Consider the following 54430-nt stretch of genomic DNA (forward strand, 5'->3'; position numbering starts at 1 on the left):
TCGGGCGGGCAGCGGCAGCGCCTGCTGCTGGCCCGCGCGCTGCTCGCCGACCCGGAGGTCCTGCTGCTCGACGAGCCCACCGAGGCGCTGGACGCGGCGACCGGGCGCGCCGTCCTCGCCGGCGTGCTGCGGGCCCGGCGCGGGCGGACGACGGTCGCCGTCACCCATCGGGAGGACGCGCTCGACCTGTTCGACGACATCGTCATCATGGCGCGCGGCCGGGTCGAGCTGCACGACGCGGGCGTCCACCGGCAACGCAGGATCAAGCGCGGATAAAGCCGCTGGCCCCCGGGGCCGCACGCCGCCCGGCACCAGCGGATTCCCACTCCACCGCGAGCCCGCCACCAGCGTCCCTTCACAGGATCGGCGGAGGAAACGACCGGCGAAGCGGCCCGGAGGGCCGCGGTGGAGGGAGACATGGAAGCCCACATTCTCGCGAGCGCCACCACCGACGCGAACCTCGAACTCGTCCTCGACGTCCTCCCGGCACTGATCGTCATCCTCATCGCGTCCGGCCTCTGCGGATGGCTGGCGCGCTGGGTGTGGCAGCCGCGGGTGCTCGGCGAGATGGTGGCCGGGGTGCTGCTCGGCCCGACGCTGTTCGGCTGGCTGTTCCCCGACGCCCAGGCGGCCGTCTTCCCGCACCACGTCACCCCGATCCTCTACGTGATCAGCACGATCGGGCTGACCCTGTACATGTTCCTGGTGGGCGCGGGCCTCGACCACGGCGCCGGCGGGGAGCGCGGCGGGCTGCACCGGCCGGTCGTCCTGGCCATCTCCGGGATCGTCCCCGCGCTGCTCCTCGGCGGCGCCGTCGGGTTCGCGCTGTGGTCGCAGCTGTCCCGCGACGACGTCGGCCGGTGGCTGTTCGCGGTGTTCGTCGGCGGCGCGCTGTCGCTGACCGCCTTCCCGATGCTCGCCCGCATCCTCTACGAGCGCGGCCTGGAGAACTCGCGGCTCGGCCGGCTGTCGCTGCTCGCCGCCTCGATCGACGACGCGGCGGCGTGGTGCCTGCTGGCGGTGCTGAGCGCGGTGCACCTCGGCGGCGGCACCGGCCCGGCGGTGCGCACGATCCTGCTGTCGCTGGTCTTCGTGGCCGTGGCGCTCGGCGTGGTCCGCCCGCTGCTGCGCCCGCTGGGCCGGGCCGTCGCGCGCGCCGGCGACCTGAACCTCGGGCACACCTACCTCGTGCTGCTGGTGCCGCTCGTCGCGGGCTGGCTGACCGACTGGATCGGCATCTACTCGGTGTTCGGCGGCTTCATCGCCGGGCTGGCGATGCCGCGCGACGCCGCGTTCCGGCGGCTCGTCCACGACCGCATGATGAACATGGTGTCGGTCCTGCTGCTGCCGGTGTTCTTCACCTTCTCCGGGCTGAACACGCAGCTGGGCGGGCTGGGCGGCGGCACGATGCTGCTGTCCTTCCTGGCGATCCTGGCCGCGGCCTTCGCCGGCAAGTACTTCGGCTGCGCGCTGGCGATGCGGACGCTGGGGTTCACGCCCCGCGAGTCGTACGCGGTGGGAGGGCTGATGAACGCCCGCGGCCTGATGATCCTCATCTTCATCAACATCGGGCTGGCGCAGGGCATCATCACCCGGGAGGTGTTCAGCATGCTGGTGCTGGTGGCGGTCCTCACGACCGCGGCGGCGCTGCCGCTGTACTCGGCGGCCCTCCCGAAGCGGCTGGAGGAGGAGCAGCGCGCACCCGTCCCGGAGCCGGAGAAGACCGCCGCGGCGGCCTGACCTGCGCCGGGCCGGACCCCGGACCGCTGCAAGGGGGGAGGCGGCGGCCCGGGATCCGGGGTCCGGTCGGCGGGGGGCGGAGCCGGGGGTCAGACCTGCTTCTGGTAGACGCGGAACGCCAGGGTCGACAGCCAGGCGCAGCCGAGCGCGACGGCCAGCAGCCCCGCGCCGCGGGTCAGCACGAAGGACCAGTCGACGCCGTCGGCGAGGGTCTGCCGGCCGATCTCGACGAGCCAGTTCACCGGGTTGCCGCCGGCGATCGTGCTCATCCAGTCCGGCATCAGCCGGCGCGGGACGAACGTCGAGGACAGGAACGCCAGCGGCAGCACGAGGAACTGCGCGATGGAGATCACCGACTCCTGGCTGCGGGTCACCAGGCCGAGGGCGTTGGACAGCGAGGCGAACGCCACCGCGATCAGCGCCACGCACACCAGGAACACCACCATGATCGGCACGCCGCCGGGGAAGCGCGCCCCGGTGGCGAGCGCGATGGCCAGGATGATCAGGCCCTGCAGGACCACCGACAGCGCCTGGTGGATCAGCCGCCCGGTGATGAGCGCGCCGCGCCGGACCGGGGTGACCAGGAACCGGTTGAGCGTGCCCTGCTCCATCTCCACGACGAAGACCATCCCGCTCCACCCGCTGGCGAACAGCGCGGTCATCGCGATGATGCCCGGGGTGAGGAAGCCGATGTAGGAGTCGGTGGTGTGGGTGTCCTCCATGAGGGGGGCGAAGAGCTTGCCGAAGAGCAGCAGCCAGATCACCGGCTGGACGAGCGTGGCGACCAGGTAGAACGGCTGGCGGACGAAGGCCCGCAGGTCGCGCACCGTCATGTGGTACGACTGCATCACCGCGGCGGTCATCGGATGGTTCCTTCCTGGACGCTGCGGAAGGTGCGGCCGGCGTGCCGGAGGTACACCTCGTCGAGGGTGGGCGCCGAGAGCGTCACCGAGGCCACCCGCAGCCCGGCCCCCTCCAGCGCCGACAGCAGCGCGGGCGCGCTGTCGGCGCCGGCGTCGACGCGCGCGCCGACCTCGCGGCCGTGCACGACGACGTCGTGGACGCCCGCCACGTTGGACAGTGCCGTCTTGACCGCCGCCTCCTCCGGCGGCTCGTTCAGCAGGACCTGGACCGAGTCGCCGTGCAGGGCCTTCTTGAGGTTCTCCGGGGTGCCGTACGCGACGACCTTGCCCTCGTCCAGGATGGCGAGGGTGTCGGCCAGTTCGTCGGCCTCCTCCAGGTAGTGGGTGGTGAGGACGACGGTGATGCCGGTGGCCGCCATCCCGGCGATCTCCTTCCACAGCTCGGCGCGGGCCTCCGGGTCGAGGCCGGTCGTGGGCTCGTCCAGGAACAGCACGCGCGGCTCCTGCACCAGCCCCATGGCCACGTCGAGCTTGCGGCGCATGCCGCCGGAGTAGGTCTTGACCAGGCGCCCGGCGACGCCGGTCAGGCCGAAGCGCTCCAGCAGGCCGTCGACGCGCTCGCGGAGCACGCCGCCGCCGAGCCCGTACAGCCGCCCCTGCAGCACCAGGTTCTCCCGGCCGGTGGCGGCCGGGTCGACGCCGGAGTTCTGCGCGACGCAGCCGATGTGCCGGCGCACCTGCGCCGCGTCGGACAGGACGTCGAACCCCGCCACCCGCGCGGAGCCCGAGTCGGGCCGGGTGAGGGTGGTGAGGACCTTGATGGTGGTGGACTTGCCCGCCCCGTTGGGGCCGAGCAGGCCGAAGACGGTACCGGACGGCACCGAGAAGGTGACTCCGTTCACGGCGCGCACGCCGTTCGGATAGGTCTTGGTGAGGTCGCTGACCTCGATGGCCAGGCTCTCTCCTGACATGACGGATCTCCCGCATCATGGGTCGGCGATCGTGCCCGCGGGAGAGATCCGGTTAACCTGGTAGAGGACCCTCGAGTAACCGGCCGCCACCCGTTGGCGTCGATCGAGGTCATGGGCCCCGGCGGGTGCTGCAACACCCGCCGGGGTTCTCGTTTCGGCGGGTCAGCTCACATGGCGCTCTCTTCCCCGGATCGCGAAACTCCGGCTGGACTCGTCGCCCTGGTGCCAGCGGTACCAGATCTCCAGGTCCTCCAGGGTTCCCTCCTCCAGTTCCTCGGCCAGGCACTTGACCCAGGCCAGTTCGGCGCGCAGCATCATCTCCTCGTACTCGGCCTCGATCAGGAACAGGCGGCGCAGGCCGTTGGAGCGCATCTGGTCCATGAAGGCGCGGACCTCGGCCAGCCGGATCTCCAGCGACTCGACCCGCTGCCGCAGCAGCGGCGCCACCGTCTCCGGCGGCAGCACCGGCATCAGCGACAGGCCCGCCTCGAACTCGGGGTACTCCTTGGTCGAGGTGCGCAGGATCTCGCTGAGCCACTCCCGCAGCTCGATCGCGCCCGCGGGCGTGAGCGCGTAGACGGTGCGCTCCGGGCGCCTGCCCTCCCGGAACGTCTCCACGGGCTCGATGAAGGAGGCCCTGACCAGGGAGTCGACGACGGTGTAGAGCGACCCGTAGTTGATCCGGATGCTCTGCTCCTTGCCGCGTCCCTTGAGCTTCTGCGCCATCTCGTACGGGTGCATGGAGCTCTCGGACAGGACGGCGAGCACCGCCAACGCGAGCGGATTCGAGACCTTGCGCTTGACCATGAGACTCTCCGGTGACGGATACTCTGACCCGAGTATACCGCGCCGGAGATTCGGTGACCCGGCCTGTCAGTGGAACATGACTCTGAAGTAACCCCGGAGACCACGAAGCGGCGGACGGCAGGCGATATCCCCTGCCATCCGCCGCCCAGGGCGTGGAAATTCGCGCGGAATCTCCCGCGGAGGTCCGCGCGGGCGCGCCGCCCGGCCCTCACATGACGATCACCAGGGCCGCCGCCAGATTGGCCGCGAGGGCCGCCGCCGCGAGCCCGGTCCGCACCGCGTTCCACCGCCGCCACCGGCCGCGCCGCTCGGTCCAGTCGGGCGGCAGCGACGCCGGGTCCTGCGCCGTGACCCAGTGGTTGATCGGGACGTTCTTGGTCAGCGACACCGTGATCACCGAGATCATCAGCAGCCCCGCGACCGCGCCGGCCACCGGCCCCGCCCAGCCCGGCGCGGCCACCGCCAGCGTCAGGTCCGCCAGCGCCGTCAGCAGGATCGTCACCGGCATGAACGGGTCGTAGCGGGTGGCCAGGAACCCGTGCGCGTGCACGTACTGCTCGCCGGGCAGCGCCATCAGCAGCGGGACGCCGCCCAGCACGGTCGCGCAGAACACCCCCACGGCGACGGCGTTGCCGAGAAGCGCGACAACGATGAGAATCTCGCTCACTTCCCTCTCCTTCCCAACCCGCCCCGCCACTTCGTTGACCTGCGGCGTGTTGTTGTTCTCGGCGCGCTCATAACAACAACACGCCGCAGGTCAACGTCGGGGGGTGCGGGCTACTAGGGCCGCGTTGAAGCCGCCGTAGCCGCGTGCCACGACCAGTGCGTTGCGGACCTGTGCGGGGCGGGGGGCGTCCAGGACCAGGTCCAGGCGGTCCGCCGCCGGGCCCTCCACGTGCACCGTCGGCGGGATGACCGCGTCGCGGATGGACAGCAGGGCCGCTAGCAGGTCGAGTGCGGCGCCGCCCGCGTAGAGCCGTCCGGTCAGCGTCTTCGGGGCGGTGACCGGCACCCCGCGCGGGCCGAACACCGCCGTGAGCGCGTCCGCCTCGGCCCGGTCCTGCTCGGGGACGCCCATCGCGTCGGCGAACACCACGTCGACGTCGTCCGGCCCGATCCCGGCGTCGTCGAGCGCCTTCTCGATCGCGCGCCGCAGCGTCGGCGGCCGATCCGAGCCGGGCGGCGGGTCGAACGTCGCGCCGTAGCCGGCGATCTCCCCGTAGACCCGCCCGGCGCCCCGGTCGCGGGCGTGCCCGGCGTCCTCGACGATCAGCAGCGCGCCGCCCTCCCCCGGCACGTACCCGCACGCCTCGGCGTCGAAGGGCAGGTACGCCCGCGCGGGGTCGGGCCGGGCGCTCAGCGCCCGGGTGCTCAGCTGTGCGACGAGCCCGTACGGGCACAGCGACGCGTCGGTGCCGCCGCTGACCACCATCCGGGTGCCGTCGCGCAGCAGCCGCCGCGACTGCGCCACCGCGTCCAGCCCGCCCGCCTGCTCGGTGGCGATCACCCCGCAGGGGCCGCGCATGCCGTGCCGGATGGAGATCTGGCCGGTCGTCGCCGCGTAGAACCAGGCGATGGACTGGTAGGCGCCGACGAACTCCGGGCCCCGGCCCCACAGGTTGACCATCTCGTGCTGCCCGAACTCGGTGCCGCCGGACGAGCTGGCCGTCACCACGGCCATCTCGTACTCCGGCATCCCCGCCGGGTCGATGCCCGAGTCGTCCAGCGCCATCGCCGCGGCGGCGAGGCCGAGGTGCGTCCAGTGGTCGGTCTGCGGGACGATCCGGCTCGGCACGTGCTCGGCGGCGGAGAAGCCCGGCACCTCCCCCGCGAGCCGGACCGGGTACGGCTCCGGGTCGAAGCGGGTGACCGGACGGATCGCGCTCCGGCCGGCCAGCGTCCCCGCCCAGTACGCCTCCACGCCGATGCCGTGCGGCGTGACCGCGCCGACCCCGGTGACGACGGCCGCGCTCATCCGGCGCCTCCCGGGCGGGCGAGCAGCATCGCGGTCTGGAAGCCGCCGAAGCCGCTGCCCACGCTGAGCACGACGTCGGTGCGGTGGTCGCGCGCCGCGAGCGGCACGTAGTCCAGGTCGCACTCGGGGTCGGGCGTGTGCAGGTTCGCGGTCGGCGGCACCACGTCGTGCTCGATCGCCAGCGCGCTCGCCGCCACCTCGAGCGAGCCGATGGCGCCGAGCGAGTGCCCGATCATCGACTTGACCGAGCTGACCGGCACCTCGTAGGCGCGCTGCCCGAGGCTGCGCTTGAACGCGGCCGTCTCGTGCCGGTCGTTCTGCTTGGTGCCGGACCCGTGGGCGTTGATGTAGTCGATGTCGTCCGGTCCGAGCCCCGCCTGCCGCATGGCGACCGTGATCGCCTCGGCCATCTCGCGGCCGTCGGGCTTCAGCCCGGTCATGTGGTAGGCGTTGCTGCGCCCGGCGACCCCGGCGACCTCGGCGTAGACGTGGGCGTCGCGGCGGCGCGCCGCCGACGCCTCCTCCAGCACGAACACCGCCGAGCCCTCGCCGAGCACGAACCCGTCCCGGTCGCGGTCGAACGGCCGCGAGGCGTGCGCGGGGTCGTCGTTGTTGGGGGACGTCGCCTTGATCGCGTCGAAGCAGGCCGAGGTGATCGGCGAGATCGGCGCGTCGGTGGCCCCGGCGATCACCACGTCGGCGGCGCCCTCCCGGATGAGCTGGGCGCCGTGCGCGACGGCGTCCAGCCCGGAGGTGCAGCCGGTGGAGATCAGCGCCACCGGCCCCTCCGCGCCGACCCGCCAGGCCACCTCGACCGCCAGCGTGCTCGGCACCATGTAGCCGTACAGCTGCGGTACCCCGTAGCGGTGGTCGACGAGCCACTGCCGGCCGCCGTCGCTGAGGACGATGTACTCCTCCTCCAGCCCCATCGTGCAGCCGACCGCGCTGCCGAGGCTGACGCCGACGCGGTCCGGCCGCAGCGCGCCGGTCTCCAGCCCGCTGTCGGCGACGGCCTCGTCGGCGGCGACCGCGGCGAGCTGGGCGGCGCGGTCCATCCGCCGGATCTCCTGGGGCGTCAGGCCGGCGGCGGCCGGATCGAAGTCGCATTCGGCGGCGATCCGCGACCGGAACCCGGACGCGTCGAAGAGCGTGATGGTCCGGGTGGCGGTCCGGCCGGCGGTGAGCATCTCCCAGAACGCCTTGGCGCCGATGCCGCCGGGGGCCACCACCCCCATCCCGGTGATCGCGGCTGAGCGCGCGGAGGTCACGGGTCACCCGACCTTCGGCGCGGCCTCGCCGGCGTTCGGCAGCGGCTCGGTGTCGACGTGGCCGAGCTCCGGGCGCGGCGCCAGCGGGCTGAGGTGGAAGACGGCGAACGCCTGCTCGGCGCCGTCGTTCTCCAGCCGGTGCCGGTCGTTGATCGGCACCATCAGCGAGTCGCCGGGGCCGAGGCGCACCGCCTCGCCCTCGACCCGCATCAGCACGGAGCCGCGGACGACGTAGAGGAACTCCTCCGAGTACGGGTGCCGGTGCTCGGCGACGAACTCGCCGGGTTCGAGCGTGAGCTCGCCCATGAACCCGGAGGTGGACTTCACGGTCCTGGGGCTGAGCAGGACGCGGATGTCCCCGCCCCGGCGGCGGTTGGGGACGACGTCCTGCGCCGTCACTTTCCGGATGCGCGGTGTGGACACGGTGGCGACTCCTAGACGTGCTGGGTCCTGGACTGGTCCTGGACGTGCCGGGCCCCGGACGTGCCGGGCCTGGCGGAACGGACGGGGGAACCTGCGCGAGGTCACGGGGTGAGCTGGATCCCGTCGTCGGCGGTCCAGATGTAGAAGGGCTGGGCCATCGCGTCCTTCGGCTCCTTCCAGTTCGGGTCGTAGGGCCGGACGTGCGCGGTGAGCCGGTCGCTCAGCTCGCTGTAGAGCGGGTTGCTGCGGGCCTTGTACAGGTTCGGGGTGATGTCGCCGTCCGCCTCGACCATGTGGAAGTACAGGTCGTGGAAGCGGAAGAGCGTGCGGCGCGACACTCCGATCAGGTGGGGCAGCTCGGTCGAGTCGGACTCGCCGAACAGGCGGGCCACCGAGCCGGCCTGGTCCGGCTCCATCCGGGCCACGATCAGCGTTCGGTGCATGGACGCTCCTCCCTGCGGCCGGCCCGGCTCCCGGGCGGGCTGACGGATATCACCAGGACGAGGGTCGGGGGCGCCGCTTGACCCTGGCTGCAGAAGCACTGGAAGCGTCCGCCCGCCGGGCGGCGGCCGGGCGGGCGGGCCCCAGAACGTCCCGAGCGGTCCTCGAGCACCCCGCGGGAACGTGGCCCGGACGCCCCGGCACCGATCCCGGGACGGGGAGGCACATGCGAACCCCTGACTCGCGAACGACGGATCCCGCGGACGCGCGCCTGCTCCGCGCGGCGCTCGGCAGGTTCGCCACCGGAGTCGCCGTCGTCACCGCGACGAGCCCGGCGGGCACGCCCGTCGGGATGACGGTGAACTCCTTCACCTCGGTGTCGCTCGACCCTCCGCTGGTGCTGTTCTGCGCGAGCCGCCGGTCCAGCCTGTACCCGGTGTTCGCCGCCGCGGCGGCGTTCGGGGTGAACATCCTGCGGGACGGCCAGACGGCCGAGTCGCGGCGGTTCGCCGGGCCGGGGTTCGACCGGTTCGCCGGGCTGGCGCCGCGGGAGGGGCGGACCGGCGTCCCGCTGCTGCCGCGCGCCCTGGCCACCCTGGAGTGCGTCGAGCCGGAGCGGCGGCCCGCCGGCGACCACGACGTGATCATCGGACGGGTCGCCGTGGTGGAGACGCACGCCGGCGACCTCGACCAGCCGCTCGTCTACTACGCCGGCGGCTACCGCTCCCTCAACACCGACGTCGAATGGTGGACCGCCTGGCGCGAGTAGGCGGGCCGCCTCATCGCCCTGACGACCCCGGCGAACCCCAGATGAGGAGATGGCACGATGACCGCACCCACCGACACGCCCGCCGCGAGCGCGCCACCGTTCCCGCCCGCGAAGATCTACGAGCTGAGCACCGCGTTCTGGCACTCCAAGATGCTGGTCAGCGCGTCCGAGCTCGGCGTGTTCGCGCAGCTGGCCGAGGGCCCGGCGACGGCGGCGGAGCTGGCAGGCCGGCTGGGCCTGAAGTCGCCCGCGCTGCCGGAGTTCCTGGACGCGCTCGCCGCGATGGGCATGCTCGAACGCGACGGCGACGCCTACCGCAACAGCTCGGAGGCCGACTACTACCTCGTCCCCGGCAAGCGCTACTTCATGGGGACCTACCTCGGGTTCGTCGACCGGTTCATGCGGCCGACGTGGGAGGGGCTCGCCGAGGTGATGCGCACCGGCACACCGCAGATCCCGCACCCGCCGCAGGGGGACGCACCGCAGGGCGAGGGCGAGGAGTTCTTCGAGCAGACCTACGCCGACCCGCAGCTCCAGCGGATGTTCGTCGAGGCGCAGGACGCGCTGAGCAGCGAGCTGGCCTGGGAGCTGTCCCGCCGGATCGACTGGAGCGGCCGGAGCGACGTCGTCGACCTCGGCGGGGCGCGCGGCAACGTCGCCGGGATCCTGCTGCAGGCCCACCCGCACCTGACCGGCACGGTGTTCGACATGCCGCCGCTGCAACCGCTGTTCGACGAGCACATGGCGCGGCTCGGCGTCGCGGACCGGGCCCGCTACCAGGGCGGCGACTGGTTCGCCGACCCGCTGCCCGAGGGCGGGACGCTGCTGTGCGGGCACGCGCTGCACAACTGGACCACCGACCAGCGCCGCACGGTCATCGGCAAGGCGTTCGAGGCGGTCCGGCCGGGCGGCGCGTTCATGGTCTACGACCTGATGTTCGACGACGAGCGCGGCCGGCTGAACCCGCTGCTGCTCAGCCTCGCCATGACGCTGAGCGTCGGCGGCTCGGGCTATTCGGCCGCCGAGTGCGTGCGGTGGATGGCGGACGCCGGCTTCACCGGCGTCGAGACCGTCGCGCTCCAGGACTACGACGGCCACACCGTCGTGATCGGGCACAAGCCGGAGTGACGGCACGCGCGAACCGGGCCCGTCTCCTTGTGGGAGGCGGGCCCGGTTCTCGTCGCGTCTGTGCGCGCCGGCCGCGGTCGTCAGCGGAGCTGGGAGACCAGGCCCCACTCGTCGAAGACGTTGACGTCCGCGACGACCAGGCCGTCGCGGAGCGTCCAGATCTGGATGCCGGACGCGGACACCGGCCGCCCGGTCGGCGGGATGCCCCGGTATCCGGCGACGTGCCTGCCCCGGGCGGTGAAGTGGGTGACGACCCGGTCGCCCTCGGCCACCTGGAGGTCCACGTCCACGGTCATGCCGGCGAACGAGGCGCGGATCCGCCGGGCGGCCTCGCGCGGGCCGTCCGGCCCGACGCGGCGGCCGCGCAGCACGAAGCCGGGCGCGAAGATCCGGTCGGCCAGGGCGAGGTCGCCGCCGCACCAGCCCTCCACGAGCCAGCGCCGGGCCAGCTCCTTGCCCGCCTCGCCGCCGTTCACGAGGCGGCGGGACGGGCCGCGGGCCGTCCGGCGGCACCGGGCGGACCACCGCCGGGACGTCCGCCGGGGCGACCGGCGCCGGGCGGCGGGCCGACCGGCTCCAGGCCCTCCACGTCGAAGCGGCCGGCCAGCTCGATCATCGCGGCGGGGGCGGGCGGGCCGCCGCCCGCCATCAGCTCGCTGAGCCCCTCGAAGAAGCCCTCGACCCCGCCCGGAGTCGCGACGACCAGCAGCTTGCTCGGGCCGCCGGAGATGTTGCGGAACTTGTGCGGGACGCCGCGCGGCCCGTACACGAGCCCGCCCGCCGAGACCTCGTGCTCCTCGTCGCCGAGCCGGATGGCGTACCGGCCCTCGATGACGTAGAAGGACTCGTCCTCGGCCGAGTGGACGTGCAGCGGCGGCCCGCCGCCCGGGGACGTGGTGACCTCGAAGAACGAGTACAGGCCGCCGGTGTCCTCGGCGCGCAGCAGGAACCGGCCCTCCTCGCCCTGCCATCGGACCGGCGGCACCTCGTCGCGCCAGACGAGCTTGCCCGGTGTGTGCGTCATGACCGCTACCTCCGCGGGTGTCGGCTTCGGGGGCGTGGGTCCGGGCCGCGGGGACGGCGCGGCCCGGACGGGTCAGGCGATCTTCTTGCGGCGCAGCGCGGCCCGGCCGATGGCCTGCAGGGTCCCGGCCGCGAGCTCGCGGGCCGCGGGCGGTCCGCTGCGGATCGCCCAGTACATGAACTTGGCGAGGTCCCGGGTCGTCGGGTGCAGGTTGTGGTTGTCCGGGTCCTTGTAGCCGAACGCGGCCGGCGGCAGGTCGGACTCCAGCACCATGCGCAGGACGCGGTCGGCGGCGTCGTCCGCCGAGATCTCCCCGACCTCGAACTTCTCGACCGTCTCGACCATCACGTCCCACATGGCCTTGGTCTCGTCGTTGTCCGGCCACCAGAACCCGGCGTTCGGCGCGTCCTCCAGGTCCTTGTAGATCTGGTCGTCGCCGCTGAGGTTGTACTGGAGCTGCGCCCGGCTCAGCCGCATCGCGCCGTAGTTGGACGAGAATCCCCAGATCCGGAAGATGGCGTCCCACAGCTTGAAGTGCGGGAAGGCCACGAAGGACACGTTGCAGAGGTCGTCGTTGTAGTCGAGCAGGCCCTGCTGGAGCCGCTCGACGTACTCATAGCGCTCCTCGGAGAAGTCGTCGTCCTTCAGCGAGTCGAGCACCCGCCACGCGACCGCGTCGATGACCTCGACGGTGTTCGACATGCCCCGGGAGAACAGCGGGTCGATGAACCCGGCCGCGTGCGACATCATGCACCACCGGCGCCCGACGGTCTTCTTGGACGAGTACTGGACCCGCCCGGTGGACACCCACTCGCGCACCCGCCGCGCGCCCCGGAACTGCCGCTCCACCGCCGGGTACTTGCGCACGTAGGAGTAGAACTCCTCCTCCGGCGTCACGCCCTCCGGCTTGGGGTGGACGCGGGTGTCCAGGACGAGGCCGACGCTGCACAGCGGGTTGGTCGACTTCGGGTGGTTGTCGAACGGGATGAGCCAGAAGAAGCCGCCCTCGAAGGTGTGGTGCAGGGTGCCCTCGTGCCAGCGCAGCGGCGGCCGGTCCTCGCGCGGCCAGTCCACCATGTGGTCGAACGGCGGCACGTCCGTCATGTGCGTGAAGATGGAGCGGGTGTGCGTCTTCAGCCGGGTGGGGTTCTCCCGCAGGTCGAGCTTGTCGGCGACCGGGGAGCGGAAGCCGCTGGCGTCCACCAGGTAGCGGGCGCGGATGCGCTCCCCGTTCTGCCCGGTGACGGTCACCGCGTCCTCGCCCAGGTCCAGGTCGGCCACCCGCCAGTTCTGCCGGGGCTCGCAGCCGTACCTGACCGCGACGTGGAACATGTAGGCGTCGCTGTCCTGCCGGAAGATGTGGGTGGCCTTGTACAGCACCTTGGGCACCCCGGCGAGGATCGTCTCGCCCGGGTCGGGCTCCTCGCCCGGCCGGTGCGACACGAACGCGAAGTGCCGCTTGATGCCGAACGTGCTGCCGATCTTCTTGTCGACCGAGTTCAGGCTCTCCAGCGTGGTGATCTCGGGGATCCCGTAGCGGGCCGCGAGCATGCCGAGCCGCACCAGGTAGTGCGGGATCGTCGACTCGCCGACCGCGAACCGCGGATGCTGGACGCCGTCCACCAGCACGACCCGCGCGCCGTTGCCCGCGAGGATGGCCCCGAGCATGGACCCGGCGATGCCCGACCCGATGATCAGGACGTCGCACTCGGTCTCCGTGACGTGCTCCTTCGCCTGCCGTTTCACGTTCGTCGCCTCCCGGTCACACCATCGCGGTGCCGCCGTCGATGATCAGGTAACTTCCGGCGAGGTAGCCGGAGGGCTCGGTGGCCAGGAACGCGATCACCTCCGCGACGTCCTGCGGAACCCCGTTGCGGCGCATGGCCGCGCGCTGCGCGTTGGCGCGCAGCGCCTGCTCGGGCAGCCCGTCGGCGACCCGGGTGAGGATCAGCCCGGGGCCGACCCCGTTGACCCGGACGCCGTACGGGCCGGCCTCCTGGGCGAGCACCTTCACCGCCGACTCCACCGCCGCCTTCGCCATGCTGAGCGGCAGGAACCCTGGCGCGGGCGTGCGCGACAGCGCCGCCCCGACCGCCACGATCGCGCCGTGGCCGCGGTCGAGCATGCCGGGCAGCACCAGGTCGACGGGGTTGAGCAGGGCGCGCAACTGGCGCTGCACGATCCACTCGCAGTACTCCACCGAGGTCGAGGTGAACGGGGCCACCTTCACCTCGAACCCGTAGAGGCCGGTGGCGTTGGCGACCAGCACGTCGACCTCGCCGAGCTCGGTCTGCGTCCGCGCGACCAGGTCGCGGACCTGGTCGCGCTCGGTCACGTCGGCCTGGACGGCGAGCGCGCGGCCGCCGGCCGCCTCGATGGCCTCCACCACCTCCTTCGCCGGGCCCTCGCCGCGGTGGTAGTTGACCGCGACGGCCGCGCCGCGGGCGGCGAGCGTGCGGGCCGTGGCCGCGCCGATGCCGCTGCTCGCGCCGGTGACCAGCGCCACCCGGCCGCGCAGGTCGGCACCGTCCGGCACTGCCGGTGCGTTGTCCGCCATGGTCAGCCCTCCTTCGTCTCGGGCACCGCGGTCTCGGGCACCGCGGTCTCGGGCACCGCGGTCTCGGGCACCGGACCGTCCAGCGCCGCGGCCTCGTACGACACGCCGGCCAGCCGCTCGGAGACGTCCCAGAGCCGCCGTCCGAGTTCGGGGTCGGTGACCTTGGCGGGGGTCTTCACCCGTCCGATCGGGCCCCAGATCTCCCCGAATCCGGTGGGGGCGTAGCAGGCGCCCGGCTCCACGCCCGGCGCGCAGGCCGCGTACAGCGAGGGCCACGCGCCCATCTCCGTCGGCTTGGCGAACAGCCGGGTGGGGATGCGGAAGAACGCCTCCTGGAACCGGCTGCCCTCCATCCGGGGGCCGGTGTACTGCAGGTCGCTGGCCGCGAAGCCGGGATGCGCGGCGACGCCGGCCGGCCCGTGCCCGGCATACCGGCGGGACAGTTCCCGGGCGAACACCAGATTGGCCAGCTTGGCCTGGTTATAGGCGTTGAACTTGTCGTAGGAGCGCTCGCCCTGCAGGTCGTCCAGGTCGATCTTCCCCATCATTTTCACGACCCAGGTACTGAGGCTCACCACGCGGGCTCCGGGGCGCGCCTTCAGCAGCGGAAGCAGCCTTCCGGTGAGCGCGAAATGGCCGAGGTAGTTGACCCCGAACTGCATTTCGTGGCCATCGGCGGTGAGTAGCCGGGGGATGCCCAGCACGCCGGCGTTGTTGATCAGGATGTCCAGCCCGGCATGGACCGCCGCGTACTCCTCGGCGAACCGCTCGACCGACGACAGGTCGGCCAGGTCGAGCAGCCCCGGCCGGACGGACGCGTCCGGGGCGCGCCGCCGTATCTCGGCCGCGGCCCGCTCGCCCCGCTCCCGGCGGCGGCAGGCCAGCGTGACGTCCGCGCCGTGCCGGGCCAGTTCGAGCGCGGTGTGGAAGCCGAGGTTCTTGTTGGCGCCGGTGACGATCGCCGTGCGCCCGGTCAGGTCCGGGATGTCGGCCGGGGTCCACCGTTCGGCCATGCTCGCCCCTCCTGTGACGCGCGGGCCCCGTGCGGGCCGCGAGCCCAGTGTCACCGGCCCCGGTTAATCCGCGGCTAAGCGCGGGAAAGGCGGCCGCCGCAGCGCCTTGACAGTAAAACTCCAATCCGTTTAGCCTTTTTTTGACTCACCATTGGGGAACGCCCCCGCGAATGAAGGAGAAATGGCAGTGCAAAGTCGCGAGGAGAGAAACAAGGAAATCCTTGTGAAATCGCTCGACATTCTCCGCGGAAAGGCCGGCGCGGAGCTGGCGAACGAGACCTACACCGCCGACTACACCGACAACAGCGGGGCCCCCGAGCGGGGCCCGGCGCGGGTCCTGGCGGTGGCCGAGCAGGCCCGCCGAGCCTTCCCCGACCTGGACTACGACGTCGAGCAGGTCATCGGCGAGGGCGACTACGTGGCGTTCCGGCTGACGATGCGGGGCACGCACGAGGGGCCGCTGCCCGGCTCCGGGCTGCCCGGCACCGGCAAGCGGGTCGAGGTGCGGCAGCTGCACATGATCCGGTTCGAGGACGAGCGGATCGCCGAGCACTGGGCGGTCCGCGACGACATCGGCATGATGCGGCAGCTCGGCGTGATCCCCGGTCCCCCCGGCGGCGGCCCCGGCGGCCCCGGCGGGCCGGGCGGACCGGGCGGGCCGGGCGCGGGAGGCCCGCTGGCCGGCGGCTGACCGGCGGGCCGCACATCCGGCTCACACCCGGCTCACAGCCAGCGTGGCTGCCTCGTGTAACGGGGCAGCCACACCTTCTGGTAGAGCAGCCGCACGGGCGGCGGGACGTTGCGCAGCACCGCCGCCCGGTCGGCGCCGGACGCCTCCCCGAGCAGCCACGGGAAGAACTCCGGCGCATGCCGCAGCGCCGCCAGCCCGCCGCCGCGCATGTCGGCCAGGCACCGGTCCCAGTCGCGGGGCGACATCGCGGTCGCGACCAGGGGCAGCGCGTCCTCCTCCTCGTGCTCGAGGTGCCGGTCCAGCTCGGCGCGGAACTCCTCGGCGGCCGCGGCCAGCCGGGTGCCGTTCTCGCCCGACCGCGCGAGCGCGTCGTCCACCGCCGCCACGAGCGGGTCGATCCGGTCGTGCTCGGCCTCCATCGCGTCCAGGACGGCGAGGTCGTCGGCGCGCCCGTGCAGGCCGGTCCGCATCCGCGGCCACATGTGGCGGTCCTCGCCCTCGTGGTGGCTGATCAGCATGGACTTCAGCGTGGCCCAGCCGACGCGCACCGCCTCCCGGCGTCCCCCGCCGCCGGCGTCCAGGCGCGCGGCGGCGTCACTCAGGTGGCCCAGGTCGCGGCGGAGCGCGTTGTGCGTCACCAGCATCATCGTCATGTCGTGCTCGGCGGCCATCACATTCCTCCTTCGTGCCGGCAGTTGACGTTCAGGGTGTGCGCCGCGGCGAGGTAGCGCGGGTCGGGCCGCAGCGCGTACTCGCGGCGGCACGCCTCGGCGAGCTTGATGGCGTGCTCCTCGCCGATCTCGACGGCGTCCTCGACCAGGGTGTCCAGCGGCGGCGGGTCGCCCTGCGGGCGCGGCGCGCCCTTCCCGGAGAAGCCGCGCGAGACCGCCCACACCTGCGCGGCGAGCGCCTCGGCCGCGGCGTAGGTGGGCGGCCACAGCTCGTCCGGCAGGATCGGCAGGACGAGCCGGACCGCCGCCGGCGCGGTGACCGTGTGCACGGCCGGGACCGGCGGGCGCGGCGCGAACTCGGCGTACAGACCGGCGTTCACCACGGTCAGCTCGCTCAGCGCGGCCGGCACCCGCGCCACCGGGACCCGCGTCGCCAGCGTGACCGGGATCTCCCCGGCCCCTCCGACGGGCCCGCGGACCGGCGTGTGGCGCGCCGCCCAGTACGCCAGCCCGCGCGCCAGCTCGTTCAGCTGGAGCCGGCTCGGCTCTGGCGAGATGCGCAGGATCCGCACCGCGTGCGCCGTGCGGATCAGCCCGTGGGTGAAGGCGGCGAACGCCCCGTCCAGCAGCACCGGCCACCACTCGACGACCACGTCCCGCCACGGGGCCTCGGCGAGCCGCCGGTCGAAGTAGGCGACCCAGTCGGTGACGCGGCGGTAGTCGCCGAGCGCGGCGCGCCGCGCCACCGGGTCGGCGTCGGTGATCGGCTCCCTCGGCGGCGGCGGGTCGTAGGAGCGGCGCCGCCGCAGGTTGAGCTCGATCCAGGACGGCACCATGTCCGGGTGGTCCAGCGCGACCAGCGCCTCGGCCGCCATCGGCGCGTGCATCGCGAAGTCGGGCCCGAACTCGAACCCGACGCCCGCGAGCCGGTCGAGCGCCTCGTCGACGGCGCCCGCGTAGCGGCCGGCCGCCTGCGCGTCCGCCATCCTCACCCCTCCTTCCGGCCCTCGGCCAGAATGATCACGCCGTACATCAGGAAGCCGCCGTCGGCCTCCCGCGCGGCGATGTTCTCAGTCAGGGCGCGGGCGCGCTCGGGCGGCAGCGCGCCCACCTCCCCCGCGCGCCGGACGGCGTCGCTGAGGCCGGTGAGCCCGTCGGCGGCGGCGATCCCGTCCAGCACGACGGGGATGGGTTTCACCTGCACCTCCGCCAGCCCGGCCGCGCGCAGCAGGCCGGACAGCCGGCGGCCGATCCACGGGTTGCGGATGTTGTCGAACCACCAGGTCAGCACGGTGCGGGCTGCCTCGCGGTCGTCCAGGTCGGGGGCCCACATGCCGTGGTCGGGGTCGGCGACGAGCACCCGCCCGCCCGGCCGCGTCACCCGCGCCAGCTCGGCGATCGCGCCCGCCGGGTCGGCCAGGTGCTGGACCATCCGCTCGGCGCGGACGCCGTCGAAGCGGCCGTCGGGGAACGGCAGCGCGTAGGCGCTGGCGACCTGGAAGGACGCGGGCACGCCGGTCCCGGTGCCGCGCGCCCTGGCCTCCTCGATCGCCCGCTCGTTGACGTCGACGCCGACGGCCTCGCCGGACGGGCCGACCCGCCCGGCGAGTTCCAGGACGTCGGTGCCGTTGCCGCAGCCGACGTCCAGCAGGCGGCGGCCGGGCTCGGGCGCCAGCCGGTGCAGGATCTCCCGCTTGACCGCGGCCAGCGTGTCGGCGGCGGCGTCCAGGTATCCCACGGCCGGGCGGCCGAGCAGCGTGGAGGTGTCCCCCGGCTCGCCCTGCCAGGCGGGCCCGCGGGCGGTCGCTTCGCTCATCACCGGTCTCACCCTCTCTGCTCGGGGGCCAGCTCGCGCTCGGGTGCGCGGGCCCGCTCGGCCCGCCCGCGGGCGAGGCCGCTCGGCCACCACAGGCGGCTGCCGAGGTCGTAGGTCAGCGCCGGCACGAGCAGGGAGCGCACGATGAAGGTGTCGATCAGCACGCCGAGCGCGATGACGAAGCCCTGCTCGGCGAAGCCGACGACGGGCAGCGTCACGAGGACGCTGAAGGTGGCGGCCAGCACGATGCCCGCGGAGGTGATGACGCCGCCGGTGGACACCAGGCCGTTGACGGTGCCCTGCCGCGTCCCGTGCAGCTTGGCCTCCTCGCGGACGCGGCTCATGAGGAAGATGTTGTAGTCGACGCCGAGCGCCACGAGGAACACGAAGGCGATCTGCGGGAGCTGGGCGTCCTGGCCGGTCCAGTTGAAGACGTGCTCGAAGACCGCCGTGGAGATGCCCATCGCGGCGCCGAACGACAGCACGACCGTCGCGATCAGCAGCACGGACATGGTGAGGGCGCGCAGCAGCAGGCACAGCACCACGAGGATGACCACCAGCACGAGCGGGATGGTGATCAGCGAGTCGTGCTTGATGGTCTTGATCATGTCGATCTCGATCGCGGCGGGGCCGCCGACCTGGGCGTCCGCCCCGGGGACCGCGTGCAGGCGGTCGCGCAGCCGCTGCACGGCGTCGCGCTCGGCCTGGGTCTCCGGCTCGGCCGCCACGGTGGCCTGCATCTGCACCTTGCCGCCGGCGCGGCCGGACTCCTGCACGGTCGTCGCGCCGGCGGCGAGCGCGGCCTGCCGGACCGCGTCGGCCTGCCCGGCGTTGGCGATCACGTCGACCGGGTTGCCGGCGCCCGCGGCGAAGTGCGCGGAGATGAGCTCCTGGCCCTTGACCGCGTCCGGCGTCTCGGTGAAGCGGGTCTGCTGCGGGACGTTGAACGACAGCAGGCCGAGCAGGCACGCGGCGAGCGCGAGCGCCGTCAGCGACCACACCGCGCGCGGGCGGGAGCCGACCAGCGCGCCGGCCCGCACCCAGAGCCGGGAGACGGGCGGGACGTCGCCGGCCTGCGGGCGGCGCGGCCAGAAGATCCAGCGGCCGAAGATGACGAGCAGCGCGGGCAGCAGCGTCATCATGGCGAGCAGCGCGGAGCCGACGGCCAGCACGCCGATCGGGGCGAGCGAGCGGGTGGAGTTGAGGTCGGCGACGGCGAGGCAGAGCAGGCCGAGCCCGACCGTGCCGGCGGAGGCGATGATCGCGCCGCCGGAGCGGCGCAGCGCCACCCGCATGGCCTCGTGCCGGTCCTCGTGCCGGGCCAGTTCCTCCCGGTACCGGGCGATCAGCAGCAGCGCGTAGTCGGTGCCGGCACCGTAGATCAGGATGCTGAGCACGCTGACGGCCATCGAGTTGACCGACAGGCCGGGCCCCTTGATCAGCCCGTACACGATCGCGCTGCCGAGCTGGTTGGCGGCGAACACGCTGAACAGGGGCACCAGGAACAGCACCGGGCTGCGGTAGATGAGCAGCAGCAGGACGGCGACGACGAGGACCGGGATGAGCAGGAGGGTGAACTCCATGTCCCGGAAGATGAGGAACTCGTCGGCGCCGAGCCCGGCCGGCCCGGCGACCTTGATGTCCAGGCCGCCGCTCCCCTCGCCGAGCCGGTCGCGCATGCCGTCGACGGCGTCGAGGATGACCTCGCCCTCCTGCTCGTCGCCGGTCGCGGCGAGCGGCACCGTGTACAGGACGGCCTTGCCGTCCTTGGACACCTGCGGCTGCTGCGCGGTGGCGTGCGGCGCGAACTCCTTGGTGAGCCGCTGCGCGTCGGCGGCGGCGCGCTGCTCGTCGGCGGCGGTCAGCCCGCCGTCCCGCTGGTAGATGATCATCGCCGGGATGACCTGGCCCTGCGGGAACGCCTCCTGCGCCTGCAGCACGGCGGTCGACTCGGCGCTGTTCGGCAGGTACTCGATCCGGTCGTTGTCGGCCGCGCTGAACAGCTTGCCGGCGAACGACCCGGACGCGGCGAGAATCACCAGCCAGCCGATCAGGACGATCCATTTCGCCCGGCGGCCGGCGGGCAGCGCCAGCAACCTCGTCATCGGGGAACCTCCAGGTTCTCGGTCATCGGACGGGCGGGGTCAGGCGGTCAAACGGTCGGGCGGTCGGGCAGCCGGGCGGACCCGGACAGTAAACATGGCTATTATCTACATGTATGAGATCGATGGCCACTACCTGGCCGGAAACTATGCCCGACCTGCGATGACACCCGGCCCGGAAGGAGCCTCCGGGCCGGTCACCACACCAGCGCCGCCCCCGTGATCGCCGCGCCGAACCCCGCGACCGCGAGCAGCGTCCGCGCCCGGTTGGCCGCCGCCCAGCGCGCCCGCACGCCCGGCCAGTCCGGCGGCGGCGCGGCCGGGTCCCAGCCGTCGATCACCCGGTTCATCCGCACGTTCCAGCCCTCGGACACCACCGCGACGCCGATGATGCACAGGCCCGCGCAGCCGACGGCGACCCGCGGCCAGACGCCGCCGCCGGCCGCCACCAGCGCCGCGCAGACGGCCAGGGACACCTTGTTCACCCGCGGCATCATCGGGTCGAACCGGCGGTCCAGCAGCCGGTGCACCTGGACGTAGCGGTCGGCCGGCAGCACCGCCACCACCGGCACGATCGCCGTCTCCACCGCGAGCAGCACGCCCGCCAGCACCCCCGACAGCAGCAGGAACGCCGCCAGGAGCGCGTCGACCACGGCGTCCGGGACCATCAGAACCGCACGTCCATCATCTGGGCGTAGCTCTCCCGGCGGCCCTTGCCGTCGAAGAACGCCCGCATGAACAGGTCCCGCCCGATGCACAGCGCCCGGCTCCGCCAGCGCCCCATCGCGCCGATCGACCAGGCCGTGCCGGTCATGCCGTCGACCCGCGCGCGGCGCAGTTCCTCGAAGGCCGCGACCGCCTCCGGCACCCGGTCGTGCTCGCTCAGCAGCCGGGAGAGGGCGACGCCGTCCTCGATCGCCTGGCCGGCGCCCTGGCTGAGGTTGAGGGTCATCGGGTGCGCGGCGTCGCCGAGCAGCACGACGCGGCCCCTCCCCCAGCCGGCGCTGCGGTCCGGCGGGCGGTCGAATATGTCGATCGGGAGGATCGCCTCCTCCTCGGTGGAGGCGACGATGCCCGGCACCGGATCGGGCCAGTCGCGGTAGGTCTCGGCCAGCACCTCGCGGCGGTCCTTGGCGAGCATGTCGAACGAGGCGCCCACGCTGTCGGCGGTGATCGCGTCCCAGTACACCTCCTCGGGGTTGAGCCGCATGTACAGGAAGCGCAGCCCGCCCCGTCCCCACAGGTTGAAGAAGGTGCCGGTGGGCACCGCGTCCTCGCCGGGCAGCCGGGTGATCGCCTGCCAGGCGGTGTACCCGGCGTACCGCAGCGGCAGGTCGTGCCCCTTGCGCAGGACGTCGCGGACCGTCGAGCGGATGCCGTCGGCGCCGATCAGGACGTCGGCGCGCAGCTCGGAGCCGTCGGCGAGGCGCGCCGTCACGCCGTCGTCGTCCTGCTCGAAGCCGACGCAGCGCCGCCCCAGCCGGACGTCGTCCCCGGCCGCCTCCATCAGCACCGTGTTGAGGGCCGACCGGCGCAGGCCGAGCGCCGGGGCGCCGTACCGCTCGGCCTCGGGGGCGATGTCCCAGCGGGCCAGCCGGCGGCCCCGGTCGGACCGGAACTCGTGGTAGACGATCTCCACCCCGGCCTCGGCCACCCGCTCGTCCAGCTTCAGCTCGCGCAGCGCGAGCAGGGCGTTGTGCCACAGCATGAAGCCGCCGCCGGTGAGCAGCCGCCCCGGCGCCGAGCGGCGTTCGAGGACCACGGTGTCCACCCCCGCCCTGCGCAGCCCGACGGCGGTGGTCAGGCCGCCGATCCCCGCCCCCACCACGATGGCCGTGCGCACCGCCGCCACCGCGATCACACGCTGTCGAGCCGGGCGCGCACCTCGAAGATGCTCCGCTCGACCCCGTCGTCGCCCCAGTACGGCAGCATCGGCGCGGCCATCTCCAGGTGCCGGGGGTGGTCCTCCCAGTCGCGGAACGCCTGCTCGCTCTCCCACTCGGCCAGCAGGACGTAGGTCCGCCCGTCCCCGGTGTCGCGCAGCAGTTCGTCGTGCAGGTGGCCGGGCGTGCCGCGCACGGTCTCGGTCACCTGCCGGTAGGCCGCCTCGAACTTCTCCTGGTCCTCTTTCCGGGGGGTGGCACGCACCATGATGCGGAACGTCATGGCAGTCACGTCTCCTCTCTGCGCCGCCCGGTCAGACGCGGGCGATGATCTCCAGGACCTGCTTGCTGGCCGACTCGCGGAGCGGCTCGAACGCGGCGGACATGGTGCGGCGCTCGGTGCTGCTCTCGAACGCCCGCAGCGCCTCGCGGCTCTCCCAGTCGCCGGTGATGGTGTACCTGCGGCGCAGCTGCGGGTCGCAGGTCAGCGCCTGGCCGAGACTGCCGCGCGGCTGGACGCCGCTCATCGCGCGCCTCCAGATCTCCTCGAACGCGGCCTCGCAGCCCTCCCGCACGAGCATGGTGAGCACGGCACGGACCATGGTCGTCACCTCCTGAATGGCTCACGGCGTCGAGCGTCTCAGCCGGGGATAAAGCAGCGGCCAGCCCGGGGAAAACGGGCCGCTAGGCGATCCACGCCTCCCAGTGGCGGGGGGACGCGGCGTCGGACTCCAGGATCGACCGGTGCAGCACCTGCAGGTCGTGGCTGGGCTCGACGCCGAGGTCGTTGACGCACGCCTCGCGCAGGGCGCGGAACGCCGCCAGGGCGTCGGCCCTGCGCCCGGCCAGGTACAGCGCCACCATCAGCTGCGCGTGGACGCGCTCGTGCAGCGGATGCTCGGCGGCCAGGGCGCGCAGGTCGCCGATGACCTCGATGTGCCCGCCCAGCCGGATCTGCAGGCGGATGCGGCGCTCCAGCGCGGAGATCCGCGCCTCCTCCAGGCTCAGCGCCACGCCCTCCAGCACCGACGAGGAGCGCACGTCGACCAGCGCCGGGCCCCGCCACAGCCCGGTGGCCGCGCGGTAGTGCCGCAGCGCGCGCTCCAGGTCGCCCTCGTCGGCGGCCATCCGGCCGAGCTCGCAGAGCCGCTCGAACCGGATGAGGTCGAGCGTCCCGTCGTCGATCTCCAGCCGGTAGCCCGGGTCGCGGGTCACGATGACGGGACGCTCGTCGTGCGGGGGCAGCACCGCCAGCGTCCGGCGCAGCTGCGAGACGTACACCCGCAGCGCCTTGAGCGCCGTGCGCGGCGGGCGGTCGCCCCACAGCTCCGAGATCAGCGTGTCCGTGGACACGACGGTGTTGCACCGCACCAGGAGCAGCGCGAGCAGCACCCGCAGCTTGTGCGCGCGGGGCGTGCGGATCCGCAGCCCGTCGTGGATCTCCAGCGGCCCGAGCACCGTGAACCGTAACCCGGACGCGGGCTCCGGGTCCGCCGGCGGCGGCGCGGCGGGCGCGCCGACCGGCCCGGCGGCCGCAGGCAGGATGTCCATGCGCTGGCTCCCCTCACCGAGCGCTCGCGTCAACTGCCGGCCGGGTGCGTTTCGACGGAGAGCTGGGATATGCAGCGCATCATCGCGTTGCGGAAGTTCTCCTTGAACTCCTCGGGGCTCCCGGCGGGCCGCCGGTGCGTCAGGTACGGGCCGAGCTTCTCCTCCAGGTTGTGGACGCCCTGCTGGGCGGCCATGTGCCGGGCGATGGCGATGAAGTCGCCCTCGTAGTGGATGACGCGGACCATGAACTCGTCCTTCACGAACACCGCGGTGCCGAGCAGCCGGCCGACCGCCTCCCCGTTCTCGTCGCGCATGTCGGGGGTGTCGACCCGCCGGAAGCCGGCGAAGACCTCCGCCAGCTCGTCCTCGCATCCCGGCTTGACCCGGTAGGTGATCGCCGCGTACGGCATGGTGGACCTCCAAGGCAGAGAGGGAACTGCCGCCATCGGACACGCGGCCGCTAGAGGCTCGCTGGACCGGCGGTGGGCGGCCGGGTCAGCCGAGCCGGACGCGGCTGTGGTCGCCCACGACGAACCGGTGCGCGCGGGGCTGGTCGGCGACGGGGGTGATGACGACGTCCTTGCCGAGGAGGGAGTCGCGCATGCGCGGCACGCCGAGCACCGACGAGCGCTCCATCACGATGGAGAACTCCACCTCGGTGTCGCGGATCACGCAGCCGGGGCCGATGGAGGTGAAGGGGCCGAGGTAGCTGCCGCGGACGACCGCCCCGGCCCCCACTATCAGCGGGCCGACCAGCCGCGACCCGGTCACCCGCGCGCCCTCCTCGATGACGACCCGGCCGGTGATCTCGGTGGCCGCGTCCACCTCGCCGTCGATCCGCGGCTCCAGGGACTCCAGGACGAGCCGGTTGCACTCCAGCATGTCCTCGACGCGCCCGGTGTCCTTCCAGTAGCCGTGGACGATGTGGGACGTCACCCGCGTCCCCCGCTCCAGCATCCAGCGGATCGCGGTGGTGATCTCCAGTTCGCCGCGCGGGTCCGGCTTGATCGAGCGGACCGCCTCGTGCACGAGGGGCGTGAACAGGTACACGCCCATGATGGCGAGGTCGCTGCGCGGCCGCTCCGGCTTCTCCTCGACGGCGAGCAGCCGGCCGTCGGCGTCCAGCTCCGCCACGCCGAAGGAGCCGGGGTCGGCGACCGGGGTGAGCAGCAGCCGCGCGTCCGGCCGGTCGCGGCGGAACCCCTCGATGACGCCGGTCAGCCCGTCGAGCAGGAAGTTGTCGCCGAGGTAGAGGACGAAGTCGTCGTCGCCGAGGTAGTCCCGGGCGATGAGCACGGCGTGCGCGAGGCCGAGCGGCGCCTCCTGCCGGATGTAGGTGACCCGCAGGCCGAACCGGGAGCCGTCGCCGACCGCGCGGCACACCTCCTCGGCGGTGTCGCCGACGACGACGCCGACGTCCTCGATGCCGGCGGCGCGCAGGGCCTCCAGGCCGTAGAACAGAACGGGCTTGTTGGCGATGGGAACGAGCTGCTTGGCCGAGGTGTGCGTGATGGGACGCAGCCGCGTCCCATGTCCGCCGCACAGCACGAGCGCCTTCATGGGCCGACCTCCCCGCTGTCGAGTGGAACGCCGCCATCGTGGACGGCGGCGCTGGCCGCTCGCTCAAGGGGAGGTCGAGAATCACCCGTTCCCGGGCCGCCCCGGAAATTGGCTGGCGCCAGATATCGCGCGGCCCGCTATTTCGCCCGTCGATAATTGCGCTTCCGCTATTTACCGCGGTAGCGCGCCCCGGCACGCAGGCTCTTCCCGAGACCGCGGAGCAGTTCCTGGAAGCCGTCTCGCAGTTTGTCCTTGGACGGCGCGAACATCGGCACCATCCAGCGCGTCGCCCCGGAGGCGATGTTGTAGACGTGGTACTGGATCAGGCTGCCGCCGTCGTGGTCCTTGACGATGTGCTCGCCCCGGTACCACCAGTCGCCCTGCAGGGAAACGCGCCGTTCCGCCTCGTTCACCGTCACCTCGCCCATGCCGGACTCCTTGAGCGAGCGCACGAGCGCCTTCCACACCTCCTTGGGCGGGGCGTCCACGACTCCGGAGGCGGACCACGACGGTTTCGGATCGGACATCGAAGGGTTCTCCTTGGTTTTCGTCCCGCGATTCCGGAAATCTCGGAGAGAATTCCGCGTTCACTCCCCATGGAACTGGCGGCACCGGCTCCGGTCAAGTCGCGACCGTGCCGGAATTGCCGGCGCTCCGGGCGGCGGGGCGTTACGGCCGCGCGGGCGTTCCGGGCGGCGCGGGCGTTCCGGGCGGCGCGGGGCGTTACGGGCGGATCGCCTGGATCAGGTGCCAGGGCCGCGGCAGCAGCGTGCTCGGCACCGTGGCGGTCGACTCGAACTTGAACCCGGCGCCCTCCAGCAGCCCGACGAACTCGCGCTCGGTCCGGACCCGGCCGCCGGTGACGGTCTGGAGGCCGAGGCTCATGCTGTCGTACTCCGACGGCTCGTTCCCGTCCGGGCGCATCCACTCGATCACCACCAGCCGGCTGCCGGACGGGGCGCCGCGGTGGATGGAGTCGAGGATCCGCGCCGAGTCCTCGTCGCCCCAGTCGCAGAGCACCTGCTTGAGCAGGTAGAGGTCGGCGGCGGGCGGGACGTCCTCGAAGAAGCTGCCGCCGACGAACGACAGCCGGTCGGCGACCGGCGTGCTCGCGGCCCACTCGCGGCCGCTCTCCACGATGCCGGGCAGGTCGAACACCGTGCCGGTGACGCCCGGCGCCCCGGCGAGCAGCCGCGACAGCAGCACGCCGAGGCTGCCGCCGACGTCCACGACCGTGGACACCCCGCCGAGGTCGTGGTGCTCGGCGATCGCGGCGCCGGCGTCGCCCGCGAGGTCGGCCATCGCGGCGGCGTGCCAGGCGCGCTCGACCGGGTTGTGCCGGTAGTAGTCGTAGAGGTCCTCGCCCGCCTCGTCCGGGACGGTCTTCCCGGTCATGACGGTCTCGTGCAGCCGGCCGGCCCGGTTCCAGATGCCGGGGGTGAAATTCATCATCACGATGTTGCGCATTCCGGCCTCGGGCGAGCACAGCAGCCGGCCGAGTTCGGTGATGGCGAACGTGTCGCCGTCGGCGGTCTCCAGCAGTTCCAGGACGACGCAGGAACGCAGGAACCGGCCGAGCGAGTCCTGGTGCGCGCCGAGTTCGCCGGCGAGGTCGGCGACCGTTCTTCCGCCCTTGTCCAGGCGGTCGGCCATTTCGAATCGCACGAACGCGCAGATGATCTGCGGCTCCCACGGGCGGAAGACGATCCGGCTGAGCCGCTGTACCTGTTCGGAGGCGTGATCGAGGGACATGGAGCCACCTTTCGGCTGCGTTTCGGAAATGGCCTGGTCGATCGTCCATGCGGCCGCTCGAGCCGTACTCGACCGGCCGCGGACGCGTTCGTCAGCGGACCGTAACGGTCGTGAACATCCCTTCGAACGCGCTTTTCACCCCGGTCCGGGGATTGCGCACGAACGACAGGACGCAGTAGCGCCCGGGGCGCAGGTCGATGCGGAATGACGCGACCCGGCCGGGAGAAATGGCGAGCATGCCGCCGATGGTCGCCCCGAACGGGTTCGGCGCGCCGGTTTCGCCATTCTCCAGGGCGTCGAAATAGCGGGTGACGTCCGCGTCCACGGTGCCCGGCGCCACGGCGACGATGATCACCTCGTGCGGCTGCTCGGCCCGGTTGCGCACCACGACGGAGGCGTGCGACGGCCACGACCGGGGCATGGTGAAGCGCTGCCCGCCGCCGGCGGTCGTCCGCGCCTCGATCACGGTGCGGCGCCTGGGCTGCCGCACGGACGGCGCGGGACGCGCCGGCCACGCGGGCCCGGCGACGCGGAAGCGCTGCAGGTGGGTGCGGCCGGTGCCGCAGCCGTCGGTCGCGCCCTCCAGCGCCGTGTCCGACATGTAGTACGTGCCGGGCTCGAACACGGAGGTGACCGACACCGGCGCGCCCGGGGTGACAGAGGCGCCGCCGCGGAAGTCGACGTCGCGGTAGACGGCGCGCAGCGCGGGCAGCGACACGGCCGGGTCCGGGGAGTAGCTGTCGGCGAACTCCTGGCGGACCTGGTCCATGGTCGCCGCGCCGCGCAGCCGCATCAGCGCCCACCAGTGCCCCGCCGCGTCGGGGGTGCTCACCCGGAAGGTGAGCGGGCCCGGCGGGCGGGTGTTCGGGCCCGGCGCGCAGAACCCGTCGCCGGTCACCTCGACCGGGACGATCCGCGGGCGGGACGGGGCAGCCGCGGCGGCGGGCGCGGCCGACGCCAGCGGCGGCAGCGCGACGGCGAGGGCCGCGGTCAGGACGTTCAGGGCTCTCAAGGCCGGCATGCGATCTCCTAGGCCGTGGATCGGGTTCGGGGCGGGACGGGACCGAGGACGGAGTCGAGGTAGGCGGCGACCTGCGGGGCGTGCTCCAGGCCGCCGCGCAGGCCGATGTGGCCGTCGGGCCGGATCAGGTGGACGCCGGCGGCGTCCGGCCCGGCGTTCAGCGCGGCCGACGCCTCGCCGTCGACGTCGACGATGACCTCCACGCGCGGGTCCAGGCCGGTCATGAGCCGGCCGATCGCCCGCCGGTCGGGGCGGGGGCCGGGCAGCACGAGCAGCGTCCAGTGCCCCTCCCACCGGCCGGGCGCCCGCCGGCCGGCGCGCGGCCCCGGCGCGTCGCCGAGCAGGTCGCGGGTGAGCGGGGAGTCCGGATAGTCGATGGCGAGCTGGGTGCGCTTCGGCCGGTTCACCGCGATCGCGGCGAGCAGCTCGTCGCGGTCGGGCGCCTGCTGGACGCCGAAGTCCAGCGACCGCTCGGTGCGGCCGAGCAGCTCCTCGGCGACGGGGCGCCGCTCGGCCTCGTAGGTGTCCAGCAGCGACTCCGGGGCGCCCTCCCCGGCGACCGCGGCCAGCTTCCAGCCCAGGTTGAAGGCGTCCTGGACGCCGGTGTTCATGCCCTGCGCGTGGACCGGCGCGAACACCCGCGCCGAGTCGCCGGCCAGCAGCACCCGCCCGGCGCGCATCCGGTCGGCGAACCGGTTCTGCAGCCGCACCCGCCAGGCGAACCGGCCGTCGTCCAGGCCGACCTCGGCGACGCCGCACAGCGGCGCCATCGCCGCCGCGATCTCCTCCGGGCTCGGGTCGCCCCGCCGCCCGGCGTCCTCGGCGCCCTGCCGGACGACGAAGACCCGGTGCCGGCCGTCCGGCAGCGGCACGCAGCCCACGTGCCCGCCCGCGCCGAAGAACAGGTGGGCCTCGTCCGGCGCGAGCGCGAACGGCAGCCGCACCCGCGCGTCGATCTGCAGCATCCGCAGGCCGGTGAACCGGCGCCACTCGCGCCACGCCACGCCGATCGAGTCGCGGACGCCGCCGGCCGCGCCCTGCGCGGCGACCAGCCAGGCCGCCCGCATGGCCGACCGGCGTCCGCCCGCGTGGTGCAGGGCCACGGTGACGCCGTCCTTCTCCTGCGTCACCGCGCCGGCGGACAGGCCGCGCTGCACCGGCACGCCCAGGTCCGCGAGCCGCCGCTCCAGGTACCGCTCGGTGACGTTCTGCCCGACGACCAGCGGATACGGGCGTTCGCTGCACGGTTCGGCCATGTCGACCGTGCCGATCCGCTCGCCGAAGAGGTGGTAGACGCGGCGCGCCATCCGCGCCCCCTCGGCGGCGTAGTCGTCCACGGGCAGGCCCATGGCGTCGAAGACCTCCAGGGTGCGCTGGTAGACGGTGCAGCCGCGGGTGCTCTCGCGCGGGGCGGTGCGCTCCTCCACCACGCGGCAGGGCACACCGCGCCGGGTCAGCTCCACCGCCACGGTCAGGCCCACCGGCCCGGCCCCCACGATCAGCACCTCGGTCTCCATCAGGCCGCTCATGGGACGGATTGTGGGACGGGCGGGTCGTCGCGCGCTCGAATCGGCGCGGGCCCGCCGCGCCCGGCGCCGCCGCGGCTTCGAGTGATCTTCCAGCCGGGACCCCTACCGTCGGCCTGGCCTTCCGCCGGCGGACGGCGCCGTTCCCGAGAGCCCTGCCGGTCACGACGACGCGAGGTCTTCGATGCTGCGACACAGATCCCGATCCCTCTTCGCCGCGGCCCTCGCGGCGCCGCTGCTGGGCGCGCCGGCGGTCGCGGCCCCGGCGTCGGCGGCCGCCCCGGCGCCGCCCGCGCGGGTCTCCGGGGCCAGCCCCTTCGCCGCGTGCACCACGGACGAGTTCCCCGGCGACGCCTACACACTGGACGTCGAGGCCGAGCCGACGCTGGCGATCGATCCGGCGAACCCGCGCCGCCGCGTCGTCGGCTGGCAGCAGGACCGGTGGGCGTACGGCAGCGCGCGCGGCATGGTGACCGCGGTGACCGCCGACGGCGGCCGGTCCTGGCGGCAGGTGACGCCGCCGCTCACGCTGTGCTCGGGCGGCCCGTACGGCCGGATCACCAACCCGTGGCTGACGTTCGGGCCGGACGGGCGGCTCTACGCGACCGCGATGGTCGCCGGGATCGCCCCGCTGACGACCGGCGTCGCCGTCCTCACCTCCGACGACGGCGGGCGGAGCTGGAGCGCGCCGGTGGAGGTCGCCGCCGACCCGATGTCGGGGTACTTCCACGACAAGCCGGCGCTCACCGCCGACCCCCGCCGCCCGCACCGCGCGTACGTGGTGTGGAACCGGCACAACACGACCGACCAGACGCACGACCTGCTGTTCAGCCGCACCACCGACGGCGGCCGGACGTGGGAGCCCGCCCGCTCGATCTACCGCCCGCCCGTCGGCGACGGCACGATCGGCAACCAGATCGTCGTGCTGCCCGACGGCACCCTGCTCGACCTGTTCCACCAGGGGCCGTTCGCGCCCGGCGGGGCCGCCGCCTCCGCCCGCGCCGCCGCGGACGGGCCCGAGCTGCTGCGCGTCATGCGCTCCACCGACGGCGGCACGACCTGGTCGGCGCCGGCGACGATCGCGGCGACCGAGCTGGGCGTCCCGGTGCTGCCGGGGACGGCCACGCCGATCGTCGGCGCGTCGCTCGTCCCGGACGTGGCCGTGGACGCCCGGGGCCGCGTGTCGATGGTGTGGAACGACGCGCGGCTCGGCGAGAGCCGCAGCGCGGTCGCGCTGACCTCCTCCTCCGACGGCGGGCGGACGTGGACGACGCCGCGGCGGGTGAACGGGACGCCCGACTCGCCGCCCGGCGGCAGCGGGCAGGCGTTCACCCCGCAGATCGACGCCGCCCCGGACGGCACCCTCGCCATCACCTACTACGACCTGCGCGACGACACGGCCGCGGCGGGCACGTCCGCCACCCACTGGATCGCGACCTGCCACGGGCGGGCCTGCCTTCGCGGCAAGGGCTTCCGGGAGCGGCGCCTCGGCGGGCCGTTCGACCTGGACGCGGCCTTCCGCTGGTTCGGCGGCCCGTACCTCGGCTCCTACACGGGCCTGGCGCACACCCGGCACGGGTTCGTGTCGGCGTTCGTGATGAGCGGGGAACGGGCGGGCGATCCGCAGGACGTGTACGTCCGCGACGTGACGTGCCACGGGGGATGCCGTGTCCGCTGACGAGACCGTGCCCGTGCTGGTCGTCGGCGGCGGGCTGACCGGCCTGTCCGCCGCGGTGTTCCTGCGCCGGCTCGGCGTCCCCGTCACCGTGGTGGAGCGGCACCGCGGGATCCTGGTGCATCCCCGGGCCCGCACCGTCAACCCGCGGACCCAGGAGCTGTTCCGGCAGGCGGGCCTCGCCGAGGACGTGCTGGACCGGCGCAACGTCAACACCGGCGAACTGATGATCATGGCGGAGACGCTCGCCGGCCCCGAGCGCGGCCGGCTGGGCGGCGAGCCCGCCGAGGACCCGGCCGGGTTCAGCCCGTGCCCGTGGGTCCCGGTCGACCAGGACCGGCTGGAGGCGCTGCTGCGCAAGCACGCCGCCGCGCTCGGCGCCCGGCTGTGCTTCGGCGCCGAACTGACGTCGTTCGAGCAGGACGCGGACGGCGTCCGCGCGGTCGTCGCGGACCGTGACACCGGCGCCGAGCGCACCATCGCCGCCCGGTACCTGATCGCCGCGGACGGCGCGGACAGCCCGGTGCGCGAGCGGCTCGGCATCCCGGGCGAGGGGCCCGGCCTGCTCGGCGACACCGTCACCCTCGCGTTCGAGGCGGACCTGTCGCGGCACGTCGGCGACCGCCGCATCGCGGTGTGCCACGTGGACCGGCCGGTGCCCGGCACGGTGATCGTCCCGCACGACGGCGCCGACCGGTGGGTGTTCAGCGTCCCGGTCGGCCGGATGGACGTGGCCGAGGCCGCCGACATGATCCGCAAGGCGGTGGGCGACCCGGCGCTGGAGCCGCGGATCGTCCCGCAGATGCGGGACGGCACCCGCCTGCTGCGCTACCGGATCGCCGCCGTCGTCGCCGAGCGGTTCCGCGCGGGCCGGATCTTCCTGGCCGGTGACGCCGCGCACACGATGCCGCCGGTCGGGGCGCTCGGCTCCGGCACGGGCATCCAGGACGTCCACAACCTGGCCTGGAAGCTCGCCGCCGTGCTGGCCGGGCACGCCGGCGCCGGGATCCTGGACGGCTACGAGGCCGAGCGCCGGCCCGTGGCCGCCTTCACGATGCGCCAGGCCCTGCTGCAGATGCGGGACCGGACCGGGCGGAACGTGCTCGGCACCGACGAGGCCGCCGCCCCCTACTACGCGGCCGTCTTCGGCTACCGGTACGGGGCCGGCGGCGACGCGGCCGGCGGCGTGGCCGGCGGGGAGGGCCCGGAGGCGTTCCCGCCCGAGGAGCTGGCCGCGCAGGTCGGCACCCGCGCCCCGCACGCCTGGATCGAGCGGGACCGCCGGCGGATCTCCACCCTCGACCTCTACCGCGACCGCCCGGTGCTCGTCGCCGGGCCCGAGGGCGGCCGCTGGTCCGCGGGAGCGCACGCGGCGGCGGACCGGCTCGGCGTGCCGCTGGACGTCCACCGGTTCGGCGACGGCCTGCACGACCCCGACGACGTGTGGGAGGCCGGCCACGGGATGCCCCCGAACGGGGCCGTCCTCGTCCGCCCCGACGGGTTCGTCGCCTGGCGCAGCCCCGCCCGTCCCACCGCCGACGCGGGCGACCTGGTCGCGGGCGCGCTCGCCGGACTGTTCCACGTCGGCTCCTGACCCCGCACGCCCGCGGCGCGCGGCGCCGCGGTGCCCCTCCCGCCGAGAGCGAGGAATCCGCCATGCGCGTTCTCTTCACCACCTTTCCCGCCCCCTCCCACTTCTTCCCGATGGTCCCGCTGGCCTGGGCGCTGCGCGCCGCGGGCCACGACGTCGCCGTCGCCTCCCAGCCCTCCTACCTGCAGGCGATCCGGGGCACCGGGCTGCCCGCGGTGAAGGCCGGCGCCGACGTCGACCTCGGCGCGGTCTGGTACCGGGAGGGCGAGACCGACCCGGGCTGGCGGAACAGCGAGGAGGCGCGGGCCGCCCGCGGGATGCGGATGTTCGCGGCCGTCGCCGAGGCGATGGCCGACGACGTCATCGCGTTCGCGCGGCGCTGGCAGCCCGACGTCATCGTGTACGAGCCGCGCGGCTACGCCGGGCTGGTCGCGGCGGAGGTCCTCGGCCTGCCGCTGGTGCGCCACCTGTGGGGCACCGACTACACCTGCGAGCGGTGGGACGTGGAGTCGCCGGCGCTGCTCCCGCTGCTGGACCGGTACGGCGTGCCGGACGCCGACCACCTGGGCGCCGTCACGCTCGACGTGTGCCCGCCGCGCCTGCAGCTGGCCGAGGCGCCCAACCGCACGATGATGCGGTACGTCCCGTTCAACGGCTCCGGCATCGTCCCGGACCTGCCCGCCGGCCCGCGCGAGAAGCCGCGCGTGTGCGTCACGTGGGGGACGACGTTCGTCAAGCAGACCGGCCACCTGGACCCGGTGCGGTCCGCGGTGGAGGCGCTCTGCGACCTGGACGTCGACATCCTCGTCGCGATCGGCGCGGGCCACCGGCACCTGATCGGCGAGCTGCCGGCCGGCACCCCGGTGCTGGAGTCGGTGCCGCTCACCCTGTCGCTGCCCGCCTGCGACGCGATCGTGCACCAGGGCGGCGCCGGCACCACGATCACCGCCGCGGTGCTCGGGGTGCCGCAGCTGGTGGTGCCCTCGTTCGCCGACGAGCCGGTCAACGCCCGGCAGGTCGCCGCGAGCGGGGCGGGACGGTCGCTGCCGCTGGCCGAGACCACGGTCGACCGCATCCGCGCGGAGGCCGGCGCCCTGCTGGAGGACGCCGGCTACGCCGCGGCGGCGCGCGAGATCAGGGACGAGGTGGCCGCGCTCCCCGCGCCCGCCGCCCTCGTCGCGACGATGGAGGCGCTCGGCGAGCGGGGGCGGCGGGAGCGGGTGCTCAGCCCGCGCTGACGTCCGCGCCGGCGCCGACGCCGACGTCAGGGCGGAACTCCAGCACGGTGGTGCCGGCGGCGGCGCGCCGCCCGGTGAGGCGCAGGCCCGCCGCGGCGGCGAGCCGCCGGTACTCCCCGACCGACCGCTCGCGGCCGCCGGCGGAGACGAGCATGTCGATGTCCAGCAGCCGCACGACGTCCAGCGTGTTCAGCTCGCCGGTGACCATCTCGATCACGTGCACCCGGCCGCCGTCGCCGGCGGCCCGGCGCACGTTGCGCAGGATGCGGACGGCGGCGTCGTCGTCCCAGTCGTGCAGGACGTGCTTGAGCAGGTAGGCGTCGCAGCCGGCGGGGATCTCGGCGAAGAAGTCGCCGGCGACGCGTTCGGTGCGGTCGGCGACGCCCCGGCTCGCCAGGAACGGGCCGGCGTCCTCGATCGCCGCCGGGCGGTCGAAGAGCAGCCCCCGGCAGCCGGGGTGGCGGCGCAGCACCTCGGCCAGCAGGTACCCCTGGCCGCCGCCGACGTCGGCCACCCGGGACCCGGGCGGCAGGTCGATGACCGCGGCGACCGCGGCCGAGCCGCGCCGGCTGGCCGCCGTCATCGCCCGGTGGAAGACGCCCGCGAGGTCCGGTCGCTCGTCCAGGTGGGCGAACAGGGACGTCCCGAAGACGTGGTCGAACGCCGGCAGGCCGGTCCGCGCGGAGTGCAGGATCGCCTCGTAGGGGCGCCAGAACAGCTCGGTCCCGTTCATCAGCACCAGGTCGCGGACGCTCTGCTCGGCGTCGGCGCGCAGGAACTGCGACATCGCGGTCAGCCGGAACCGGCCCTCGGGCTCCTCCGCGAACACCCCGAAGGACGCCGCGGCCCGCAGCAGCCGCAGCAGCGTCGGCTCGTGCGTGCCGGTGCCCCGGGCCAGCTCGCCGACCGGCAGCGGGCCGTCCGCGAGCCGGTCCGGGACGCCCAGCTCGGTGAGCGCCCAGACGACCGGCGCGACGACCCGGCCCATCGTCAGGATCATCAGCCGGTGCCGGGCGGGCAGCGCGGCCAGCGCCTCGAACGCGGCGCGGTCGTCGTGCTCGTTGCCGTCGGCTCCGTCCCGCGGCGGCACCGCGGTGGTGGTGTCGGTCATGCGTCACCCCTGTCGTGAGTCGTGTGCGTGCCCGGCGACGCGTGCTCGGCGAGCACGGCCAGGTCCTTGTCGCCGTCCCCGCGCTCGACGGCCCGCGCCACGATCTCCAGCGCCCGCTCGGCGAGCGGCAGCCCGCCGCCCGCGACGGCGGCGAGGTCGACGGCGTGCCGCAGGTCCTTGGCCATCAGCCGGGTGCGGAAGGCGGCGGGCTCGTACCGGCGCTCGCGCATGATCGCCGCGCGGAACGCCATCACCATGGACGCGACCCCGCTGGAGGCCACGCAGTCCAGGACGGCGTCGCGGTCCAGGCCGGCGCTGCGGCCCAGCTCGGCGGCCTCGGCGAGGGCGGCGATCTCCGTCCCGATGAGCATGTTGAGGACGAGCTTCATCACGGCGGCCGAGCCGGGCGGCCCGAAGTGCCGGACGTCCTTGCCGACGGCCTCCAGGACTCCGCGCGCCGCGTCCACGTCCGCCGGGTCCCCGGCGGTCAGCACGCGCAGCTCCCCGGACCGGGCCTGCATCGGGTTGCCGAAGACGCACGCCTCGACCCGGCGGGCGCCGAGGGCGGCCAGCCGGCGCCCGGCGTCGCGGGCGAAGTCCGGCGAGACCGTGGAGGTGTCGACGACGAGGGCGCCCGCGGCGAGCCGCGCCGCGGCGTCGCCGAACAGCACCTTCTCGACGGCGGGCTCGTCGGCGAGGCTCACGACCACGACATCGGCCCCGTCCACGGCTTCGGCGGCGGTCTCCGCCGCCCGCGCCCCCGCCTCGACCACCGGCGCGGCCTTGGCCGCCGTCCGGTTGTAGACGCGGACCTCGTAGCCCGCCTCGACCAGGCGCGCGGCCATGCCCGCGCCCATCACGCCCAGGCCGAGGAAGCCGAGGGTCCGCCCGCCGCCGTCGTCGCTCATGAGATCTCCTTGTCCGGCATGGTCAGGTCGGGTGTGGTCAGATGCCGCAGTCGACGGGGACGGCCGCCCCGGTCACCGCCCTGGACAGGTCGCCCGCGAGGAACAGCACGGCGCCGGCGACGTCCTCGGGCCGGGCCAGCCGGCGCAGCGCGGTCATCCCCGCGAGCCGCTCCCGGACGGGGGGCGGCGGGCCGCCGCCGTCCCGCTTGTCGACGAAGCCGGGCAGCACCGTGTTGACGCGGATGCCGCGCGGCCCGAGCTCCTTGCTCAGCGAGCCGGCCAGCCCGAGCACGCCCGCCTTGGACGCGGCGTAGTGCGCCCGGCCGGGGGCGCCGCGCTGCGCGAGCGAGCTGCCGACGTTGACGATCGACGCGCCGTCGGCGAGCAGCCCCAGCGCGGCCCGGGTGACGAGGTACATCGAGGTGAGGTTGGCGTCGAGCACCCGCGTCCACTCGTCGTGCCCGAGTTCCGCCAGCTCGGCGGAGGCGTCCACGCCGAGGTTGTTGACGAGCACGTCCAGGCCGCCGAACGCCTCCCCGCACCGGGCGGCCAGCAGCTCCGCGCCGGCCTCGGTGGCGGCGTCGGCGCGCACGACGAGGTGCCCGCCGCCGGCGGCGTCCAGCTGTGACGCCAGCTCCTTCGCGGCGGTCTCGTCCCGGTGGTAGCCGGCGGCGACGCGGCCGCCCGCCCGCGCCACCGCGAGGGCGACCTCGCGGCCGACCCCGCGGGTGCCGCCGGTCACCAGGACCCGCCGGTCTCGCAGTCCTACGTTCACGTTCACTCCTCAGATCACCGCGGCGGTCGCGTTCACCAGCACCGCCGCGATCGCCAGGACGGTGCGCAGCAGGTGCCAGCGGCGCCACTCGGCGCGCGGGTCCCGCCAGTCCGCGGGCAGCGGCGCGTCCGGGTCCAGGCTCTTGACCTGGCGGTTCAGCGGGACGTTCAGCAGGTGGGACACGCCCGAGACCGCGACCAGCAGCACCGCGCCGGTGAGGAACAGCACCCGCGCCGCCCCGCCGTCCGCGATCACCGCGAGGACGAGGCTGGTCAGCGCGGAGGTCAGCACGATCACCGGCATGGTGGGGTCCCAGTTGCGGCCGAGCAGCTGGTGGATGCGCACGTACAGGGGCGGGGGCACCGCCCGCAGCGTGGGCACGACGCTGACGGCCACGGCGAGCAGCACGCCCGCGGTGATGCCGCTCCCCGAGAGCGCTACGACGCCGAGCGCGTTGTCCAGCACGGGTGCTCCCTCCGGTCGGCTCGTTCGCGGCGGGCACCGGCGGCGTCCGCACACGGCCAGCGTCGGGCGTCCTCCTCGAGCCGTGATCGAGGACGGTCGGCGGACCCGCGTCGAGTCGGCCTCGAACCGGTCGGCCGACGATGCCCGTCGCGCACGCAGCCGAGCCAGGGAGCGGACATGGCCGACACCGCAGACGCCGACACCGACACGGGCCGCGCCGACACGGGCGGCGCCGACACGGGCAGCGACGGCCTGGCCGGCGCCGCCCCGAGCGGACCGGAGCTGCGGTTCCCGCCGCAGGTGCCGCCGGGGCCGGACCCGGCGCGCGAGTACGTGCGGCTGCGGGAGCGGGGGTCGCTCGCCCGGGTCCGGCTGCCCGACGGGCGGCCGGCCTGGCTCGCCAGCCGGTACGCCGACAACCACCGGCTGCTGGCGGACGAGCGGATCAGCCGGGCCGCCGCCGCCCGGGAGGGCGCGCCGCGGGTGCGCGGCATCGCGCTGGAGGCCGGCTCGATCACCACGCTGGACCCGCCGGAGCACACCCGGCTGCGGCGGCTGGTCGCCGGGGAGTTCACCGCGCACCGGATGCGCCGGTTCCGGCCGCGGATCGCCGCGATCGCCGGGGAGCTGGCGGACGCCATGGCCGCCGCCGGCCCGCCGGCCGACCTCGTGGCCCGCTACGCCGCCCCGCTGCCGATCAGGGTGATCTGCGTGCTGCTGGGCGTCCCGGAACCCGACCACGACCGGTTCCGCTCGTGGGCCGACGACTACCTCGGCACGACCGGCACCGACCCGGAGACCGTCCGGCGCGCGGCCGAGCGGCTGCGCGGCTACTTCGGCTCGCTGGTCGCGGCCCGCCGCGCCGACCCCGGCGACGACCTCATCAGCGCGCTGGTGACCGCGCGGGAGGAGGACCGGCTCACCGAGCAGGAGCTGGTCGCGCTCGGCGTCACCCTCCTCGTGGCCGGCTACCAGACGGCGGCCGGCCTGATCGCGGGGTCGGTGCAGACGCTGCTGGACCGCCCCGGCCGGCTCGCCGAGCTGCGCGCCGACCCGGAGCTGATGCCGGCGGCGGTCGAGGAGCTGCTGCGCTACGTGGCGGTCTCCGCGAGCGGCGGGACGATCCGGGTCGCGACCGGCGACCTGGACCTCGGCGGGACGCGGGTCCGGGCCGGCGAGGCGGTGCTCCCGGCGCTCACCTCCGCCAACCGGGACGCCGCCGTGTTCACCGACCCCGACCGGCTCGACCTGCGCCGCGACCCGAACCCGCATCTGGCGTTCGGGCACGGCGCGCACCGCTGCCTGGGCGCCGCGCTGGCGCGGGCGGAGCTGGCGGTCGCGCTGGGCACCCTGCTGGAGCGGTTCCCCGGGCTGCGGCACGCCGAGCCCGGACGGCCGCCGGAGTGGCGGACCGGCGCCATGATCCGGGGCCCGCTGGCCCTGCCGGTCGCCTGGTGACGAGGAGGCGGACATGACGCGCAGTCGGACGCGGTACGGGAGCGCGCTGGTGACCGGCGCGTCGGGCGGCATCGGCGCGGCGTTCGCGCGCCGGCTGGCCGCCGAGGGGAGCGCGCTGGTGCTGGTCGCGCGGGACGGGACGCGGCTCGCGGCGCTCGCCGCCGAGCTGGAGCGCGACCACGGAACGGTCGTGGAGACGCTGCCCGCCGACCTCGCCGACCCGGCCGGCCTGGAGCGGGCCGCCGCGCGCCTCGCCGACCCGGACCGCCCGGTCGACCTGCTGGTCAACGGGGCGGGGGTGCTGGGCGGCATCGGCCCGCTCGCCCGCCGGGACCCGGCCGAGCTGGCGCACGGCCTGGCGCTCAACACCGGCGCGCTGGTCCGGCTGACCCGGGCCGCGCTGCCCGGGATGCTGGCGCGCGGCCACGGCGGCGTCGTCAACGTCTCGTCGGTGATGGGCTTCCTGCCCGCGCCCGGCGGCGCCCCGTACGCGGCGGCCAAGGCGTTCGCGACGTCGTTCAGCGAGAGCGTGCACGGCGAGGTCTGCTGGAACGGCGTCCACGTCACCGCGCTGTGCCCCGGGTCGACCGGCGGGACGCGGCTGCACCGGTCCGCCGGGCACCGCGAGTCGGGGCGGCTCGGCCGGCTGCTCGACGTGGACGACGTGGCCCGCGACGCGCTGGACGCCGTCGCGGCCGGGCGCCCGGTCTGCGTCCCCGGGGCGGACTACCGGTGGCGGGTCGCGATGTCGCGGATACTGCCGCGGCGGCTCGTCCGGGCCCGCTACTACAAGCGCTGGGGCCGTCGGCTGGCCGGCGGCCCCAGCCCCTCCGCGGACGCTCAGCAGCCGAGATCGGCCGGGCCGTAGCCGTAGCGCTCGCCCACGGACGACGCGTGCAGCGTGACCACCACGTTGCCGTCGTTGTCGACCTGCGCGGCCTCGCCGACCATCGTCAGCCTGTCCGGCGACAGCAGCCGGCCGGTCTGCTTCACCCGCACCGTCCCGGTCACCTTGCCGTCGTCGGAGATGACGTAGTGCCGGTAGTCCACCGCGAACGCGGCGGGGCCGGTGGCCGTCCAGGTGCCGAAACCGACGATCTTCGACGCGCCGCCGGTGCCGGTGAGCAGGCCGTCCGCGCCGAACGCGAACAGGCCCCGCTCGGGCGGGAAGTCCGGCAGGTCGGTGATGGTCACGGTGACCGCCCACGTGCCCGGCAGCGGGATGCGCACCCGCGTCGCGGTCTCGGCCGACGCCGGGTCCGGCGCCAGCGCCGCGGTCAGCAGCGCCGCGGCGCCCGCCGCGGGCACCAGCCGCCCGCCCTTCCCGATCAGTTCGCGGCGTCCCATTCCCTCGCCCACGGGGCGGCTCCTCTCGTCGCGGACACGATTCCGCGCAGGACGCTCGCACCCGCGGATCGACGCCCGCTCGACATCCGGTCCACCGGGCTTCTAGGGCACCTCGACCGGGATACCGAAGGCTTCGGCCTGGGCCTCGACACGCGGCATGCGGGACGTGGGCGAGGCGACGACGCCGTCTTCGAAAGGGCCGTTCATGCTAGCTGAGACGTTCGTCAGCGCCGGTCACCGGCTCATCGGCGACCACGCCCCCGAGGGGCGCGACTACTGGGCCAGGCGGTTCTGGGACCGCGAGGAGGTGGAGAGCCGCCCGGTGCTCGGCGACGACTTCCGGGCGCAGAAGAAGAAGATCGCCGAGTTCATCGAGGAGCACGGCCGGAGCGCCGACCGGGTACTGGAGTTCGCCTGCGGGACCGGCGAGTTCACCGCGATGGCCGCCGGCCTCACCCCGGCGAAGGAGATCCTCGCCAACGACATCTCCGAGCACGCGCTCAAGATCACCGGCGACCGGGTCGACCATCCCGGGCTCACGCTGCGCCAGGGCGACTTCTGGGCGCTCGACGACATCGCGCCGGCGCCGCTCGTCCTCTGCGTGGACGCGATCCACCACATGGGGCGGGTGCGGAAGGTCCTGGAGCGGCTGCAGACGTTCGTGGAGCCCGGCGGCACCATCGTCGGCAACCTGTGGACGATCGACAACTACCACGACTACCAGCGCGGCCGCTACGGCGCGGGCCGGCACCTCGGGCGCTCCGCGCTGTTCCTGGCCAACGCGGCCGTGCTGCGCGCGACGGGCGGCCGGGTCCGGTGGGCGTCGTACCGGACGCAGCTGCTGCCCGCCGCGGCGGTGGAGCCCCTGCTGCACGAGGTCTTCGACGAGGTCGTGGAGGTCTACACGACCCGCTTCTTCGTGGCCTTCGTCTGCCGCCGGGCCGAGCGCTAGGCCACCCCGCCGCGGACGCGGTCGGCGGCGAACTCGCGCAGCCCGGCCGCCAGCCCGACGCGGGGCCGCCAGCCCAGCTCGTCCATGATCCGGGCCGGCGAGGCGAAGACGTGCCGCACGTCCGCCACCCGGTACTCGCCGGTCACGACGGGCGGCGGCCCGCCGGCCGCGGCGGCCAGCGAGGTCGCGACGTCGAGGATGGTGTGCGGGGTCCCACTGCCGACGTTGTAGGCGCGGAACCCCGGCCCGCCCCGCTCGAGCGCGGCGACGTTGGCCTCCGCCACGTCGGCCACGTGGACGAAGTCGCGGCGCGGCAGGCCGTCCTCGAACACCCGGGGCGGGCGCCCCTCCACCACGGCGTGGTGGAACGTGCCCGCCACGCCGGTGTAGGAGCTGCCGAGCATCCCCGACCCGTACACGCTGTGGTAGCGCAGCGCCGACGCGCTCCCGCCCGTGTCGGTCGCCCAGGCGGCCACCAGGTTCTCCTGCGCCAGCTTGGTCACCGCGTAGATGTTGTAGGCGGGGGCGAGCGGGTCGTCCTCCTCGATCGCCTCGGCGGCCAGCTCGCGCCCGCACTCGGCGCAGCGCGGCTCGAACCGCCCGGCCTCCAGGTCGGGCACCGCCCTGCGCCGGGGGCGCACCAGGCCGTGCCGGGGGCAGCGGTACCGGCCCTCCCCGTACACGACGACGGAGCTGGCGTACGCGAGCCGCCGCACGCCCGCCTCGACCATGCCGACGAGCAGCGTCGCGGTGCCGAGGTCGTTGCAGTCGGCGTAGCGGCGGGCGTCCAGGATCTCCCGGCCGCGGCCCACCATCGCGGCGTGGTGGCTGACCGCGTCGACGCCGCGCAGCGCCCCCCGCACGGCGTCCTCGTCCCGCAGGTCGCCTTTCACGAACTCGACGCCGTCGGGCAGCCGCGGCTCGGTGAAGTGCAGCTCGGGCAGCAGGGCGTCCAGGACGCGCACCCGGTGCCCGGCGGCCAGCAGCGCCGCCGCCACCCGGGACCCGATGAACCCGGCGCCGCCGGTGACCAGAACGTGCATCACACGTACCTCTTCCTCGTTCGGGCGCCTCGATCCGGTTCACAGCGGCCGTCGAGCCGCCGCTGGAACCGTTCGGGACGTGGTTGCTCACAGGAACGCGAACACGGAACCGGAACCGGTGGCCGTGGTGGGAGCGGGCGGGTTCATCGGCGCCCGGCTCACCCGGGCGCTGACGCTGGCGGGCGTTCCCACGGCGCCCGTCACCCGCGCGACCCCGGCGGTGGCGGGCGGGCTCCCCGCGCCCGCCCTGCGCACCGCCCGGACGATCTTCTATCTGGCCAGCACCGTGAACCCGGCCCTCGCCGAGCGGCACCCCGAGCGGGTCGCCGCCGACCACGCCGCGTTCACCGGGCTGCTGGCCGCGCTGCGCCGCGCCGGGGACCGGCCGGCGCTGATCCTGGCCGGCAGCGCCGGCGCCGTGTACGCGCCGGACACCGCCCCGCCGTACGGGGAGGACGCCCCGCTCGGCCCGGCCACCGCCTACGGCAGGTCCAAGGCCGGGCTCGAACGGGCGCTGTTCGGCGCGCGCGACGCGGTCCGCCCGATCGTGGTGCGGATCGCCAACGCCTACGGCCCCGGCCAGCGGACCGGGACCATGCAGGGGGTCGTCGGGCACTGGCTGGAGGCCGCGGCGGCCGGGCGGCCGCTGCGGCTCTACGGGCCGCCGGAGGCGCGCCGCGACTACGTGTTCGTGGACGACGTCGTCGAGGCGTTCCTGCACGCCCGTCACCTCGTCCACCGGCGGCCCGAGGGGGGCGCGCCGGAGGTGTTCAACGTCGGCTCCGGCGTGCCGGTGTCCCTCGGCGAGCTGGTCGGGCTGGTCGCGGCGGCGATCGGGCGGGAGCCGCGCGTGGAGCGGCTGCCCGCCCGCGGGTTCGACCGCCGCGACGTGTGGTTCGACGTGCGGCGCGCCCGCGAGGTCCTCGGCTGGCGGCCGCGGACCCCGCTGCCGGACGGGCTGCGCCGCACCTGGCTCGGGGCGGCCGCGGCGACGGCGCCCACCGGCCCGGTCCGCTAGCGCGGCGCGGCCGACGGGGCCGGCCGGGCCGGCGGCCCGTCGAGCAGCGCCCGGCCGGTCATCTCGCAGACGACGTGCATGGTGACCATCGACGCCGACGCCCGGAACGGGTGCAGCCGGGTGCGGTGGTCCAGGTGCTCGGGGCTGCGCTCGAACTCGCGGAACCCCGGCTCGTCCACCCAGTCGCTGACGACGTAGTACACGCCGTCCTCGTCGTCGCTGCGGGAGAGCCACTGGCGCAGGTTGGCGGGGTGCTCGGTGATCGCGTGCCCGACCTTGTACCAGGTCTCCTCGAAGTCCCGCTCCTGGCCCTGGTGGATGTGCATCCGCAGCATCACGCGGAAGATGCCGCTCCCCGCGCGCGCGTCCGTGCCGCCCATGCCCGTGCCGCCCCTGTCCGTGGTGCCCATGTCAGATGCCTCCGTCGACGTTGAGGGTCTCCCCGCTGATCCACGCGCCGAGGTCGCTCGCCAGGAACAGCACGGCGCCGGCGATGTCGGCGGGCTGGCCGAGCCGGCCGAGCGCGGTGAGCCGCTGGTAGCGCTCCAGGATCTCCGGCGGGACCTCCTCCTCGGTCTGCACCGGGCCGGGCGCCACGAGGTTCACGCGGTAGCCCAGCGGGCCGAGCTCCTTGCACAGCGATCGGGTCAGGCCGATGAGGCCCGCCTTGGACGCGGTGTAGTGGGCGCGCAGCGGGATGCCGACCGTGGCCACCTTCGAGCCGACGTTGATGATCGAGGCGCCGGGCGTCAGCAGCGGCAGCGCCTTCTGGGTGACCAGGTAGGCGCCGGTCAGGTTCACGTCCAGGATCCGCCGCCACTCGTCCGCGCCGAGCTTCTCGAACGGCACGTGGCTGATCGTGCCGGCGTTGTTGACGACCACGTCGAGCGAGCCGAGGTGGGCGCGGCACTCGCCGATCAGCCGGTCGACGTCGGCCTCGTCGCCGAGGTCGGCCTTGACGACCTTGTGGTCGCCGGGCGTCTCGGCCAGCTCCTTGACCAGGCTGTCGACGGCGGGGCCGTCCTGCCGGTGGCAGGTCAGCACGGTGGCGCCGGCGCGGGCGAACGCCAGCGCGATCGCCCGGCCGAGCCCGCGGGTGCCGCCGGTGACGAGGACGCGGCGGCCGGTGTGGTCGAAGCGGACGCCGCCGGCGGCGCGCTCGGCGGCCTCCTCGACGATCCGCTTGATGCGCTCCATCTGGACCGCGGTGTTGCGGTTGAGGCGCGCGGTCATGCCCGCGTCGTCCAGCGGGGCGTCCGGCTTCATCGCGAAGTCCTGCGTCCAGCGCATCCGCACGCCGCCGTCGACGTGCTCGTACTCCCAGTGCAGGTTCATGTACTCGAAGACGCCGGTCTCCACCCGGTGCGCCCGCACGGTGCGGGTGGCCGGGTCCGGGGTGCGCTCGGACACCCAGCTCCAGACCGTGCCGTTCTCGTCGGGGTGCAGCGCGAGCCGGAAGCGGACGGTGTCGCCGTCGCGCTCCAGGATCTCGGCGGAACCGTACTCGCTGAACAGCCGGGGCCAGGACTCGACGTCGTTGGTCATGTCCCAGAGCAGGTCCATCGGCGCGTTGATGACGATCGAGTTGTCGGTGTGTCCCGCCATGGTGCGGATTCCTCCTGGACGTCGCCGGGTCGGGAACTGAAACGCTTTCGCGCGGGGCTAGAGCACCTCTGGAGCGACGGTGGTGACCTCGGTCATGCGATGACCTCGGCCTGCGCCATCATCCCCATGGAGGAGTGGTCGAGCAGGTGGCAGTGGTACAGGTAGCGTCCGAGGTACCGGTCGAAGCGGACCTTGAGCCGCACGTCGCCGCCGATCGGCACGGCGACGGTGTCCTTGCGGCCCGCCTCGTGCCCCGTGACCGGCCGCCCGTTGCGGTCCAGGACCTGGAAATGGGTGCCGTGCACGTGGAAGTTGTGGGGCACCGACGGCTGGACGTCGCGGTTGTGGACCCGCCAGATCTCGGTCTCCCCCCGCTTGATCCTCATGTCGACGCGGTCCATGTCGAACGTCCTGCCGTCGATGACGAACCGGCCCGTGGACAGGTCGAGGTTCATGGCGATGTCGCGGGTGGCGACGGCCTCGCCGAGGTCGTGCGCGCGGCCGAGCCGTTCCGGCACGCGGCTGAAGTCGGGGACGCGGTGCCCGACGTCGAACCGCATGACGCTGGTGGTCGCGTCGTCCGTCCCGTCGGTGTTGTGCAGGACGACGCGGGTGCCGGGCCGGTACCGGGCGAAGTCCACGACCACGTCCACGCGCTCGGCGGGCGACAGCGTGACGGAGGCGGCGGTGACGGGGGCGGGCAGCAGACCGCCGTCGGACGCGATGACCGTCATCGCGTCGCCGTCGCCCTCGCCGAGCCGCAGCGTGAAGTACCGCTCGTTGGATCCGTTGAGCAGCCGCAGCCGGTACTTGCGGCCGGCCACCCGCAGGTACGGTTGCGGACGGCCGTTGACCAGCAGGGTGTTGCGGTACCGGAAGTCGTCCATCTCGAACAGGAGCCGGCCCTGCTCGTCGAACCGCGCGTCGCGCAGCATCAGCGGCACGTCGTAGCGGCCGGACGGCAGGCCCAGGCGGCGCTCGCGGCGGTCGCCGAGGAGGTAGAACCCGGCCAGCCCGCGGAAGACCATCTCGGCCTCCATGTGGTGGCTGTGGTCGTGGTACCAGAGCGTCGCCGCGGGCTGCCGGTTGCCGTAGACGTACCGCCGGTCGGCGCCGGGGGCGATCGCGTCGGCCGGATGCCCGTCCTGGCCGGGCGCGACGAGGCCGCCGTGCAGGTGCACCACGGTCTCGTGCGTCATCGCGTTCGTCTGCCGGACGACGACCCGGCGGCCCGCCTCGGCGCGGATGGTCGGGCCGGGGAAGCGCCCCTCGTAACCCATGATCGGGGTGCTGACGCCGGGCAGGATCTCCGCGGCGCCGTCCCGGATCGTCATGTCGTAGTAGTCGGTGGTCGCGGTCCGGCGCACCGGGACGGCCGTCTCCGGCACGCTCAGCGGCACCGAGAACGGCGGCGGCGCCGTGACGTCCGCCCAGGCGCGGCCGCGCCGCCCGATCGCCGCCGTCCCCGGCAGCGCCGCCGCGCCGGCGGCGACCGCCCCCAGCCTGATGACTCCCCGTCTGCTCAGCATCGGCTGTCCCTCCGCAGGTGTGATCGAGCCTTCCGCAGGTGTGATCGAGCAGGGACACGGTCGCGCGCCGTTCTCAAGGGGCGCTGGAGGGACGTTCCCGGGAGCCGCCGCGGGAGCCATCTCGCTCGGGAATCGAGCAGCCGTTGCGAGCGTGCGGCGACGCTCCGGGAGACAGCGAGCCGAAAGGGAGACAGATGGCACGCACCATCGCCGTGACGGGCGCCGCCGGGTTCATCGGCGGCAACTTCGTGCGCTACTGGCGCTCGGTCCACCCCGAGGACAGGCTGGTCGCGATCGACGCCCTGACCTATGCCGGGAACGTGCGCAACCTCGACGAGGTCCGCGCCGAGATCGTCTTCGTCCAGCACGACATCGCCGACGAGGAGGCGATGACCAGGGTCCTGCGCGCGAACGACGTGGACGTGGTGGTGAACTTCGCCGCCGAGACCCACAACAGCCTGGCCGTGCTGGAGCCGGCGCGCTTCTTCCGCACCAACGTCCTCGGGACGCAGTCGCTGCTGGAGGCGTGCCGGCGGGCCGGGGTGGGCCGGTTCCACCAGGTGTCCACGTGCGAGGTCTACGGCGATCTCGCGCTGGACTCGACCGAGTCGTTCACCGAGTCCAGCCCCTACCTGCCGCACACGCCCTACAGCGCCAGCAAGGCGGGCGCCGACCATGTCGTACGCAGCTACCAGCACACCTTCGGCCTGCCGGTGACGATCTCCAACTGCGCCAACAACTACGGCCCCTACCAGTTCCCGGAGAAGGTGCTGCCGCTGTTCGTCACGAACGCGCTGGCCGGGCTGCCGCTGCCGATGTACGCCTCGACCGGCAACAAGCGGGAGTGGATCTCGGTGACCGACCACTGCCGGGCCATCGACCTGATCCTCGCCCGCGGCGAGCCCGGCCAGACCTACCACGTGGGCAGCGGCGAGGAGGGCACCATCGAGGAGATCGCCGACCTGGTGCTGGACGAGCTCGGCCTGCCCGGGTCGCTCAAGACGCTGGTGTCCGACCGGCCCGGGCACGACCGCCGCTACCTGCTCGACTCCTCCCGGATCCGGCGGACGCTCGGGTGGGCGCCCGAGGTGGCGTTCGAGCGCGGCGTCCGCGAGACCATCCGCTGGTACCGCGGCAACCGCGCCTGGTGGGAGCCGCTGCTCGCGCACCGCCGGATCGCGGAGGAGTCGTGGAGCGGGCGCGAGCGGGCGCCGCTCAGTAGGCGGCGGTGACCTCGTAGATCCCGAACGGGCCGCGGCCCCGGCCGTCCTGCAGGGGGCGGAGCGGGGCGGTGGCGCCGCGGTGCCCGGCGCCCTCCTCCCACTCCCGGAACGAGTCCAGGTCGGCCCACTCGCTCATCACGACGAAGGCCCCCGGCTCGTGGACGGACCGCAGCAGCGCGTTGCCGAGCAGTCCCGGCGTGCCCGCGAGGGCGCCGCTGACGGTGTGGTAGGCGTCCTCGACCGCCCGGGGGTCGTCGCCGGGCGCGCTCGCGTAGACCAGCACGCGCACCCGCCCGACCACGTCCCCGGGCGGCCCGTCACGCCGCGGCGATGCGCGGAGTGACATAGTCGACCACGTCGTCGGGCGTGCGGAGCTCCTCGACCTGCTCGTCGGGGATCGCCACCAGGAACTCCTGCTGGATCCGCGCCGCCAGCTCCAGGCGGGCCAGCGAGTCGTAGCCCATCTCGTCGAAGGACACCGCGCCGATCTCCGAGTCCAGGCTGATGGAGTCGGGCTCGCCCGCGCAGTCCCGCAGGATGCGCCGGACGTCGTTCACCGTGAACCGGGCCATCGTCTCTCCTCTCGTGCCGATGTGGCCCCACTGTCGCGGCAGCGGCTTGAACTCCGCTGGACCCGGGATGGAAATCCGGGCGCGGGCCGGCGCTCAGCCATTGCCGAGCGCCTTCACCACGCCGTTCACGGGACGCGCCCGCCTGGGCGGCGGCTCCGCCGGCGCCGCCGCGCGGACCATGTGCGGGTCGCGGTGCTCGTGCCCGCAGTCGGGGCGCTCGCCGACGCTCTCCCACACGGGGCGGCCGTTCTCGCGCGCCGGGCGGACGCCCTCGCGGACCGCGCGGGCGTGGTCGGCGGCCGCCGCGGGGGCCGCCTCCGGCCGGTCCCGGGCCGCCGGCTCCAGCAGCTCCTCGTCGAGGCGCTCGCGGGCGAACACGCGCACCAGCTCGTGGAGCCGGTAGCGGATCTCCCCGCCGCCGCCCATGCTGACCGACAGCAGGTGGCAGCCCGCCAGCCGGATCAGCTGGGCCTCGACCTCGTCGGTGCCGTTGCCGATCAGCCGGGCCGCGGTCGTCGCGGTGAAGTCCGGCGGCGGCAGCAGGCTGATCAGGCGGAGCGCGCTGCGGTCGCCGGCGTCCAGCCGCCGGTAGCCGGACGCCAGCCGGGCCCGCACGTCCAGCTCGGCGAACGACAGCAGGTCGAGCCGACGCGGCAGGCTCTCCAGCTGCGCGGCCAGCTTCTCCACCGGCCACGTCTGCATGGCCGCGAGCCGGGACCCCACCGCCCGGACGGCGAGCGGGAGCCGCCCGGCCAGCCGCACGACGCGCTCGGCCGCGCCGAGCTCGTCGGCGCCGAACCGGCGGCCGCTCACCGCCTCGATCAGCGCCATCGCGTTGCGGGTCGACATCACGTCCAGCTCCACGTGCCGCACCCCCGGCAGGCTGTAGAGGCCCCGCCGGGTGGTGATGATCACCGCGCAGTTCGGCGACGCCGGGAGCAGCGGCGCGACCTGCGACACCGAGTGCGCGTCGTCCAGCACGACCAGCACCCGCCGGCCCATGCTCCAGGTGCGGAACAGCTTGCTGCGCTCCTGGAGGTTGCCGGGGATCTCCGCGGCCGGCACTCCGATCGCCCGCGCGAAGCCCTCCAGGATCTCGTGCGGGTCGGTCGGCCGGTCGCCCGAGCCGCGCAGGTCGGCGTAGAGCTGGCCGTCGGGGAACTCCGCGCGGTCGGCGTGGCCGGCCCGCAGCGCGAGGGCGGTCTTGCCGACCCCCGGCATGCCGGAGATCGACACCGCCCGCGCGGCCGTGTTCTCGCCCTGGGGACGCACCAGGTGGCGGCGCACGTCCCGCAGGACCTCCTCCCTGCCCACGAAGTCAGAGATGTCCGGGGGGAGCTGCGCGGGCACCAGGAGGGTCTCGAAACGGCCGCGCACGAGGGGAGCTGAGGCGCCTTCGTCGCGGGACTCGGCGTCGGAGTTGAGCAGGTTCAGGTGGAGCTGCTGGACGGCCGCGGACGGCTCCATGCCCAGCTCGTCGATCAGCATCCGGCGCAGCCCCTGGTAGACCTCCAGGGCCTCGTAGCGGCGCCCGGACCGGTGCAGCGCCATCATCAGATGGGAGTGGAACCGCTCGTTCAGCGGATGCTCCGACACCAGCATCTTCAGCTCGCTGATCAGCTGCCGGTGCCGGCCGAGTTCCAGGTCGGCGGTGATGCGCAGCTCCAGCGTGCGCAGCCGCTCCTCCTCCAGCCTGGTCACGTGCGCGGACAGGATCTCGCCGGCCGACACGTCGGCCAGCGCGGGCCCGCGCCACAGCGCCAGCGCCTCGCAGAGCCGGTCGGCGGCACGGGCGGCGTCGCCCTCGTCGAGGGCCGTGCGGCCCTCGTGCGCCAGTCGTTCGAACCGCAGCAGGTCACCGCGTTCCGCCGAGACGTCCAGCAGATACCCGGAGACCCTGGTATGGAGGGTCGCCGACGTGCAACGCTCCAACACATCCTTGCGGAGTTTGTAGATGTACGTCTGAAGAGTCGTCATGGCGCTGGCCGGTGGCTCGTCCCCCCACAGCTCGTCGATGAGCTCGCCCACTTGCACGAGCTTCCCGCACCGCACCAGCAGGAAGGCGAGCACCTGCCGCACCTTCGGCGCGGTGGGGGTGAGTTCCATGCCCCCATTGGCCACCCACAGCGGACCCAGAATCCGGAAATACATGCACCCTTCCCAGTGTTCTGTCGTCACATCACATCTCGATTAACCTCAGCCCACGCGAATAACAACCCGGCAAATTCTCGACCGAATCGAAGGCTCAGGCAACGGCCGCTCGCAGCGCAGTCACCGCACGCCGCACGCGCCTCTTGAAAATTCGCATCACCCTCTATACAATTCTCTGCCCGGCCATCCGGGAACCGGGCCGCGCACCCTCTCGCCGTATCGGGCGACCTCTGCACAAGATCCGGACGGCCCGATGGGCGGCGACCTCGCCCTTCGCGAACGAAGACCGCCTCACAGTGCACCATGGCTGCTCGGAGCCCACTCGAAGACCGCTCGCACCGGCGCGCGCACCCGGTCGCCCACCATCTCGGCGCCGATAACTGGCGGCAGCTATTCCGCGTCTTTTCGGACTCGCCCACGCTGTACACGAGCGACCACAGAACGCGATTTCCCAAGGTCATCCGGCGTGCCCGAGAATCCCGGGTTGCAGCCATGTAACGGGCCTATAAATAAGGCTTGAAAGATTACCCGCAAATCAAGGTTTCGGGCGGCCGCCGATCCGGTCGACCGGCATTCGATCCGCCGGCTCTACGCTGGCCGCCCGGTCTCCGGCAACGGGCGGCGACCGCAGACTCCGGAGTGAAGAATGAAGCTTCAACTGCTCTTCAGCGGCCGGATCCGGCCTATCGGCGCGCCGGTCCCGGCGTATCTCATCACCACCGCGGACGCCGTCGTGCTCGTCGACACCGGCCCGCCGCGCGACCGCGCCGGCGCGCACCGCACCGATCCGGACGAGCGCGTCGAGCTGGAACCGGGCGAGGACGTGCCCGCCCAGCTCGGCCGCCTCGGCGTCGCGCCCGGCGACGTCGACCTCGTCGTCTGCACCCATCTGGACCCCGACCACGCCGGCAACCACGACCTGTTCGGGGCGGCCGAGTTCGTCGTCCAGCGGCGCCACCACGCGTGGGCCGCCTCGGACGCCGGGGCGCGCTGCGCGGCCACCCGGGACCGCTGGGACCGGCCGGACGCCCGGTTCCGCCTGATCGACGGCGACACCGAACTGCTCCCCGGCATCGAGCTGATCGAGTCGGGCGGGCACGTGCCCGGACACCAGTCGGTGCTGGTCCGGCTGCCCCGCACCGGGCCGGTGCTGCTCGCCGCCGACGCGATCCCGATGGCCGCCGCGCTCGACCCGCAGAAGCGGCCCGTCTTCCCCTTCGACATGGACGAGGCTGAGGTCCGCGCGTCCACGAAGAAGCTCGTCGACCTGGCCGCCGCGGAGGACGCGCTGATCATCTGCGGCCACGAGCCCGCCAACCTCACCGACCTGCGGGCCGCGCCCGCCTACTACGACTGACCGGGCGCCCGTCCCCGCGCTCCCCCGCCTGCCCACCGTCCGCGACCCGTCCACGCAGCGAGGAGTAGCCCGTGTCCGAGAGACCCGTCCGCGTCGTCGTCCACTACCGCGACCCCCGCGGCCCCACCGGGGCGGTCACGGCCGCCTACGAGCAGGCCGGCCGCGCGCTGCGGGGCACGCCGGGGCTGATCGGCCACGAGCTTCTGGCGGTCGAGGAGGCGGACGGCCGGTACGCGCTGATGATGGCGTGGCGCGACCTCGCCTCCTACCGCGCCTGGGAGCGGTCGCTGCGCGCCGCCGGGCACCCGTCGCCGCTGCGGCCCTACCAGGACCGGACGCGCCCGGCCGGCCACTACGAGGTCTACGAGGTCCACGACGCCTGGTACGAGGCGGTGGGCGGCCGGGCCTCGACAGCGGCCCAGGCGGCGGCCCCGGAGCCCGAGCCGCCGGCCTGAGCACCGCCCGGCGCGCCGAACGGCCGCGCCGCCCCCGAGCCCGAGCGCTCGGAGGCGGCGCGGCCGTCGTCCCGGCCCCTGTCAGCCGGCGACCCGGTCCGCGACGGCGGCGGGCGCGGACCTGCACAGCAGCCGCTCGAACAGCCCGTCGACGCCGTCGCCCTCGGCCGGCGGGCCGGCGCTCCGCCACGCGACGAACCCGTCCGGGCGCACGAGCACGGCGCCGGCTGCGGTCAGCCCGTGCGCGCCGCACAGGTCGACCGCGACGCGGTGGACGTCCCGTCCGATGACGGCCGTCTCGACGGCGACCCCGGACCTGTCGGCGGCCCGCCGCACGGCGTCCGCGCAGGCCGCGCCGTCCGGTCCGGCGAGCAGCACGAACCCGTCGCCGTAGAGGTCGAGCGTGGACGCGAGCCGCCCGTCCCGCTTGACGATGACGTGCGGGGCGCGGGTGCCGGGCCGCCCGGTGGGCTCGGGCTCCCACAGCGGGTCGCCGACGGCGCCGTCCGGCTCCACCGCGGCCGACCGGTAGACCTGGCCGAACGTGACGACCGGGTCGGGCTGGATCCGCGGGTCCGGGGCCGGGCTGGGGCCGCCCGCGATGCGCGGGCGGTCCTTGGACCGCAGCACCGCCTGCTCCACGGTGGCCTCGGCGACCGGGCGGCGCTCCTGCTCGTAGGTGTCCAGCAGCCCGGGGCCGGCCTGCCCGCGCAGCACGGCCGCGAGCTTCCACGCCAGGTTGTGCGCCTCCTGGACGCCGGTGTTGGACCCGTACGCGCCGGTCGGCGGCATCACGTGCGCCGCGTCACCGGCGAGCAGCACCCGCCCGGCGGCGAAGGAGCGGGCGACCCGCCCGGCCGACTCCCAGGAGGCGACGCTCTCGACCTCCACGTCCAGGCCGTCCACGCCGGCGGCGGTCCGCACCAGGTCCGCGCAGTGCTCCGGGGTGAACTCGGCGGCGCGGTCCGGCTCGTACGGCACGTGCAGCAGCCACTCGTCGGCGTTGTTCACCGGCAGCAGCCCGCTGCGCGACGACCCGCTGATCGTGTAGCACATGACGAACCGGCGGCCGCGCAGCGGACCGGTCAGGTCGGCCTTGAACTGGACGTTGAGGAAGTGGGCGAGGGCGCCGGGCCCGTCCATCCCGATGCCGAGCAGGCGGCGCACGAGGCTGCCCGCCCCGTCCGCGCCGACCAGGTAGCCGGCGCGGACGGAGCGCTCGGCGCCGGCGGGGTCGCGCAGCCGGACGGTCACGCCGTCCGCGTCCTGGTCGAAGCCCGTCAGCTCGGTGCCGAACCGCAGGTCGGCGCCGTGCCGGGCGGCGTGCTCGCGCAGCAGCGGCTCGACCTCGTGCTGGTGGCACAGGCACCAGCCGGTCGCGCCGAGCCAGCCCGCGTCGTCGTCGTCGGCGCCGGTGTCGCGGTGGTATCCCTCCTTGAGCGCGCCGAGCTCCCTCCCGGCGAGGCTCTCGGCCGCGATGATGCCGCTGTTGCCGGCGAGCGCCTTCGCGGACGGCATGGCCCGCAGCTCGTCCTCGATGCCCGCCCACCGGAAGAGCTCCATCGCGCGGGCGTTGACCCCCCGCGCGCGGGGATGCGGCGACAGGCCCTCGTTGCGCTCGACGACCATGGACGGCACGCCGTGCCGGCCCAGGAACAGCGCGGTGGCGAGCCCGACCAGGCTCCCGCCCGCGATGACGACCGGCGTGTCGGCTTCGGCGTTCATCGGCGCCCCGGCGTTCATCGGTGCTCCAGCGCTCATCGGTCCCCTCCGGTGCTCATCTCGTCGACCAGTGCGGTCGTGTGCTTGCCCGCGCGGAACGCCGGGTTCTCCAGGACGCCGCGCAGGAAGTCGCGCGTCGTCCGCATGCCCTTGCCTGTGACGTGGAACTCGCCGAGCGCCCGGTCGGCGCGCGCGATCGCCTGCCGGCGGTCGGGCGCCCACACCGCCACCTTGGCCAGCAGCGGGTCGTAGTCGGCGGTGACCCGCATGCCGGGCCGCGCATGGGTGTCCACCCGGACGAAGGGGCCGCCCGGGGGGGCGAACTCGTCCAGGACGCCGGGCGTCGGCAGGAACCCGCGCGCCGGGTCCTCGGCGTTGACCCGCGTCTCGATGGCGACGCCGCGCGGGACGATGTCGCGCTGCCGGACCGACAGGCCGTCGCCCGCGGCGACGCGGAGCTGCTCGCGGACCAGGTCGACGCCGGTCACCAGCTCCGTCACCGGGTGCTCGACCTGGATCCGGCAGTTGACCTCCATCAGGTAGAAGCCGCCGTCCCGGTCGACGAGGAACTCGTAGGTGCCGGCGCCCGGGTAGTGCAGTTCGCTCGCGGAGTGCACGGCGGCCGCGCAGATCCGGTCGGCCAGCTCGCGCGGCAGGCCCGGCGCGGGGGTCTCCTCGACCAG

The 54430-nt window shown here is 74.2% G+C and carries 57 protein-coding genes (2 of these 57 only partly in view); 15 read left to right on the forward strand and 42 right to left on the reverse strand.

Annotated elements, in window-relative coordinates; translation table 11 throughout:
- Together cydC and ABFX46_RS00250 are read left to right on the forward strand one after the other, a co-directional pair.
- A protein-coding gene (cydC, locus tag ABFX46_RS00245) for a thiol reductant ABC exporter subunit CydC (RefSeq protein ID WP_346039277.1) crosses the window boundary here: on the forward strand, window positions 1-276 show its end. It extends 1305 nt beyond the left edge of the window; only the last 276 of its 1581 coding nucleotides appear in the window; its start codon lies off the left edge, out of view; the stop codon is at window positions 274-276.
- A 141-nt stretch (window positions 277-417) separates the two neighbouring features.
- Window positions 418-1740: a cation:proton antiporter gene (locus ABFX46_RS00250; RefSeq protein ID WP_346039278.1), complete on the forward strand. Its 1323-nt coding sequence runs from the start codon at window positions 418-420 to the stop codon at window positions 1738-1740.
- An 89-nt stretch (window positions 1741-1829) separates the two neighbouring features.
- Here the strand turns inward: ABFX46_RS00250 and ABFX46_RS00255 are convergent, their stop codons facing one another.
- The 8 genes from ABFX46_RS00255 to ABFX46_RS00290 all read right to left on the reverse strand — a co-directional run bounded on the left by ABFX46_RS00255 (window position 1830) and on the right by ABFX46_RS00290 (window position 8490).
- The gene (locus tag ABFX46_RS00255; protein ID WP_346039279.1) at window positions 1830-2603 is read right to left on the reverse strand and encodes an ABC transporter permease; all 774 of its coding nucleotides are present in this window, start codon (window positions 2601-2603) and stop codon (window positions 1830-1832) included.
- Window positions 2600-3574, reverse strand: coding sequence for an ABC transporter ATP-binding protein (locus ABFX46_RS00260; protein ID WP_346039280.1), 975 nt, complete (start codon window positions 3572-3574; stop codon window positions 2600-2602). The genes ABFX46_RS00255 and ABFX46_RS00260 overlap by 4 nt, the downstream gene beginning before the upstream one ends.
- A gap of 162 nt (window positions 3575-3736) precedes the next feature.
- Window positions 3737-4381: a PadR family transcriptional regulator gene (locus tag ABFX46_RS00265; protein ID WP_346039281.1), complete on the reverse strand. Its 645-nt coding sequence runs from the start codon at window positions 4379-4381 to the stop codon at window positions 3737-3739.
- Window positions 4382-4589: 208 nt separating this feature from the next.
- A complete protein-coding gene (locus ABFX46_RS00270) occupies window positions 4590-5048 on the reverse strand; it encodes an anthrone oxygenase family protein (protein WP_346039282.1) in 459 nt (152 codons plus the stop codon).
- A 90-nt stretch (window positions 5049-5138) separates the two neighbouring features.
- Complete coding sequence (locus ABFX46_RS00275; protein WP_346039283.1) at window positions 5139-6356, reverse strand: ketosynthase chain-length factor; 1218 nt, start codon at window positions 6354-6356, stop codon at window positions 5139-5141.
- On the reverse strand, window positions 6353-7624 hold the full coding sequence (locus ABFX46_RS00280) for a beta-ketoacyl-[acyl-carrier-protein] synthase family protein (RefSeq protein WP_346039284.1): 1272 nt from the start codon (window positions 7622-7624) through the stop codon (window positions 6353-6355). Before ABFX46_RS00280 ends, ABFX46_RS00275 begins: the two co-directional genes overlap by 4 nt.
- 3 nt (window positions 7625-7627) lie before the next feature.
- The gene (locus ABFX46_RS00285) at window positions 7628-8047 is read right to left on the reverse strand and encodes a cupin domain-containing protein (RefSeq protein WP_346039285.1); all 420 of its coding nucleotides are present in this window, start codon (window positions 8045-8047) and stop codon (window positions 7628-7630) included.
- A 101-nt stretch (window positions 8048-8148) separates the two neighbouring features.
- Complete coding sequence (locus tag ABFX46_RS00290; protein WP_346039286.1) at window positions 8149-8490, reverse strand: TcmI family type II polyketide cyclase; 342 nt, start codon at window positions 8488-8490, stop codon at window positions 8149-8151.
- 224 nt (window positions 8491-8714) lie between these two features.
- On the opposite strand from ABFX46_RS00290, the gene ABFX46_RS00295 reads away from it, so the two are divergent.
- Both ABFX46_RS00295 and ABFX46_RS00300 read left to right on the forward strand, forming a co-directional pair.
- On the forward strand, window positions 8715-9257 hold the full coding sequence (locus ABFX46_RS00295; RefSeq protein ID WP_346039287.1) for a flavin reductase family protein: 543 nt from the start codon (window positions 8715-8717) through the stop codon (window positions 9255-9257).
- A gap of 57 nt (window positions 9258-9314) precedes the next feature.
- Complete coding sequence (locus ABFX46_RS00300; RefSeq protein ID WP_346039288.1) at window positions 9315-10385, forward strand: methyltransferase; 1071 nt, start codon at window positions 9315-9317, stop codon at window positions 10383-10385.
- Window positions 10386-10465: 80 nt separating this feature from the next.
- On the opposite strand, the gene ABFX46_RS00305 is transcribed toward ABFX46_RS00300, so the two are convergent.
- The 5 genes from ABFX46_RS00305 to ABFX46_RS00325 form a co-directional block, all read right to left on the reverse strand.
- Window positions 10466-10861 carry an ester cyclase gene (locus tag ABFX46_RS00305; RefSeq protein ID WP_346039289.1) on the reverse strand — a complete coding sequence of 132 codons (396 nt, stop codon included), beginning with the start codon at window positions 10859-10861 and terminating at the stop codon, window positions 10466-10468.
- Complete coding sequence (locus ABFX46_RS00310; protein ID WP_346039290.1) at window positions 10858-11409, reverse strand: cupin domain-containing protein; 552 nt, start codon at window positions 11407-11409, stop codon at window positions 10858-10860. The genes ABFX46_RS00305 and ABFX46_RS00310 overlap by 4 nt, the downstream gene beginning before the upstream one ends.
- 72 nt (window positions 11410-11481) lie before the next feature.
- Window positions 11482-13155 (reverse strand): NAD(P)/FAD-dependent oxidoreductase, encoded by a 1674-nt coding sequence (locus ABFX46_RS00315; RefSeq protein WP_346039291.1) that lies wholly within the window; start codon window positions 13153-13155, stop codon window positions 11482-11484.
- A 16-nt stretch (window positions 13156-13171) separates the two neighbouring features.
- Window positions 13172-13966, reverse strand: a complete 795-nt coding sequence (locus tag ABFX46_RS00320) for an SDR family NAD(P)-dependent oxidoreductase (protein WP_346039292.1) — start codon at window positions 13964-13966, stop codon at window positions 13172-13174.
- 2 nt (window positions 13967-13968) lie between these two features.
- A complete protein-coding gene (locus ABFX46_RS00325; protein WP_346039293.1) occupies window positions 13969-14979 on the reverse strand; it encodes an oxidoreductase in 1011 nt (336 codons plus the stop codon).
- A 223-nt stretch (window positions 14980-15202) separates the two neighbouring features.
- Between ABFX46_RS00325 and ABFX46_RS00330 the strand changes: the two genes are divergently transcribed.
- The gene (locus tag ABFX46_RS00330; protein ID WP_346039294.1) at window positions 15203-15670 is read left to right on the forward strand and encodes an ester cyclase; all 468 of its coding nucleotides are present in this window, start codon (window positions 15203-15205) and stop codon (window positions 15668-15670) included.
- A 32-nt stretch (window positions 15671-15702) separates the two neighbouring features.
- Here ABFX46_RS00330 and ABFX46_RS00335 read toward each other — a convergent pair whose 3' ends face one another.
- The 15 genes from ABFX46_RS00335 to ABFX46_RS00405 form a co-directional block, all read right to left on the reverse strand.
- Window positions 15703-16341: a hemerythrin domain-containing protein gene (locus ABFX46_RS00335; protein ID WP_346039295.1), complete on the reverse strand. Its 639-nt coding sequence runs from the start codon at window positions 16339-16341 to the stop codon at window positions 15703-15705.
- Window positions 16341-17327 carry a questin oxidase family protein gene (locus tag ABFX46_RS00340; RefSeq protein ID WP_346039296.1) on the reverse strand — a complete coding sequence of 329 codons (987 nt, stop codon included), beginning with the start codon at window positions 17325-17327 and terminating at the stop codon, window positions 16341-16343. Before ABFX46_RS00340 ends, ABFX46_RS00335 begins: the two co-directional genes overlap by 1 nt.
- A gap of 2 nt (window positions 17328-17329) precedes the next feature.
- The gene (locus ABFX46_RS00345; RefSeq protein ID WP_346039297.1) at window positions 17330-18157 is read right to left on the reverse strand and encodes a methyltransferase domain-containing protein; all 828 of its coding nucleotides are present in this window, start codon (window positions 18155-18157) and stop codon (window positions 17330-17332) included.
- 8 nt (window positions 18158-18165) lie between these two features.
- Complete coding sequence (locus tag ABFX46_RS00350; protein ID WP_346039298.1) at window positions 18166-20262, reverse strand: MMPL family transporter; 2097 nt, start codon at window positions 20260-20262, stop codon at window positions 18166-18168.
- Between the two features lie 194 nt (window positions 20263-20456).
- Complete coding sequence (locus tag ABFX46_RS00355) at window positions 20457-20927, reverse strand: anthrone oxygenase family protein (RefSeq protein WP_346039299.1); 471 nt, start codon at window positions 20925-20927, stop codon at window positions 20457-20459.
- Window positions 20927-22102, reverse strand: coding sequence for an FAD-dependent oxidoreductase (locus ABFX46_RS00360; protein WP_346039300.1), 1176 nt, complete (start codon window positions 22100-22102; stop codon window positions 20927-20929). The genes ABFX46_RS00355 and ABFX46_RS00360 overlap by 1 nt, the downstream gene beginning before the upstream one ends.
- Before the next feature lie 14 nt (window positions 22103-22116).
- Window positions 22117-22425, reverse strand: coding sequence for an antibiotic biosynthesis monooxygenase family protein (locus ABFX46_RS00365; protein ID WP_346039301.1), 309 nt, complete (start codon window positions 22423-22425; stop codon window positions 22117-22119).
- A 31-nt stretch (window positions 22426-22456) separates the two neighbouring features.
- Window positions 22457-22744, reverse strand: a complete 288-nt coding sequence (locus ABFX46_RS00370; protein WP_346039302.1) for an antibiotic biosynthesis monooxygenase family protein — start codon at window positions 22742-22744, stop codon at window positions 22457-22459.
- Between the two features lie 82 nt (window positions 22745-22826).
- Window positions 22827-23693: an AfsR/SARP family transcriptional regulator gene (locus ABFX46_RS00375; protein ID WP_346039303.1), complete on the reverse strand. Its 867-nt coding sequence runs from the start codon at window positions 23691-23693 to the stop codon at window positions 22827-22829.
- Between the two features lie 29 nt (window positions 23694-23722).
- Window positions 23723-24103 (reverse strand): SchA/CurD-like domain-containing protein, encoded by a 381-nt coding sequence (locus ABFX46_RS00380; RefSeq protein WP_346039304.1) that lies wholly within the window; start codon window positions 24101-24103, stop codon window positions 23723-23725.
- 85 nt (window positions 24104-24188) lie between these two features.
- A complete protein-coding gene (locus ABFX46_RS00385) occupies window positions 24189-25253 on the reverse strand; it encodes a glucose-1-phosphate thymidylyltransferase (protein WP_346039305.1) in 1065 nt (354 codons plus the stop codon).
- A 167-nt stretch (window positions 25254-25420) separates the two neighbouring features.
- Entirely contained in the window at window positions 25421-25780 is a 360-nt protein-coding gene (locus tag ABFX46_RS00390) for a hypothetical protein (protein WP_346039306.1), read from the reverse strand.
- Window positions 25781-25976: 196 nt separating this feature from the next.
- Entirely contained in the window at window positions 25977-27005 is a 1029-nt protein-coding gene (locus tag ABFX46_RS00395) for a methyltransferase (protein ID WP_346039307.1), read from the reverse strand.
- 91 nt (window positions 27006-27096) lie between these two features.
- Complete coding sequence (locus ABFX46_RS00400; RefSeq protein WP_346039308.1) at window positions 27097-28026, reverse strand: hypothetical protein; 930 nt, start codon at window positions 28024-28026, stop codon at window positions 27097-27099.
- An 8-nt stretch (window positions 28027-28034) separates the two neighbouring features.
- Entirely contained in the window at window positions 28035-29555 is a 1521-nt protein-coding gene (locus ABFX46_RS00405; protein ID WP_346039309.1) for an FAD-dependent monooxygenase, read from the reverse strand.
- Window positions 29556-29736: 181 nt separating this feature from the next.
- Between ABFX46_RS00405 and ABFX46_RS00410 the strand changes: the two genes are divergently transcribed.
- The 3 genes from ABFX46_RS00410 to ABFX46_RS00420 all read left to right on the forward strand — a co-directional run bounded on the left by ABFX46_RS00410 (window position 29737) and on the right by ABFX46_RS00420 (window position 34056).
- Entirely contained in the window at window positions 29737-31230 is a 1494-nt protein-coding gene (locus ABFX46_RS00410; RefSeq protein ID WP_346039310.1) for a sialidase family protein, read from the forward strand.
- On the forward strand, window positions 31220-32821 hold the full coding sequence (locus ABFX46_RS00415; protein WP_346039311.1) for an FAD-dependent monooxygenase: 1602 nt from the start codon (window positions 31220-31222) through the stop codon (window positions 32819-32821). The genes ABFX46_RS00410 and ABFX46_RS00415 overlap by 11 nt, the downstream gene beginning before the upstream one ends.
- Window positions 32822-32883: 62 nt before the next feature.
- Window positions 32884-34056, forward strand: coding sequence for a nucleotide disphospho-sugar-binding domain-containing protein (locus tag ABFX46_RS00420; protein WP_346039312.1), 1173 nt, complete (start codon window positions 32884-32886; stop codon window positions 34054-34056).
- Here ABFX46_RS00420 and ABFX46_RS00425 read toward each other — a convergent pair.
- The 4 genes from ABFX46_RS00425 to ABFX46_RS00440 are packed head-to-tail and all read right to left on the reverse strand — an operon-like array spanning window position 34043 to window position 37315.
- Window positions 34043-35167 carry a methyltransferase gene (locus ABFX46_RS00425; RefSeq protein WP_346039313.1) on the reverse strand — a complete coding sequence of 375 codons (1125 nt, stop codon included), beginning with the start codon at window positions 35165-35167 and terminating at the stop codon, window positions 34043-34045. The genes ABFX46_RS00420 and ABFX46_RS00425 overlap by 14 nt on opposite strands.
- A complete protein-coding gene (locus ABFX46_RS00430) occupies window positions 35164-36075 on the reverse strand; it encodes an NAD(P)-dependent oxidoreductase (RefSeq protein WP_346039314.1) in 912 nt (303 codons plus the stop codon). The genes ABFX46_RS00425 and ABFX46_RS00430 overlap by 4 nt, the downstream gene beginning before the upstream one ends.
- Window positions 36076-36112: 37 nt before the next feature.
- Complete coding sequence (locus ABFX46_RS00435) at window positions 36113-36850, reverse strand: SDR family NAD(P)-dependent oxidoreductase (protein ID WP_346039315.1); 738 nt, start codon at window positions 36848-36850, stop codon at window positions 36113-36115.
- A gap of 9 nt (window positions 36851-36859) precedes the next feature.
- Window positions 36860-37315, reverse strand: coding sequence for an anthrone oxygenase family protein (locus tag ABFX46_RS00440; RefSeq protein WP_346039316.1), 456 nt, complete (start codon window positions 37313-37315; stop codon window positions 36860-36862).
- A 177-nt stretch (window positions 37316-37492) separates the two neighbouring features.
- Between ABFX46_RS00440 and ABFX46_RS00445 the strand changes: the two genes are divergently transcribed.
- Both ABFX46_RS00445 and ABFX46_RS00450 read left to right on the forward strand, forming a co-directional pair.
- Window positions 37493-38773 (forward strand): cytochrome P450, encoded by a 1281-nt coding sequence (locus tag ABFX46_RS00445; protein ID WP_346039317.1) that lies wholly within the window; start codon window positions 37493-37495, stop codon window positions 38771-38773.
- A gap of 13 nt (window positions 38774-38786) precedes the next feature.
- Window positions 38787-39641, forward strand: coding sequence for an SDR family NAD(P)-dependent oxidoreductase (locus ABFX46_RS00450; protein WP_346039318.1), 855 nt, complete (start codon window positions 38787-38789; stop codon window positions 39639-39641).
- On the opposite strand, the gene ABFX46_RS00455 is transcribed toward ABFX46_RS00450, so the two are convergent.
- The gene (locus ABFX46_RS00455) at window positions 39614-40132 is read right to left on the reverse strand and encodes a hypothetical protein (RefSeq protein ID WP_346039319.1); all 519 of its coding nucleotides are present in this window, start codon (window positions 40130-40132) and stop codon (window positions 39614-39616) included. The genes ABFX46_RS00450 and ABFX46_RS00455 overlap by 28 nt on opposite strands.
- Window positions 40133-40325: 193 nt before the next feature.
- Between ABFX46_RS00455 and ABFX46_RS00460 the strand changes: the two genes are divergently transcribed.
- Window positions 40326-41072 (forward strand): class I SAM-dependent methyltransferase, encoded by a 747-nt coding sequence (locus tag ABFX46_RS00460; RefSeq protein ID WP_346039320.1) that lies wholly within the window; start codon window positions 40326-40328, stop codon window positions 41070-41072.
- Here ABFX46_RS00460 and ABFX46_RS00465 read toward each other — a convergent pair.
- Entirely contained in the window at window positions 41069-42115 is a 1047-nt protein-coding gene (locus tag ABFX46_RS00465; RefSeq protein WP_346039321.1) for an NAD-dependent epimerase/dehydratase family protein, read from the reverse strand. The genes ABFX46_RS00460 and ABFX46_RS00465 overlap by 4 nt on opposite strands.
- A gap of 118 nt (window positions 42116-42233) precedes the next feature.
- Here ABFX46_RS00465 and ABFX46_RS00470 point away from each other — a divergent pair, with 118 nt between their 5' ends.
- Window positions 42234-43133 (forward strand): NAD-dependent epimerase/dehydratase family protein, encoded by a 900-nt coding sequence (locus ABFX46_RS00470; RefSeq protein ID WP_346039322.1) that lies wholly within the window; start codon window positions 42234-42236, stop codon window positions 43131-43133.
- Here ABFX46_RS00470 and ABFX46_RS00475 read toward each other — a convergent pair.
- From ABFX46_RS00475 to ABFX46_RS00485, 3 genes are all read right to left on the reverse strand, one after another.
- Complete coding sequence (locus ABFX46_RS00475; protein ID WP_346039323.1) at window positions 43130-43543, reverse strand: antibiotic biosynthesis monooxygenase family protein; 414 nt, start codon at window positions 43541-43543, stop codon at window positions 43130-43132. The genes ABFX46_RS00470 and ABFX46_RS00475 overlap by 4 nt on opposite strands.
- A 1-nt stretch (window position 43544) precedes the next feature.
- Window positions 43545-44738 carry an SDR family oxidoreductase gene (locus ABFX46_RS00480; protein WP_346039324.1) on the reverse strand — a complete coding sequence of 398 codons (1194 nt, stop codon included), beginning with the start codon at window positions 44736-44738 and terminating at the stop codon, window positions 43545-43547.
- Window positions 44739-44830: 92 nt separating this feature from the next.
- Window positions 44831-46267, reverse strand: coding sequence for a multicopper oxidase family protein (locus ABFX46_RS00485; RefSeq protein ID WP_346039325.1), 1437 nt, complete (start codon window positions 46265-46267; stop codon window positions 44831-44833).
- 194 nt (window positions 46268-46461) lie between these two features.
- On the opposite strand from ABFX46_RS00485, the gene rfbB reads away from it, so the two are divergent.
- Window positions 46462-47499, forward strand: a complete 1038-nt coding sequence (rfbB, locus tag ABFX46_RS00490) for a dTDP-glucose 4,6-dehydratase (RefSeq protein WP_346039326.1) — start codon at window positions 46462-46464, stop codon at window positions 47497-47499.
- Here rfbB and ABFX46_RS00495 read toward each other — a convergent pair.
- From ABFX46_RS00495 to ABFX46_RS00505, 3 genes are all read right to left on the reverse strand, one after another.
- Window positions 47483-47779 (reverse strand): antibiotic biosynthesis monooxygenase family protein, encoded by a 297-nt coding sequence (locus tag ABFX46_RS00495; protein WP_346039327.1) that lies wholly within the window; start codon window positions 47777-47779, stop codon window positions 47483-47485. The two genes, rfbB and ABFX46_RS00495, sit on opposite strands and share 17 nt — an antisense overlap.
- A gap of 28 nt (window positions 47780-47807) precedes the next feature.
- Window positions 47808-48062, reverse strand: a complete 255-nt coding sequence (locus ABFX46_RS00500) for an acyl carrier protein (protein ID WP_346039328.1) — start codon at window positions 48060-48062, stop codon at window positions 47808-47810.
- A gap of 93 nt (window positions 48063-48155) precedes the next feature.
- Window positions 48156-50168, reverse strand: a complete 2013-nt coding sequence (locus tag ABFX46_RS00505; RefSeq protein WP_346039329.1) for an AfsR/SARP family transcriptional regulator — start codon at window positions 50166-50168, stop codon at window positions 48156-48158.
- Between the two features lie 691 nt (window positions 50169-50859).
- On the opposite strand from ABFX46_RS00505, the gene ABFX46_RS00510 reads away from it, so the two are divergent.
- Both ABFX46_RS00510 and ABFX46_RS00515 read left to right on the forward strand, forming a co-directional pair.
- Window positions 50860-51570: an N-acyl homoserine lactonase family protein gene (locus tag ABFX46_RS00510; protein WP_346039330.1), complete on the forward strand. Its 711-nt coding sequence runs from the start codon at window positions 50860-50862 to the stop codon at window positions 51568-51570.
- 71 nt (window positions 51571-51641) lie between these two features.
- The gene (locus tag ABFX46_RS00515) at window positions 51642-52025 is read left to right on the forward strand and encodes an antibiotic biosynthesis monooxygenase family protein (protein ID WP_346039331.1); all 384 of its coding nucleotides are present in this window, start codon (window positions 51642-51644) and stop codon (window positions 52023-52025) included.
- A gap of 81 nt (window positions 52026-52106) precedes the next feature.
- Here the strand turns inward: ABFX46_RS00515 and ABFX46_RS00520 are convergent, their stop codons facing one another.
- The gene (locus tag ABFX46_RS00520) at window positions 52107-53786 is read right to left on the reverse strand and encodes an FAD-dependent monooxygenase (protein ID WP_346039332.1); all 1680 of its coding nucleotides are present in this window, start codon (window positions 53784-53786) and stop codon (window positions 52107-52109) included.
- Window positions 53783-54430, reverse strand: partial view of an acetyl-CoA carboxylase biotin carboxylase subunit gene (locus tag ABFX46_RS00525; protein ID WP_346039333.1) — the 3' portion only. 711 nt of this gene lie beyond the right edge of the window; only the last 648 of its 1359 coding nucleotides appear in the window; its start codon lies beyond the right edge, outside the window — the gene reads right to left on this strand; it ends in the stop codon at window positions 53783-53785. The genes ABFX46_RS00520 and ABFX46_RS00525 overlap by 4 nt, the downstream gene beginning before the upstream one ends.

The organism is Actinomadura chokoriensis (genome assembly GCF_039529475.1).
In the GTDB taxonomy this organism is placed as follows: Bacteria; Actinomycetota; Actinomycetes; order Streptosporangiales; family Streptosporangiaceae; genus Spirillospora; species Spirillospora bangladeshensis.

What these genes read in the sequence shown, in the direction of transcription:
- ABFX46_RS00250 (WP_346039278.1), top strand. Translation starts at nt 418, where the DNA reads ATGGAAGCCCACATTCTCGCGAGCGCCACCACCGACGCGAACCTCGAA.
- ABFX46_RS00255 (WP_346039279.1), bottom strand. Translation starts at nt 2,603, where the DNA reads ATGACCGCCGCGGTGATGCAGTCGTACCACATGACGGTGCGCGACCTG.
- ABFX46_RS00260 (WP_346039280.1), bottom strand. Translation starts at nt 3,574, where the DNA reads ATGTCAGGAGAGAGCCTGGCCATCGAGGTCAGCGACCTCACCAAGACC.
- ABFX46_RS00265 (WP_346039281.1), bottom strand. Translation starts at nt 4,381, where the DNA reads ATGGTCAAGCGCAAGGTCTCGAATCCGCTCGCGTTGGCGGTGCTCGCC.
- ABFX46_RS00275 (WP_346039283.1), bottom strand. Translation starts at nt 6,356, where the DNA reads ATGAGCGCGGCCGTCGTCACCGGGGTCGGCGCGGTCACGCCGCACGGC.
- ABFX46_RS00290 (WP_346039286.1), bottom strand. Translation starts at nt 8,490, where the DNA reads ATGCACCGAACGCTGATCGTGGCCCGGATGGAGCCGGACCAGGCCGGC.
- ABFX46_RS00295 (WP_346039287.1), top strand. Translation starts at nt 8,715, where the DNA reads ATGCGAACCCCTGACTCGCGAACGACGGATCCCGCGGACGCGCGCCTG.
- ABFX46_RS00300 (WP_346039288.1), top strand. Translation starts at nt 9,315, where the DNA reads ATGACCGCACCCACCGACACGCCCGCCGCGAGCGCGCCACCGTTCCCG.
- ABFX46_RS00310 (WP_346039290.1), bottom strand. Translation starts at nt 11,409, where the DNA reads ATGACGCACACACCGGGCAAGCTCGTCTGGCGCGACGAGGTGCCGCCG.
- ABFX46_RS00320 (WP_346039292.1), bottom strand. Translation starts at nt 13,966, where the DNA reads ATGGCGGACAACGCACCGGCAGTGCCGGACGGTGCCGACCTGCGCGGC.
- ABFX46_RS00325 (WP_346039293.1), bottom strand. Translation starts at nt 14,979, where the DNA reads ATGGCCGAACGGTGGACCCCGGCCGACATCCCGGACCTGACCGGGCGC.
- ABFX46_RS00335 (WP_346039295.1), bottom strand. Translation starts at nt 16,341, where the DNA reads ATGGCCGCCGAGCACGACATGACGATGATGCTGGTGACGCACAACGCG.
- ABFX46_RS00340 (WP_346039296.1), bottom strand. Translation starts at nt 17,327, where the DNA reads ATGGCGGACGCGCAGGCGGCCGGCCGCTACGCGGGCGCCGTCGACGAG.
- ABFX46_RS00345 (WP_346039297.1), bottom strand. Translation starts at nt 18,157, where the DNA reads ATGAGCGAAGCGACCGCCCGCGGGCCCGCCTGGCAGGGCGAGCCGGGG.
- ABFX46_RS00350 (WP_346039298.1), bottom strand. Translation starts at nt 20,262, where the DNA reads ATGACGAGGTTGCTGGCGCTGCCCGCCGGCCGCCGGGCGAAATGGATC.
- ABFX46_RS00355 (WP_346039299.1), bottom strand. Translation starts at nt 20,927, where the DNA reads ATGGTCCCGGACGCCGTGGTCGACGCGCTCCTGGCGGCGTTCCTGCTG.
- ABFX46_RS00365 (WP_346039301.1), bottom strand. Translation starts at nt 22,425, where the DNA reads ATGACGTTCCGCATCATGGTGCGTGCCACCCCCCGGAAAGAGGACCAG.
- ABFX46_RS00370 (WP_346039302.1), bottom strand. Translation starts at nt 22,744, where the DNA reads ATGGTCCGTGCCGTGCTCACCATGCTCGTGCGGGAGGGCTGCGAGGCC.
- ABFX46_RS00375 (WP_346039303.1), bottom strand. Translation starts at nt 23,693, where the DNA reads ATGGACATCCTGCCTGCGGCCGCCGGGCCGGTCGGCGCGCCCGCCGCG.
- ABFX46_RS00380 (WP_346039304.1), bottom strand. Translation starts at nt 24,103, where the DNA reads ATGCCGTACGCGGCGATCACCTACCGGGTCAAGCCGGGATGCGAGGAC.
- ABFX46_RS00385 (WP_346039305.1), bottom strand. Translation starts at nt 25,253, where the DNA reads ATGAAGGCGCTCGTGCTGTGCGGCGGACATGGGACGCGGCTGCGTCCC.
- ABFX46_RS00390 (WP_346039306.1), bottom strand. Translation starts at nt 25,780, where the DNA reads ATGTCCGATCCGAAACCGTCGTGGTCCGCCTCCGGAGTCGTGGACGCC.
- ABFX46_RS00395 (WP_346039307.1), bottom strand. Translation starts at nt 27,005, where the DNA reads ATGTCCCTCGATCACGCCTCCGAACAGGTACAGCGGCTCAGCCGGATC.
- ABFX46_RS00400 (WP_346039308.1), bottom strand. Translation starts at nt 28,026, where the DNA reads ATGCCGGCCTTGAGAGCCCTGAACGTCCTGACCGCGGCCCTCGCCGTC.
- ABFX46_RS00405 (WP_346039309.1), bottom strand. Translation starts at nt 29,555, where the DNA reads ATGAGCGGCCTGATGGAGACCGAGGTGCTGATCGTGGGGGCCGGGCCG.
- ABFX46_RS00410 (WP_346039310.1), top strand. Translation starts at nt 29,737, where the DNA reads ATGCTGCGACACAGATCCCGATCCCTCTTCGCCGCGGCCCTCGCGGCG.
- ABFX46_RS00420 (WP_346039312.1), top strand. Translation starts at nt 32,884, where the DNA reads ATGCGCGTTCTCTTCACCACCTTTCCCGCCCCCTCCCACTTCTTCCCG.
- ABFX46_RS00425 (WP_346039313.1), bottom strand. Translation starts at nt 35,167, where the DNA reads ATGACCGACACCACCACCGCGGTGCCGCCGCGGGACGGAGCCGACGGC.
- ABFX46_RS00430 (WP_346039314.1), bottom strand. Translation starts at nt 36,075, where the DNA reads ATGAGCGACGACGGCGGCGGGCGGACCCTCGGCTTCCTCGGCCTGGGC.
- ABFX46_RS00445 (WP_346039317.1), top strand. Translation starts at nt 37,493, where the DNA reads ATGGCCGACACCGCAGACGCCGACACCGACACGGGCCGCGCCGACACG.
- ABFX46_RS00450 (WP_346039318.1), top strand. Translation starts at nt 38,787, where the DNA reads ATGACGCGCAGTCGGACGCGGTACGGGAGCGCGCTGGTGACCGGCGCG.
- ABFX46_RS00460 (WP_346039320.1), top strand. Translation starts at nt 40,326, where the DNA reads ATGCTAGCTGAGACGTTCGTCAGCGCCGGTCACCGGCTCATCGGCGAC.
- ABFX46_RS00465 (WP_346039321.1), bottom strand. Translation starts at nt 42,115, where the DNA reads ATGCACGTTCTGGTCACCGGCGGCGCCGGGTTCATCGGGTCCCGGGTG.
- ABFX46_RS00475 (WP_346039323.1), bottom strand. Translation starts at nt 43,543, where the DNA reads ATGGGCACCACGGACAGGGGCGGCACGGGCATGGGCGGCACGGACGCG.
- ABFX46_RS00480 (WP_346039324.1), bottom strand. Translation starts at nt 44,738, where the DNA reads ATGGCGGGACACACCGACAACTCGATCGTCATCAACGCGCCGATGGAC.
- ABFX46_RS00485 (WP_346039325.1), bottom strand. Translation starts at nt 46,267, where the DNA reads ATGCTGAGCAGACGGGGAGTCATCAGGCTGGGGGCGGTCGCCGCCGGC.
- rfbB (WP_346039326.1), top strand. Translation starts at nt 46,462, where the DNA reads ATGGCACGCACCATCGCCGTGACGGGCGCCGCCGGGTTCATCGGCGGC.
- ABFX46_RS00500 (WP_346039328.1), bottom strand. Translation starts at nt 48,062, where the DNA reads ATGGCCCGGTTCACGGTGAACGACGTCCGGCGCATCCTGCGGGACTGC.
- ABFX46_RS00505 (WP_346039329.1), bottom strand. Translation starts at nt 50,168, where the DNA reads ATGGAACTCACCCCCACCGCGCCGAAGGTGCGGCAGGTGCTCGCCTTC.
- ABFX46_RS00510 (WP_346039330.1), top strand. Translation starts at nt 50,860, where the DNA reads ATGAAGCTTCAACTGCTCTTCAGCGGCCGGATCCGGCCTATCGGCGCG.
- ABFX46_RS00520 (WP_346039332.1), bottom strand. Translation starts at nt 53,786, where the DNA reads ATGAGCGCTGGAGCACCGATGAACGCCGGGGCGCCGATGAACGCCGAA.